Genomic DNA, 57,547 nt, shown 5'->3' with positions numbered 1-57,547 from the left:
TCCCTCGCTCGGTCGATCGGTACGCGGATCGGGCGGGAGATCACCCGGTCGGTCTCCGGGGCGGTGCGGCGGAGGCGGTGGGTCCGCGGGCGGTGCGGCGGAGGCCCGGGCCCGTTGCGGGTGGGGCCTCCGCCGCGCCGGGGTCAGCTGCCGGTCCGTTTCTGTGTGGGCTGTTGCGGCTTCTCCTGCTTGGCCTGCGGCTTCGGGGCGTTCCGGGCGGCTTCCGCGCGCAGCAGGGCGCGCAGGACCGCGTAGTGGTCGGTGGGCATGACTGTGCTCCTTGTGTCGTACTGACTGGCCTCGGCTGAGCTCGTTGCCGGGGTCTGTCAGCAGCGCAGGACCACAGTGCGGAGGATTTCGGGGACGTACGGCGGCCGCGGTGGCGCGGTGTGGGCGGGGCGCGCGGGGGCGACGCCGGGTGCCGGTTGCGGTGGGGGCGCGGGGAGGCGTAGCCGTACGGGGGTGCGGCGGTCGGTGCGGGCCGGGGGCCGCAGGATCGTGTCGAGGACGTCTTGTTCGGCGGCGGCCTCGCCGGAGACGCCGGCCGCGGCGGGCACGGCGTGTGCGTGCGCGTGGGCGCCCGGGACCAGCAGGGCGAGCAGCAGCACGAGGATCCGCAGCCAGGTGCGGCTGCGCGGGAGGTGTCGTGCGGTGCTCACGGGAGGTCATCTCCCCGGTGGCCGTACGGCCCGCATCGCATCGGGCGGCAGATCCGCCCGCTCGGCGTACCGGTGCGCGGCGCGTATCACGGCTCGTGCGGGACCTGGCGGGCCCGCCCCCGCATGCGCAGGCCGGTGACGATCTCGACGACGCCGACCGCGACCAGCCACCAGCCGCCGAGCAGCGTGAGGACGGTGACCGACTCGATCGGGGAGTCGATCAGCACGATGCCGCCGATGACGGTGACGACGCCGAGGAAGATCTGCCAGCCGCGGGCCGGCATGGAGCGGTCGGAGGCGGCGGCCAGGGTCTGGGTGATGCCGCGGAAGAGCCAGCCGATGCCGATCCACAGGGCGAGCAGCAGGATCGACTGCATCGGGCGGCGGAAGCAGAACAGGCCGAGCAGGACCGACAGGGCGCCGCTGATGAAGGCCAGCACCCGCAGCGAGGTCGTCTTGTGCGTGCCGAACGCGGCGATCAGCTGGAAAACGCCGCTGATCAGGAGGTAGAGGCCGAACAGGACGCCGGAGACGAACAGCGAGGCGTCCGGCCAGAGGAGGATCAGGATGCCGAGGGCCAGGGAGGCGACGCCGGTGAGCAGGACGACCTGCCAGGCGGCGCGGGACAGGGCGAGCAGGGGGCCCTCGAAGGGCGGCTCGGGCTCATGGGGTGTCCCCGGCCCGTGCGGGCGGCCGGCATGCACCCGGCGGTCGTCGTAGTCCCGGCCCCCGGCAGGGCCGGTCGGTGCCTCGCTCATGCTCCATGCTGGGAACGCCCCCGCCCGCTCCGCCATTCGGGACGGGCCAGATGGGCCACCCCGCCGACGGCGGACGCTACTTGCGGGCCGCCTTCGCCGCCTTGGCCGCCGCCTTCATCTCCTGCTTGTGGGCCCGCACCTTGGCCAGCGACTCCGGCCCGGTGATGTCGGCGACGGAACGGAAGGACTTCGGCTCGCCGTAGGCGCCCGCGGCCTCCTGCCAGCCCTTCGGGGCCACGCCCAGCTGCTTGCCCAGCAGCGCCAGGAAGATCTGCGCCTTCTGCTTGCCGAAGCCGGGCAGGTCCTCCAGCCGGCGCAGCAGCTCGCGTCCGTCGTCGACGCCCTTCCAGACGAGCTCGGCGTCACCGTCGTAGTGCTCGACGAGGTACTGGCACAGCTGCTGGATCCGCTTGGCCATGGACCCCGGGTAGCGGTGCACGGCCGGCTTCTCCGACAGCAGCGCCGAGAAGGCGTCCGGGTCCTGGGCGACGATGTCGTGCGCGTCCAGGTCGTCCGCGCCGAGCCGGTCCGCGATCGTCCGGGGGCCCTTGAACGCCCACTCCATCGGCACCTGTTGGTCCAGCAGCATGCCGACCAGCGCGGCGAGCGGGCTGCGGCCGAGGAGCGCGTCGGCCTCGGGGTCCTGGGCGAGATGCAGGGTGACGTCCATGGCCCCGATCATGCCCCCTCCACTCCCACCCCGCAGCCCTCGCGCCGCCACCGCTCGCGCCGGCACACCGCAGACCTGCGCCGCCCCCCTCCCGCTCCGCGCCGCCCCCCTCCCACTCCGCGCCGACCCCCTACCGCTCCGCGCCGACCCCCTGCCGCCCTACGTCGACACGTGCGGCCCTGTCCGTCCCCCCCAGCCGCCCTGCTTCGACACGGTGCAGCCCTACCCGTCCCCCACCGCCCCGCGCCCAGTCACGCCCGCCAGTACCCCAGCGCGTTCACCCGCTGCTTCGGCAGGCCCAGCTCCTTGCGGACGTACGACGTGAGGGCCCGGGTCGTGGCGGTGTCGCAGGCGATCCAGACGTACGGGTCCGGGGTGCCCTTCACCAGGTCGGGCAGGGTCTCCTTCACCTGGGCGACCAGGTGGGCTCCGGCGTCGCGCCTCGGCAGGGTCCGTACGTCGTGGCGGGAGGGCTCGGTGCGGAAGGGGAGGCCGTCCCGCTCGCCCTCGAACCAGACCGTCGCCGGAGTCGAGTCCAGGGCTCCGAGCAGGGAGTTGAGGGCGGGGAGGGAGGCCGGGTCGGCGATGGCGAAGACGTGGGAGGGGGCCGGGTCAGGGTTGGTGAAGTCGGTGCCGTGGACCGTCGCCTCGATGGTGTCGCCGGGCTTGGCCGCCCGCGCCCAGTCGCTGGCGCGCCCCTCGTGCAGGGCGAACTCCAGGCTGAAGGTGCCGGCCGCAGGGTCCGGGTCGACCAGGGTGTAGGCGCGCTGGTGCGGCTTGCCCGCGTTGTCGAACCAGAGCCGGACCCACATCGTGGGATGCACGCCGGTCGCCGCCAGCATGCCGCCGTCCGCGAGGTGGACCCGGCGGTACTGCCCGGTGACGTCCTCGGCACCCGTCACCGTGAACACGAAGTCCTTCGCGCGCAGCAGCTTCAGGACCGCGCCCTCCCAGCCGTGCCCCTGCCCCATGGTTCCTTCACCCTTCAAGTACGATTCCTGCCCAGATTACTTAGGGAAGGCTAACCTAAAGCATTGGAGGGACACAGGATGACGGGTGAGATCTACCGCGACGCCTGGGGCATTCCGCATCTCCGCGCGGACGACGTGACCGAACTCGCCCGCGCCCAGGGCCGGGTGACCGCCCTCGACCGGGCCTGGCAGCTGGAGGTGGAGCGGCACCGGTCGCAGGGGACGTCCGCGTCCTTCCTCGGCGCCGAGGCCCTGCCCTGGGACCGGTTCGTCAGACGGGCCCGCCTCGACGACACGGCCAGACGCTGCTTCGCCGAGCTGGAGAGACAGGACCCGGAGACGGCGGCCTGGGTACGGGCGTACGTCGACGGGGTCAACGAGGCGCTGGAGGCGGGGGCGGCCCGTACGCCGGAGTTCGCCAGGACCGGGCTCGTGCCCGGCCGTTGGGAGCCCTGGACCCCGCTCGGTGTCTGGCTCGGCATCCACATCCTCTTCGCCGGGTTCCCGGCCAAGCTCTGGCGTGAGCAGGTCGTGCGGCATCTCGGCGCCGACGCGGTGGGGCTGTTCGCCATCGACGGGCCCGGCACCTCCGGCAGCAACGGCTGGCTGGTGAGCGGCGAGCGGACCGTCACCGGGCAGGCGATCATCGCCGGCGACCCGCACCGCTTCATCGAAGAGCCCGGCGTCTACCAGCAGATCCACCTCTCCTGCCCCGAGTTCGACGTCATCGGCCTCGCCGTCCCCGGCGTCCCCGGCATCGCCCACTTCGGCCACACCGGCACGGTCGCCTGGGCCATCACCAACGCCATGGCCGACTACCAGGACCTGTACCGGGAGCGGCTGCGGCGCACCGGGGCGGGCGTGGAGGCCCTGGGCCCGGACGGGGTGTGGCGGCGCGCCACTCGGCACACCGAGGTGGTGGAGGTCGCGGGGGAGGAGCCGGTCGAGGTCGAGGTGATCGAGACGGAGCGGGGGCCGGTGATCATCGGGGGGCCTGAGGGGTTGCCCGATGGGCTGAGTGAAGGGCTCAACGAGGGGCTGAGTGATGCGCTGAGCGAAGGCATGGGGGAAGGGCTGAGCGAGGGGATGGGCGAAGGACTGAACGAGGGGCTGAACGAGGGGCTGAGCACAGGGGTGCAGGAAGGTTTCCTTGATGAGCCCCTCGCCGTAACCCTCCGCTACCCACCCCGCGTCACCGCCGACCTCGGTTTCAGCGCGCTCCTCCCCCTCCTGCGCGCCCGCCGGGTCGCCGACGTCGACCGTGCCGTGGACCTGTGGGCCGAGCCCGTCAACGTCCTCCAGGCCGCCGACACCGAGGGCGGTCTGCTGCACCGCGTCGCCGGGCGGGTGCCGGTGCGCTCCGCCGCCAACCGCACCCGGCTGGTGCCCGCCTGGGAGCCCGGCCACGACTGGCACGGCCGCCACGAGACGCCCCGCGGCGGGCTCACCGACGGCATCGCGGCCATGGCCAACCAGCGCGGCCTCGCCGCACCCCTCGGCATCGAGTTCGCCCCTCCCCACCGCGCCGACCGCATCACGGCCCTGCTCGGCGAGAAGGGCCGCTGGTCGGCCGCCGACATGCCGGCGATCCACATGGACACCCGACTGGCGTCCGCGGAGCCCCTGTTGGAGATCCTGGGCACCGTCGACACCCTCACTCCCGAGGCCGACCGCGTCCGGCGGACCCTCCTGGCCTGGGACCGCCGTATGGACGCGGACAGCGAGGCCGCGGCGCTGTACGCGGCGGTGCGCGGAGCGGTCGTACGGCGGATCGCCGCGCATCCCGCCTTCGCCGCGCTGTCCTCCCCGCCCGCCTACCCGGAGGTCCTCCTCCCCTGGCTGGCCCTGCTCCCCCGGGTCGGCTTCGCCCTCGAACACCTGCTGCGTGCCGAGGAGTTGTACGGCGTCGACCGTGCCGTGGCCGTCCGCGCGGCGGTGGAGGAGGTGGCCGCCGAGCCGCCCACCGGCACCTGGGGCGACAGCCACCGCCTCGCACCCTGGCGGGCCCTCCCCGACCCGTCGTACGACGCGCCCGGCCTCTCCGGCGACCACGACTGCGTACTGTGCACGTCGGCCGTCCCCGGCCTGACCGACCTGAGCGCGCGCGGTCCGGCCGCCCGCTACGTCTGGGACCTGGCCGACCGCGAGGCAAGCCTGTGGGTGGTCCCGCTGGGTGCCTCCGGCATCCCCGGTTCGGGCCACCACCGCGACCAACTCCCTTTGTGGCTGCGGGGAGACCTGGCCCCGGTCGTCACCGATTTCACCAAGCTGGAGAAGGAATCCGATGTCTGAGCTGCCCGCGGTCGTCCCTGCCGCTGTTCGTGAAGCCGTGGAAGCCGTGGAAGCCGCGGGAGCCGCGGGAGCCGCGGGAGCCGCGGGAGCCGCGGGAGCCGCGGGGGCCGTGGAAGGCGTGGAAGGCGTGGGAGGCGTGGGAGGCGTGGAAGGCGTGGAAGGCGTGGGAGCCGCGGGAGCCGCGGGGGCCGTGGAAGGCGTGGAAGGCGTGGAGGCCGTGCACGAGCAGGGTGTCGACGGCTTCGGAACGGTCCGTGTCCGGCCCCTCGACCCGCAGGCCGACGCCGAGGTCGTCCACGGCTGGGTCACTCAGGAACGGGCCACCTTCTGGGGCATGAACGGCCTGACCAGGGACCAGGTGTCCGAGATCTACGCCCACATGGCCACCCTCGACACCCATCACGCGTTCCTGGTGCTGCGGGACGCCGAGCCGGTCGCGCTGCTCCAGACGTACGAGCCGGAGGCCGACCGCGTCGGCGAGTGCTACGACGTCCGGCCCGGCGACATCGGCGTCCACCTGCTGATCGCCCCCGCCGGCCCCGAGGGCGGGCAACCGGGCTGGACCTCGGCGCTGCTGACCGTCGTGGCGTCGTACGTCTTCCGGACCCTGGACCACCGACGGGTGGTCGTCGACCCGGACGTGAGGAACGAGAAGGCCATAGCCCGCTTCCTCAAGCAGGGCTTCACGGCCGGCCCGGTCGTCGTGCTGCCGGAGGTCGACCTGCCGGACGTGTACATCCCGGAGAAGAAGGCCCAACTCGCCTTCCTGAACCGGGGGTAGCCTTCCCGACGTGACCCCAGAAGACCTCGTCGCGCACTACTCCCTGGAGCCGATCCCGCGCGAGGGCGGCCTGTACCGGCAGACCTGGGCGGGGCCCGAGCGGTCCGACGGGCGGCCGCAGGGCACGGCGATAGTCGTCCTGCTGACCGCGGACGACTACTCGGCCCTGCACCGCCTCCCGTCCGACGAGGTCTGGCACTTCTACCTCGGCGACCCCTTGGAGATGCTGCTCCTCGCCCCGGACGGCACGTCCCGCACCGCCGTGCTCGGCCCCGACGTGGCGCGCGGCCAGCACATCCAGCTCACCGTCCCGGCCGGGACCTGGATGGGGGCGCGGGTGACGGCGGGCGGATCCTGGACCTTCTTCGGCTGCACCATGGCACCGGGTTTCACCTACGAGGGCTACGAGCACGGCGACCTGGCCGAGCTGACGGCGCGCTACCCCTCCGAGACCGCCCGCATCGAGACACTGTGCCGCCCATGAACGGACTCCTGGACGGACAGGTCGCCCTGGTCACGGGCGCGGGCGGGGGCATCGGGCGGGGGATCGCGTGGCGGTTCGCCGAGGAGGGCGCGGCGGTCGTGCTGCATTGCCGTACGGCGGTGGAGGCGGCGGACGAAGTGGCCTCCCGGGTCCGGGAGTCGGGTGGACGGGCCGTTGTCGTGCGGGGCGATCTGAGCGACGAGGACGCCTGCCTGCGGGTGGTGGGGGAGGCCGCCGAGTGGGGTGGCGGGCGGCTGACGGCGCTGGTCAACAACGCGGGGGTGCAGCCGACGCGGGAGCTGCGGGGCATGTCCGTCGCGGAGTGGCGGGCGGTCGTCGACACCAACCTGTCGAGCGTGTTCGCCTGCACGCAGGCCGCGGCGGACATCATGCGGGAGCAGGACGGTGGCGGCTCGGTCACCCACATCGCGTCGATCGAGGCGAGCCATCCGGCGCCGTTGCATGCCCACTACTCCGCGTCCAAGGCGGCGGTCGTGATGCATGCCAGGTCTGCTGCCCTGGAGTACGGCCCCTTCGGCATCCGCGTGAACTCGGTCTCACCCGGCCTGATCCACCGGGAGGGGCTGGCGGAGGCCTGGCCGGAGGGGGTGCGGCGCTGGGAACGGGCGGCGCCGGCCGGGAGGTTGGGGCGGCCGGAGGACGTCGGGGACGCGTGCGTGTTCCTGGCTTCGGGGCTCGCGGGGTGGGTGACGGGGCATGACCTGGTGGTGGACGGTGGGGTGTCGGCTCGGCCGACGTGGTGACCCGGCCCGCCACCCGCCTCCGCAGCCGAGGCCACTCATTCTCGTGCCAATCATTGTCTTGTCCCGCAAGTATCTTGCAGCGCAAGACAACGGCTGACTATCTTGTACCGCATGACAAAGGGCCTGCCCGCCGTCGGTGACCAGCGTCGTAGCCAGCTTCTGCGCGGAGTGCTCGACCTGTGCCTGCTCGCGCTGATCGCCGAACGGCCGCGCTACGGCTTCGAGTTCGTGGCGGCACTGGCCGACCACGGACTCGACCTCGTGAGCGAAGGCAGTATCTATCCGTTGCTCGCCCGGCTGGAGCGGGAGGGGTTCATCTCCTCTTACCGTGCCCCGTCGGCCAGCGGTGGCGCTCCACGCAAGTACTACCGCTTGACCGAAGCGGGACGTGCCGAACTGGGCAGCGGCCGGGCCGTATGGCAGGCCTTCAGCGCCGGTGTGGGCCGGATTCTGACCGACAGCGAACCCACGGGGGGAAGCGCACCATGACGGACCAGCGCACCATGACGAACCAGCAGATACTCGCGGTCTGCCGCAGCAACTGGGAGTACCGGGGCATCGACGACGCCTCCGTCCGGGAGATGCTCGACGAGCTCTCCGCACATCTGGAGGACGCGGTGGCCGCAGGCCGCACGCCCCAGGATGTCGTGGGCGACGATGTCAAGGAGTTCGCCGCGTCCTGGGCGCGGGCCCGTGCTCCGTTCGCCCGCCGACTGCTGCGCACGGCCGCGCTGGCCTGCTTCGCCATCGGCACACTGATGCTGATCTCATGTCTGATCCGGTGGACCACCGAACGGGTGGTGAGCGTGGACGATGTCGCCTTCTTCGCCATCGTCGCAGCGGTCACGGTCGCCTGGGAGCTGCGGCGTGGCAGCCTGGGGTTCGCCAAAGGCCTGGCGGTCGGCCTGGTCGCCTGCCTGGCCGCGGTACTGCTCGCCCTGTGGCTGGACGGCGACGGGGAGCTGTTCACCCTGCCACTGTGGGCGGCCGTGGCCCTGCTCCTGCCCGGGCTGCCGTACGCCGTCGCCGATGCGCGGGGGAGGAAGGGCGGCGCGCCCGGCGTCGACCAGGATTCGTCCGAGTGAGCCAAAAGCCGTCCCGCGTTCGCGAGCTCGCCCTTCAGCAGCGGCTGGCGGGGGTGTTTGTGGTGGGGGAGTTCAGGTGTGGAGGGCGCGTATGGCAAGCAGTGTCAACCAGGTCCAGCCAATGGTGATGGCGGTGCGCTGGATCAGTCCGCCGAGGTCGGCCAATCGCTGACTCTGGTCGAACGCGGCGCCGGCCAGCACCATGGTCGTGGCGAAAAGCACACCGCTGGCGATCGAGTAGACGGCCCACCCCGGCGAGCCCGGCAGGGCAAGCAGGAAGCACGCGACGGCAAGCGCGAGGAAGGCGAGCAGGGAGAGCAGATCGTGCAGTGTGCCTGCGATGGTGTGGCGCTCCAGCCGATCAGGCGTGCCGGGCGGGTAACCCCGCACCGGATCCGTCCGGAAGATGCCGGCGCCCACCAGGCCGACCGCCCATACGCCGATCAGCAGCGCACCCCGGCGGGAAGGTCCAGCACGCCACAACCCCGCTGAAAATGCCAACGAGAGTAAGCCTGCACAGAGGAAGCTCACGGACTGCACCCACCCGGCGGGGCCCAGAGCAAGCGAACTGACGGGGTGGCGGAGCGACCTGTAGTCCCTGCGCCCGGCACCCACCAGCAGATACGCGGCGGTGAACAGCGGGCCGGCGGCCACCCCGCAGGCAAGCAGCGCTTGATTACCCATGATGTCAACTTAGGTTGACATCATGGGTGTGTCAATTGCCGTTGACGGACGTGCGTCCCTGCACCCTCGGCCCGCCGTGATGGTCATTGCCGGGAGGTTGAGGCGTGGGGGACGCGTGCGTGTTCCTGGCGTCAGGGCTCGTGTCGTGGGTCACGGGGCGTGACCTGGTGGTGGACGGTGGGGTGTCGGTGCGGCTGGCGCGGTAAGGGGTTTCCTGGTCAAGGCCGCCGACGGCATCACGGCCGCCTGGTCCGGGGTGGTCCGGACCTCCGCCTGGCATTTTGTACCGAGCATTTGACACAAGATCCCTGGCGGGTCATCTTGTACTCCTGATTTGTATCTATCACTTGATACAAGTGCACTCATCGGGGGCCCTCATGTTCGACACCGTTCCGCCCGCATCACAGGCTCGCGCTCGCGCCGACCGCTACGCACGCTTCGGCGGTCTGACCGCCGGTGCCCTGCTCTCCCTCTGCCTGATCGAAAACTCCGGCGGGCTCGGGACCGGAGTCCTCATCGCCCTACCCGCGTTCGGCCTCTGCGCCGCGGCCAGTGTGCTGCTCGGCGAATACATCACTGCCCGCCCTCAAGGCGCCGTCCGCACGGCCGGACTCGCCCCCCGCCGGATCCGCGACTACGTTCCGCCCCGGCTGACAGTGCTGCTGTTCATCGAGGCGGCCCTGCTCATCGCGCTCCTCGTCACCGCGACCGCGATCGGCTCCCCCGACGACATGGGCCGGGCGGGGCGCGCGCTGACCATGTCCTGCTCCGGCGTGACCGAGTCCCATGGTCCCTGGCCCGGATCCTTCTACATCGTTCCGGCCCTCGTCTCCCTGGCTCTCGGTACCGGCGCCTGCGGCTATGCCCTGCGCCACATCACCCGCCGCCCCAGCGATGAACAGGAGCGCCGGAACCGGGCATTGGCCGTCACGGCGGCCTGGGGCATGCTGGTCTCCGCCTCCCTGGCCGGCACCGCCTGGAGCGCCGCCGGATCGCTGCGCGGACTGAGCTGCGACGGCACGCTCGGCAGCGTGGCCGCCTGGATCCTCCTTCCCGTCTGTCTGGTCTCCCTGGGCACCGCGATCTCGTGCCTGTTCACGGTCGTCGCGCCGAAGGCGGCCCAGCAGTGACCGGCCCGACCGTGCGGGTGAACACCGCCAGTCCCGTCCCTCCCTACGAGCAGATCCGCGCTCAGCTCGCGACCCTGATCTTCTCGGGGCGACTGCCGGAGGGCGAACGGCTGCCGACCATCCGGCAGTTGGCGTCCGACCTGGCGCTGGCTGCCGGCACGGTCGCCCGGGCCTACCGTGAGAGATCCACGGCGGAGAACTCCGCTGCCACTTCGCGGTAGCGCTGGATCAGCTCGGGCCCGCTTCCGGCCGGGGGCGGCTCGGGATGCGGGGGTCGCCGTAGGGCCTCGTTGTCGAAGCGGACTTTGGGGCCGGTCCACAGATGGCCGTGGTGGTGCACCAGTCGTTCCCGTTCTGGCATTGCCAGCCGGGCCGGATTCAGGAATCCGACCCGACTGCTGGACGGGGAGGGTCAGACCTGCAGCCCGAAGTGCGCAGGGTCGATGCCGGCCGCGTCCAGTTCCTCCGTGGTGAAGCGGAGTGGCTGTGCGTCGGGCCGCTTGCTGTCGCCGAGGGCCCAGGCGTCATCGCCGATGCGGGCGAGGGGCACGCAGCCTTCGGTGCAGGGGCCGCCGTATGCCTTCACGAAGGAGGCCTCGTTGATGTCGAGCGCGTACAGGTCGGTTCCGTTCAGCATTTACTGCGCCTTCCTGCTCAACTGATCTGATCGCGGCCATGACTGACCGCCGCCGCCCGGGGTGGGCGGGAGTCCATGGGAATGCGGCTCGTGTCAGCGATTGCAGCGTGTGCCGAACTCGGTGCAGCGTCGGCACCGGCAGGGCGGCCACTGGGGGATCATCAGAGGTGGGAGGTCATCCATGGCGAATACGGCTTGCTCGGAACCCCACGTCCGCCCCGAGTCACGCGACACCCGGAGCGTCATCAAGGGCCGTTCGGCGAAGAGTGGCGCGCGGGTTTCGCTGCTCACGATGCGTGCGCCTCTGTTTGGTGCTGACGCAGCTCTACGTTGGCGTCGGACACAGCGCTGTAGTCACCTCTGGACCGTGCGTTCTCTCTGCTGACCGAAAAGGACAGACAGTGCGAGCAGCCGGGCACGGCGGAAGGATCGGTCGGTAGTTCGGGCAGGCCGTAATCGCGCGGCTGATGCGTATCCATGCGCTGCCTCCACGGCTGCTCGGATCTCGGTGCAATGACCGTATGGAGTCGGCGGTTTGGCGATCTACGGACTTGCACGAGCTTGCGCAGCGATCACCCCAGCGCGTCGATGGCGGCGGTGATGAGCGATCTGGCCTGGGTGCCGTACACGGCGATGGCGGACAGTTCGGCGAACGCCTTCGTGTACTCCGCGATCTCGCCGGGCTGGGTGACGGTCAGGTGCGCAGAGACAAGTTCCACGTTCACCTGCGCGTCGTCGTACATGGTGAACGACTCGACGGGCCATCCGGCGCCGCGCGGAGTGCCGAGAGGGATGACGCCCAGACTGACGGAAGGGAGCGAGGCAACCGAGATCAAGTGGCCGAGAGCTCCGGCCATGATGTCGTGGTCGCCGATGACGGTGCGCAGTACCCATTCCTCAACGAGCATGGCGAAACGGTGGTCGCCGGTGTGCAGGATGCGCTGCCGGTCCATGCGGACGGCCACGGCGTCGTTAATGTCGTCGGGGACGTCCCGGAGGTTGGCCACAGTGCTCAACACGGCGCGGGTGTAGGCGGCCGACTGGAGCAGGCCGGGGATCACCCAGGATTGATAGACGCGGAAGCGGCGGGTGCGCTCGAACAGGGGCGTCACAGAATGTTGGACGCGGCGAAGGCCTGCCCGTTCCAAGCGTCGCCACTGGACGTGGGCGCCCTCTATGCCACGTGTCGTGGCGATCAGGTCGGCGGTCTGGTCCTGGGCGCCGCAGAGGTAGGTGTACGTCCGAATGTCCGCGTCGGACGGGGACGTGCGCCCGTTCTCAAGTCGAGAGCACTTCGACTCGTGCCAGTCGGCCCGCCTGGCCAGTTCTCGCGCCGTAAGGCCGGCGTCCGCGCGGATTTTGCGGAGACGCCGGCCGAGGGCCTGCAGCGCCTGCTGAACACTGGATGAAGTCACCCTGCAGATTGTGGATCAGGCGAGCCTGTAGTCCTCGTGTGGCACCGCAAGGGCCCAGACTGCCTCGAAGGCATCAGCACACAGCTTCACGACACCCGGATCGTCGGCGAACTCCTCGTCGTCTGGAGCGAGTTCTCCATCACCGGCGAAGTGGTTGAAGACGACCGAGCTGTCGTCGAAGAGCCAGAAGTCGTTGCCGGGTAGGGCCAGCCCGGATGCGCGACGGCGAGGCAGCCAGCGCACTTGCTCACCTGCCTCCACGGTTGGGGCGGTCAGGTGGTGCTCGAACCGGATGTAGTCCGACACCGGCTCCGACACGATCCTGGCCCTGCGTACCTCGACACCCTGGGCCACGAGGTCAGCGACGAGCCGCAGCCATGGCCGGCGCTCTGGGTCGCACTCCGCCGGGTCATCGCGGACGCCGTTCTGCCAGGCGGCGAACCGAGGGTCGGAGCGCATGTACTCGTCGCGCATCTCCAGGTGGACGGCGGAGCGGTTGCAGCTCCGCAGTCGGTCCTCAAGAGTCAGCACCGCCACCGTCCCTCACCTCCGGGAAGAACTGCACCATGCGCTTCGGGATCTCGATCACGTCCTCGTGGCCCGGAAGGTCCAACTGCGAACGCCGAGCCTCGTCGTCGACCTTCCAGCCCTGCACCAGGTAGGTGCCCTTCTCGTCATCTAGGTAGATGGTGGGCGACTTGCCCTCCGGGCTCTCTGGGTCCTGGCCGAGTTTGATCAGAGCCATCGCCTGCCTCCTTGTTGTTGGGCGTCTGTGCTCGATCTTGTGCTCAACGTCCAACGGGAACCAGGAACTTGCGGCAACTTGCGCGGCGAATCAATCAAAGGTCAAGTGTTGGTAAGGTAACTGCAAAGCGATGGAAAAGTTACCTGGATGTGGGTGAGAGAGCCGTGGGTATCAAGACCCTTCTGGACCTTGCGGTGTCGGCCACGAACAACCTGGCGGCGCAGCGGTGTGTCATCAACTTCACCATTGCGCCGCAGGTGACGATCACGACGGGCGACATCGACATCCTGGAAGACGTCTTGGAGTACCTCAACATCGGCCGAGGCTCGATCACCCTTTCCGAGGCACCGGAGGCATAGTGCCCCGCAGGCGGCGTTGCCTCCTGGTTGTTGGGCGGGAACTTGCGCGCGTGTTACCGCCTTGCGGTCGCCGCATGTGAGAGGAAGCCCGTCCACGCGGTGAGCCGGAGAGTGAGGTGGGGGCCGGTCGGGTTTTTGGAGTCGCGGATGTGGATGGTGGTGGGGGTGGCGGCTATCTCGACGCAGTTCGAGCCGTCGCCGCTGTAGGTGGACTTCTGCCAATGGAGGGTCTGCATGAGTGGTTCCTTCAGAGGTCCTGGATGCGATGGTGGATGAAGTCGCGTGTCCTGGCGGGATCGAGCGCGCAGGACTCCACGCGGTCCAGTACGGCCCGGTACTTGCTCAACTGTGCTTCGGCGTCCAGGAATTCGCAGGCGCCGTGGTGTGAGTCGAGCTGGACCGTGTCGAGCTGAGGGACAGATCCCTCGATGTAGTCGAAGGACTGGCCGGTGGTGGGGAACCGGTCCGTGCCGAAAGGGATCACTCGGAGCGTGACGTGGGGCAGTTCGCTCATGTCGACACGGCAGGCCCGAAGTGCTCGATGCCGTCGAGCTGTTGGCTTCGGAGATGGTGACGAATACCTACCTGCACACCAACGGACCCGCATCGCTGCGCCTTACCGCACTCGCCGACGGACGTCTGCGCGTTGGGGTCTGGGACAGTCACCCCCGTGTCCCCGCACCCTTCGCCCGACCGCCTCACGACCACGTCCCGCTCGCCCCGTCGGACGCCGACGGCGGTCGCGGGCTGCGCCTCGTACAGGAATATGCCGACTGCTGGGGCGGAGTGTCACTCGGTGACGGCACTCTCGACTATCGCGCCGGGAAGCTGCTCTGGTTCGAGGTGAGCGGGTGAGCGGGTGAGCGTGGAGCCCTCCGTGTCGGCCGCGTTCTCAGTCCAACTCAGTCGAACAACTCAAAGATCTTGTCCCAGAACGCGGAGTCGTCCACAAGCGGATCCACCTCGGCCATCCGCCTCCGCAACTCGGTGGCGGCGCCCCCGCGTACGGCGTCGTCGGCCGAGTCCAGTGCGTCGCTCGACTCGGCGATCAGGCCGAAGAGCACAGCCAGTTGAGGGAGATCGTCGGCGGCCTCTCCCTTCCACCCGGCCCCGTGATCCCACCCGTTGGGGTCGTAGTGGGTGATGCCACCGAGCTCCGCGCCGAGCATCAGGTGCTGGTCGAACCAGGTGGCCATGGTGAAGCAGAAGTTCTTGGGCGGGGAGTCGTCGTCGGGGTAGCGCTCCCCGTAGATCTCGTCGGCGTCGAACGGTTCCATCCCGTCCTCGTCCCGCAAGTGCGTCGTGTCGATCCCCACGACTTCGAGGTGCACGGCGGGGAATCCGACAGTGAGCAGGAACTCCCGCGAAGGGACATGGGTCAGTTCAGCCGGCAGATCTGCTTCGTCCGGTCGCCAGAGCGAGCCCTTGCCCAGCCGTTCCTCCAGCCATGTCGCGTCCGGTATCAACGGAACGTCGTTGCTCTGCACTTCGTGGCCCCCGTGTATCGCGCGCTGTGTCGTGCGTCGTTCGGTCATCGCGGGCCAGTCAATCGCATGGCCGGCCCCGGCGGCCTCCTCCCCTCGCGCGGACAAACCGTTGCGAGTGCACTGAGCCCGAACGCCTCCGTATCCGTACTACCCCCGAGGCCTCAAGTCCGACGACGGAGATGTGACACACGTGGGGTGCGATGACCGACGACGACCGTGGCGCCGATCCGACGGACGGCGGGGGCTTCAACGGCTGGTGCTGCTGGGCACCCTGCTGGTCCTGTTCCTCCTCGGCGGTACCGGACCCGCGTCGGCGCACGCGGCCCTCCGCGCCACCGACCCCGAGGACGGAGCCGTCCTCAAGTCGGCGCCTCGCGACCTCACCCTGACCTTCACGGAGTCCGTCGGTCTGCTCGACGACTCCTTCCGCGTCCTGGATCCCGACGGGCGTCGCCTGCGCGTGGGTGAGCCTCAGCACGGGCAGGGAGGCAGCCAAACCGCACGGGTCTCGTTGCCCGCGAAGATGGGGCAGGGGACGTACACCGTGGCCTGGCGGGTCGTGTCGGCCGACAGCCACCCGGTGTCCGGGGCGTTCACCTTCTCCGTCGGCAAAGCCTCCCTGACGACGGCCACCGTCGACACCGGGCCCACCGAGGACCCGGCCACCAAGAGCCTCTACAACCTCGCCCGCTATCTCGCCTACCTCGCCGCCGCCCTGCTCATCGGCACCGCGACCTTCATCGCCGTCTGCCGCCCGCCCGACGCCCCCGTGCTCGCCAAACTGCTCAGGTCGGGCTGGTGGACGCTTCTCGCCGCCACCCTTGCCCTGCTGGTGCTGCGTGGGCCGTACGAGACGGGTGAGGGGCCGTTGGCGGCCCTGAGCGCCGAATCCTTCACCCGCACGTTCACCAGTCGGCCCGGCCTGGTCCTGCTGGCACGCCTCGCCCTGCTGCTGGTCGCCGCCGTCTATCTCGTACGGCTGTCCAGGCGCCGTCAGCCCTACGGCTGGTCCGGCGCCGCCCTCGCCGCGGGCCTCGCCGTCACCTGGGCCGCCGGCGAGCACGCCTCCGCGGGCATCCAGGTGCCGCTGGCGATGACGTCCTCGGCGCTGCACCTGCTCGCCACCGCGGTCTGGCTGGGCGGCCTCGCGGCCCTGCTCGTCACCCTGTACCGCGCCCGTCTGACGCCGGCCGTGGTCACCCGCTTCTCGCGCCTCGCGTTCGCTTCCGTGACCGTCCTGGCCGTCACCGGCGTCTACCAGTCCTGGCGCGGCCTCGGCTCCTGGGCCGCGGTCACCGGCACGACGTACGGCAGGCTCCTGCTCCTCAAGCTGGCGGCGGTCGTGCTGCTCCTCGGCGCCGCGGCCGCCTCCCGCCAGTGGACGGCGCGGCTGGCGACAGCCGAGACGGCGACGGCCGAGACAGCGGCGGTCGAGACGGCGGCGGTCGAGACGGCGGCGGGTGAGACGGCGGCGGGTGAGACGGCGGCGGCCGTGCCCGAGAAGGTCGTACCCGGGAAGGCCGTACGGGAGAAGGTCCCCGAGGTGGTCGGTGGCCCGCCGTTGCCGGAGCCCTCCGAGCCGCCGAAGGCATCCGCCCCCGCGAACCCTGCCCCTGCCCCTGACGCTGCCCCTGAGCCCGGCCCCGACCCCGCTGCCGAGCCTGCCCCGCACCCCGACCCCGCCCCCGACCCCACCCACCGCCGAGCCCTCCGCCGCTCCGTCCTCGCCGAAGTCGTCGTCGGTGCAGTCGTGCTCGCCGTCACCACGGTCCTCACCAGCACCCTCCCCGGCCGGGCGCAGGCCGAGGCGGCGGCGCAGGCTCCCGCCGTGGTGGGGGCGTCAGTCACCGACGTTCCGTTCGATGTCGGTACCCCCGGCGGCCACGGCAAGGTGCAGGTCACGCTCGACCCGGGCCGGGTCGGCGACAACTCGATCGAGGCCCTCGTCTACGGGCCCGACGGCGGTGTCTCCGTCGTCCCGGAGCTGCGTATCTCCTTCACCCACCCGGGCAAGGACATCGGCCCCCTCGACGCCGAGCTCACCGACAAGGGCGGCTACTGGGCCAACAGCTTCCTCAACCTCCCCATCGCCGGGAAGTGGGAGATGAAGGTGACCGTGCGCATCTCGGAGGTCGATCAGGTGAGCGAGACCAGCACCGTGGTCGTGCGCTAGGCCCAACAGGCCCTGGCTTCTGGCGGCGAACAGCGGCTCAGCCGCTCAGCCCTGCCGCACGGTGGCTCAACAACAGTTCGAGATGTCGGTCACGTTTCCAAAACGGCGATCGACATCTCTTGACGCATGACCTGACAAACGGCTGTTATTGCGCCACCGTGTTCGGTCAAGTTGATTTCTGATCGGTTACGACGGAGTTCGGCGAGCCCAACCCTCATGATCGAACCTTGCCTTCAGGAGCCGTAGATGCGCGACCTCTCCCCCTCCGGTCTCTCCCTCCCCTCACCCAGCCGCCGCACCCTGCTGCGCGGCGCGGGAGGTGCCGCCCTGCTCGGCGCCGGCATTCCGCTGCTCAGCGCCTGCGGTGGCAGTGGGACGGCGAGTGACCCGAAGACCGTCACCCTCGGCTCCAAGGCGTCCGACCCGGTGCCGAAGAAGGCGTTCGCGGACATCTACGCGGCCTACCAGAAGAAGTCCGGCATCACGGTCGACGTGAACACCAAGGACTCCAACACGTTCCAGGAGCAGATCAACTCCTACCTGCAGGGCACGCCGGACGACGTGTTCACCTGGTTCGCCGGCTACCGGATGCAGTTCTTCGCGGCCAAGGGGCTCGCGACGCCGATCGATGATGTCTGGAAGACCATCGGGGGCAACTTCCCCGAGGCGATGCACAAGCTCAGCAAGGGGGAGGACGGGAAGTACTACCTCGTTCCGCTGTACTCCTACCCCTGGGCGATCTTCTACCGGAAGAGCGTCTTCAAGGAGAAGGGGTACGAGGTTCCCACCAAGTGGGACGACTTCGTCGCCCTGTGCAAGCAGATGAAGAAGGACGGCCTCGTCCCGATCGCCTTCGGCGACAAGGACGCCTGGCCCGCGCTGGGCACCTTCGACCAGATCAACTTCCGTACCAACGGCTACGACTTCCACGTCGAGCTGATGGCGGGCAAGGCGTCCTGGACCGACGCCAAGGTGCGCAAGGCCTTCGACACATGGGCCGAGATCCTCCCCTACCACCAGGAGGGCTCCATGGGCCGCACCTGGCAGGACGCCGCCCAGACGCTCGCCTCCAAGAAGGCCGGCATGTATCTGCTCGGCACCTTCGTGGCCCAGCAGTTCACCAACAAGGCCGATCTGGACGACCTCGACTTCTTCGCCTTCCCGGAGATCGACCCGGCGTACGGGCAGGACACCGTCGAGGCGCCGACCGACGGCTTCATGATGAGCAAGAGCCCGAAGAACAAGGCCGAGGCCGTCAAGCTGCTGCAGTACCTGGGCACCTCGGACGCCGAGGACATCTACCTCAAGTCCGACCCCAGCGTCGTCCACGCCTCCACCAAGGCCGACACCTCGTCGTACACCGCCATTCAGAAGAAGGCGTACGAGATGATCTCGGGCGCGAAGTCCCTGACGCAGTTCATGGACCGCGACAGCCGTCCCGACTTCACCTCGACGGTGATGCAGCCCGCGCTGCAGAAGTTCATCCGTGACCCCAAGGGCGTCGACAGCCTGCTGTCCTCAATCGAGCGGCAGAAGAAGACGATCTTCGCGTCCGGCTGATCCGGCGGATTCACATGACTACCGAAATCACCAAGGAGAACCCGGAGGCGGCCGCCGTGCCGCCTTCGGGTGCTGCCCCCGCCAAGAAGAAGCCCTCAGGGCACCGCCGTCTGCTGACCCGTCGTGACCGGATCACCCTCGGGCTGATGGCGGGCCTGCCGACCATCCTGCACATCGCCCTGGTCTGGGTGACGGCCCTCGCCTCCATCGCGCTGGCGTTCACCACCTGGGACGGCATCGGCTTCGACTCGATCAAGTGGGTCGGGCTGGAGAACTTCAAGGAACTGTTCTCCAACAACCCGCAGTTCTGGCCCGCCGTCGAGCACAACGTCATCTGGTTCGTCGTGCTCATCGTGATCCCGACGCCGCTCGGCCTGTTCCTGGCCGTGCAACTGGACAAGAAGATCCGGTTCAGCAGGGTGTACCAGACCGCGTTCTTCCTGCCCGTCGTGATGTCGATGGCTGTCATCGGGTTTGTGTGGCAGCTCATCTACAACCCCGACACCGGCCTGATCAACAGCATCATCGGCGCCAATGAACCGGGTAAGTACATCGACTGGATCGGCGACCCGGACCTCAACCTCTGGGCGATCCTCGTCGCCGCGTCCTGGCGCCACACCGGCTACATGATGATCCTGTACCTGGCCGGCCTCAAGGGCGTCGATCCCTCGCTGCGGGAGGCCTCCTCGCTCGACGGCGCCACCGAGTGGCAGACGTTCAAGAACGTCATCTTCCCGACGCTGCGGCCCACCAACACCGTCGTCCTGGTCGTCACCATCATCGAGGCCCTGCGCTGCTTCGACCTGGTCTTCGTCTTCAACAAGGGCGGCGAGGGCACCGAGCTGCTCTCGATCCTGGTCACCAACAACATCATCGGCGAGTCCAGCCGCATCGGATACGGCTCCGCGATCGCGGTCGTGCTGCTGCTGATCTCCCTCGTCGTGATCATCCCCTACCTGGTGGCCACCTTCCGGAAGGAGCGGCGCGCATGAGCACCCCCGCCGTCGCGCTCAAGAAGCGCGCCCCCGTCCGCCCCGGCAGGATCCTGCTGCACCTCTTCCTGGCGAGCATGGCGCTGGCCTGGCTCGCGCCGCTGGCCTGGGCGGTCTACTCGGCGCTGCGGCCGTACTCGGAGACGAGCGAGAAGGGATACGTGTCCTGGCCGGACACGCTGAACTTCGACAACTTCACCAACGCGTACCAGCAGTCCGACATGAGCCACTACTTCGTCAACACGATGATCATCGCTGTCCCGGCGGTGCTGTTGACGCTGTTCCTGTCGTCGATGGTCGCCTTCTACGTCAGCCGCTTCGACTTCCGCCTCAACCTCGCGCTGCTGCTGGTCTTCACGGCGGGCAACCTGCTCCCGCAGCAGGTCATCATCACCCCGCTGTACCGGCTGTACCTGCTGGTCGACCTGCCCGGCATCACCATGAGCGGCAAGCTCTACGACTCCGCGCTCGGGCTGGTCCTCATCCACGTCGCGTTCCAGTCCGGCTTCTGCGCCTTCGTGCTCAGCAACTACATGCGCACCCTGCCGCACGAACTGACCGAGGCCGCGCTCGTCGACGGGGCTTCGGTCTGGCGGCAGTACTGGCAGATCGTGCTGCCGCTGTGCCGCCCGGCGATGGCCGCCCTGGCGACCCTGCTGTCCATCTGGATCTACAACGACTTCTTCTGGGCCCTGGTGCTGATCTCGACCGGCGAGAACATGCCGATCACCTCGGCGCTGAACAACCTCTCCGGCGCGTACTTCACCGACCCGAACCTGGTCGCCGCCGGCGCCCTGCTCACCGCGATCCCGACCCTGATCGTGTACTTCGTGCTCCAGCGGCAGTTCGTGAGCGGCCTGACGCTCGGCGCCAACAAGGGCTGATCCACGGCCGACGACGGCTGTCGGCCCCCTTCTTTTCGAAAGAGACCCCCGTGCACCACCCCTTCACCCCCGTCGCTTCCGTGCCGGTGGACGCGGCCCGCGCCCGTGTCCACGAGGAGGGCTGGCAGTCCTGGAGCCCCAGCGGCGCCTACGCCCTCGGCGACAAGCCGTACCGCCCGACCAACTCCAACTGGGCGACCGTCTGTTACCGGCCCGGCGTCACCGTCCCCGAGGGCACCTTCCAGGGGGAGGGCCTGCTGGCGCTCGACCCCGGCGACGGATCGCCGGTCCGGCTGTGGGCGGCGACGGATCCGCTCAGCGAGGTCCCGTCCATCCGGCTGGTCATGACCGGCGACGCCGTCGCCGAGGTCAGCGCCGACGGTCCGGTGAAGGAGTGGACGGGGGCCACCGTCCAGTCGGTGCTGGGTGACTGGGCCGACAGCCTTCAGCTGTCCCCGCCCCGTCCGGCACCGACGGTCTGGTGCTCCTGGTACGAGTACTTCACCGACGTCACCGAGGACGACATCCACGAGAACCTCCGTGCGATGGAGACCCTCGACCTGCCCGTCGACGTCGTCCAGATCGACGACGGCTACCAGAAGGCCCTCGGCGACTGGCTCACCCTCTCCGGCCGGTTCCGCTCCCGCGCCGGCATCGCGGACGCCATCCGTGCCCGGGGCCGCCGCGCCGGCATCTGGACGGCCCCCTTCCTGGTCGACCCGGCGAGCGACCTGGCCGCCGAGCACCCCGACTGGCTGGTCCGCGACGCCGACGGCGGCTTCACGCACGCCGGCCGCAACTGGGGCCACGACCTGCGCGTCCTGGACACCACGCACCCCGAGGCGGCGGCGTATCTGACCGAGGTCTTCCGGACGCTGCGCGCCGAGGGCTACGACTACTTCAAGGCCGACTTCCTCTACGCGGGCGCCCTGGACGGCGTACGGCACGACGGAGACGACCAGGACGCAGCTGCGCTGACGGCGTACCGCAACGGTGTGCGGCTCATCCGGGAGGCGATCGGCGAGGACGCGTACCTGCTGGGCTGCGGTGCGCCGATCCTGCCCTCCATCGGACTGTTCGACGCGATGCGGGTCAGCCCCGACACGGCCCCGCACCGCCGCCCCGAGGCCGACGACTACAGCCAGCCCGGACAGGACCCGGCCGAGTTCACGGGCGTCGGCCGCCAGTGGCAGCACGGTCGGCTCTGGGTCAACGACCCCGACTGCCTGATGGCCCGCCCGGCCGTGGAGACCCGGGAGCGCTGGGCCGCGCACGTCGAGGCGACCGGCGGGCTGATGGCGTCCAGCGACCGCCTGCTGTCACTCGACGAGTGGGGCGTGGCCACGACCCGCCGCCTGCTCGGGGGAGCCGGCCGATGAAGCGCGAACTGTCCGTCCCCGGTATCGCCTACGGCGGCGACTACAACCCCGAGCAGTGGCCCGAGGAGGTCTGGGCCGAGGACATGCGCCTGATGCGCGAGGCCGGGGTGACCATGGTCAGCGTCGGCATCTTCTCCTGGGCGCTGCTGGAGCCGAGCGAGGGGCAGTACGACTTCACCCTCCTGGACCGGGTCCTCGCCCTGCTGCACAGCCACGGCATCGCGGCCGACCTCGCGACCCCGACGGCGGCACCCCCGGCGTGGTTCTTCCGCGCCCACCCCGAGGCGCTGCCCGTGGACAAGGACGGCAGGGGGCTGTCGTACGGCAGCCGTCAGACGTTCTGTCCGAGCAGCCCGGCGTACCGGGAGGCGGCCCTGCGGATGGCGGGGGAGATCGCCCGGCGGTACGCGGACCATCCTGCGGTGGCGATGTGGCACGTCCACAACGAGTACGGCTGCCACAACGCCGAGTGCTACTGCGACGAGAGCGCGGCCGCCTTCCGGCGCTGGCTGCGGGCGAGGTACTCGGACGACCTGGCCGCCCTCAACGACGCCTGGGGCACCCGCTTCTGGAGCCAGTGGTACTACGACTGGGACGAGATCATCCCGCCCCGCCCCACCGGCGCCGTACCGAACCCCACCCACCAGCTGGACTGGCGCCGCTTCTGCAGCGACGAGCTGCTCTCGCTGTACGAGGCGGAGCGGCAGGTGCTGCTGGCGGCGGCCCCGGCCATCCCCGCCACCACCAACTTCATGGTGATGTACAACTTCGACGCCCTGGACTACTGGCGCTGGGCCCCGAAGCTGGACCTGGTCTCCAACGACCACTATCTCCAGTCCGCCGATCCCGAGTCCGAGATCGACGTCGCGCTCAGCGGCGATCTGGTCCGCTCCCTCGCGGGCGGTCCGTGGCTGCTGATGGAGCACTCGACCGGTGCCGTGAACTGGCAGCCGGTGAACCGGGCCAAGGGGCCCGGTGAGTTGCGGCGCAACGCCCTCGCCCATGTGGCGCGCGGTGCGGACGGCATCGCCTACTTCCAGTGGCGTGCGGCCAAGGCGGGTGCCGAGCAGTGGCACTCGGCGATGCTGCCGCACGCCGGTACCGACAGCCGGATCTGGCGGGACGTGGTCCGGCTGGGCGCCGATCTGAAGGCGCTCGCGGAGGTGCGCGGCAGCGTCGGCACGGCCGAGGTGGCGATCGTCTGGGACTGGAACTCCCGCTGGGCGATGGAACTCCCCTCCCAGCCGAGCGCCGAGCTGCGCTTCCAGGACCTGGTCCGCGCCTGGTACGAGCCGCTGTGGCGGTCGGGCGTGGCGGTGGACTTCGTACGGCCGGACGCGGATCTGTCGGGGTACCGGCTGGTCCTGGCGCCGAGCCTGTACCTGGTGGACGACGCGGGCGCGGCCAACCTCACCGGCTTCGCGGAGCGCGGCGGCACCCTGGCGGTGGGCTTCCACAGCGGGGCCGTCGACGAGAACTGCCATGTACGGCTGGGCGGTTACCCAGGCGCGTTCCGGGAGGCGCTCGGCGTCACGACGGACGAGCTGTTCCCGCTGCTGCCGGGCGAGTCCGTGGGGCTCGACGGGGGCGGCACGGGGGTGCTGTGGTCGGAGCGGGTGCGGCTGGCCGGCGCCGAGGCGGTGGAGTCGTACACGACCGGGCCGCTCGCGGGAATACCGGCGGTGACCCGCAACTCCCTTGGCCGGAGCGCCACTTGGTACTTCGCAACTCAGCCGGACGCGGTGACCCTGGCCGCGTTGCTGGACCGCATCCGGGCGGAGGCGGGCGTTGAACCGGTCCGTGCGACTCCCGAGGGCGTCGAGGCGGTCCTGCGCCGAGGCGCCGATGCCGACTACCTCTTCGTCATCAACCACTCGGACCGGGACGCCGAGGTGGCCGTCCCCGCCGACGCCACCGAACTGCTCACCGGCAAACCGGTGAACGGCTCGGTGACGGTCCCGGCCGGGGATGTGGCCGTCGTACGGGAGCCGCGCGGGTGAGGAACCGGCTCCCCGTCAGCTGAACGCCCACAGCACGAGGAACACGACGACGAAGAGGAGGGCGACGGATCCGAGCGCACGGCCCGGGTACCTGTTGGTCAGGTCGGAGAGCTTGCCCGTGAGGGTGGACGACTCCGATGCGAAGACCGTCTGCGGTGGGACCGGCGGTTGTGGGACCGGCTCCTGCGAAGCCAACGGTTTGAAGACCGACGGTGGTGGGGGCAGTGGGAGCGGCGGCTCCGCCGGCGGTTGCTGAGGGGGCGGCTGCTCGGGAAGCGGCGGGGGCGCCGCGGGCTGTGTGCCGGGCTGGCTCATCTTGTCCTCCACCAGCTGGCGCCACACCTCCGGCGGGAGGTCGGGGACCGGGCCGTTCGCCGGTCGGAGGATGCTCTTCCGGAGCCACTCGGCATCGGTGGACAGGGGGCTGAGTCCCACCAGGTGCAGTACCTGCGCCAGATGGGGCTGATGGCGCGGATCCCGGACGAACGGGGCGACGGCCCACGTGAAGAGGTCGGCCGCCCGGTCGACCTCCGACACGTATGCCGGGCTCGGCTCCCGGAGGTTGAAGTACAGGCCGTTCAGGAGCACCTCCGTGCACAGCGCGTGCTGCATCTCGGGATGACGAGCGTCCACGCGGTCGGGCCTGCCCAGCTCCCTCAGTAGCAAGTCGAGGGATTCCGGCGGCAGTTCTTCGCCGAAGCTCAGCTCGTGCAGGAGCACCTCGTCGCTCTGCTCCTTCAGCCGCGCGATCAGGTAATGGCGCTGCATCCCGTCACCATGCAGGTTGCCGAGCAGGTCCCGGTGGAGGGCATGGGTGTCGTGGCCGTTCGAGGGAGGTGGGGGCGCGGGGGCCGTGGGCGGGGGAGGCGGCGTCGGGTCCGGCCGGCGGGGTGCCGGCCTCGTGCCGGTGGCGGGGCCCGCGCCGAGGATCCGCTTGAGCTGCTCGCTGCGCCGCCCCCAGTCCATGGTCGCGCCGTCGGGGAGCTCGCCGACCAGCTGTGGTACGCCGGGGTCGGCGTCCGGGTGTGCGAGGAGGTGCGTCACCAGCTGGAACGCGGCCCAGTGCTCGAACCCGTGGTCCCCCTCCACGCGGCCCCTGACCCGGGCCAGCGGGCCGGACTCACCCGAGTCCGCATCCCAGCGCGGCACGGCCATCAGCCGCAGGGGATGGCTGTCCACCGTGTCGTACGTGGCGAAGGTCCACCGCTTCTTCAACCAGGGTCCGAAGATCAGGACCAGCCCGAGATAGGCCACCGGCACCAGGTCCGGCGTCGGCCAGTCACGCGGTGTCTTCTCCTCCAGCAGGAGGGACACCCGCTGCCGCGGATCGCGCAGCAACTCCGCCGTGGCCAGGATCAGCGCGTGCTGGACCTCCGGCAGCCGCTCCACCATCTCCGGCCTTCGCTTCCACGCCGCCCTTTCGAGTTCCGCGCGGTCGAACTCGGGCAGCCCTCCGGACGCCTGCTCGACCTCGTCCTGCCCGCGCCAGCCGCCGTACGCGAGTCCGAGGCACCGCCCGGGTGTCAGGGTGTCGGGGCCTCCGACCAGCACATGGCTGACCGTGCTGGGCCGGCCGCCCCGGTCCTTCGTGGGCCAGCGCTGGACGAGCAGGACGTCGCCGTCGCGGGACAGCGTGCGTACGACGCTCGGGCGGGCGGCCGCCGCGCCGGACACCCACAGCAACGAGCCCAGCTCCCGGGCCAGTTCCCCGGCGCGCCCGGCCTCGCAGGAGTGGGCGACGGCATGCATACCGGTGTCCTGGCGGCCCTGGTTGCCGTCCCAGCGGAAGAGGACCTGGTGCACCGGGGCCCGGTCCTGGAAGTCGTTCACTGAAGTTCCCCTCCTTCGGATTCCTCGGGCTCCTCGGGCCCGTCGGCCCGCTCGAACCGCCCGACGTCCCCGTCCCGCTCGGCCTCGTCCCACGGCATTGCTTCCAGCGCTGGCGCCTCCCCGATCGCCAACGCCTCGGCACCGCCCCGCACTTGGACCATCCCGTGCATGGCCAACAGCGACAGCAGCGGCTCCAGCACCCGTCGGGGCCCGGCCCCGGCCGGATAGCGGCCCTGGTCCTCCTGGCCGCCGGTGGCGGACGCGATGTGCAGGGTGCAGCGGCGGACCGCGTCGAAGGGACGCAGCCACGCCTGGCCCGCGTGCCGGCGCAGCAGCCCGTACACGTCCCGGCTCTCCTCGCGCATCACATCGGGGTCCAGCGAGGTGGCCGGCGGCCGGGTCAGCCAGCGGTCCACGGGCGGCTGGAAGCGCAGGAGGTCGGCCTTGCCGAGCACCATCGCGGACGGCACGTCCAGATACCCGCCGCTCTTCGGCAGCCGGTCCAGCACCGTGCCGAACGCCAGGTCGCCGTCCCGGTTCACCTCCACGCCCCAGCGCTGCCGGGCGTGGTCCAGCTGCGGCAGCGGCAGGGCCAGCGCCGGGTCGACGACGAAGACCAGGGCGTCGACGCCGAGCAGGAACCGCAGCGCCGCGTCGGTCCGTACGAGGTCCTCGCCGCCCAGGTCGAAGAAGGCGACCGGGCGCACCTGACCCCGGGCGTCGGTGATCAGCAGGGACTCCACGAAGCGGGCGAAGTCGTCCATGCCGAGCGCCGCGGTGTGGTCGAGGACCTTGCCGTTGCGCAACGGCTGCACCCGGTCCCGTACGAACCGGGCGTGCTGCTCCGGATTGACGGACTGCCACTTCAGGCCGAACGGCTCAAGGCCGCCGTCGGTGATCGCCGCGATCATCTGGGTCAGCAGATGGCTCTTGCCGGTGGAGGACTGGCCGACCATCGCGACGGTCAGCGGGCGGCCGTGCGTCAGATAGGGCACGGCGATGTAGTGCGCGGGGAACTCCGGGTCCGCCGTGCACTTCTGGACGGCCCCGCGCATGATGTCCGTGCGCCGCACCGGGTTGTTGATCCCCTTGATGTCCAGCGGTTTGTACTGCATCCGGCTGTCGGTGGCGAACAGCTTCGTGAGGTCGAGCCGGATGGTCTCCAGGCAGTACGGGCAGAGCACCTCGCCACCCGCCGGTTCGGACTCCGACGTCCTGCCGGTCCGGGAGGCCGGTGCCTGGCGTTTGAGGTGCAGCGCCTCCTCGAAGGCGTCGTGGTGCGGGCGCGTCTCGTCGGGCGGCACCGTCAGCCGGACCCGGCCGACGGTGCCCGGTGCCACGAGGTCGAGCACCTGGGCGGGCGTCGGCCGGTCGGCCGCGCTCGGCGCGAAGGCGTCGCGCACCATCTGGTCGAGCATGCGGTGTTCGCCGAGGTCGGGCGGCGGGCGGTCGGCGGGGCCGAGCCTCCCGGTCGCCAGCCGGTACAGCAACTGGGCGGCGCTCCACACCGCGTCCCTGGGGTCGGCGAGTCCCTCGCCGTCGCGCTGCTCGGGCGGGCAGAAGGGCGACCCGCCCCAGGGCCGCCGCGGCCGTCCGATGCCGGTCACCGACTCCAGCCCCCAGAGCTGGACCCGGGCGCCGTCCCAGCGCACGGTGGCCGGCGAGACACCGCGCGGCACCAGGCCCCGCCGCTCCAGCAGACACAGCGCCAGCATCAGGTCCCGGGTGAAGACGCCCTGGTCGGCGGCGCCCATCACCTGGATCCGGGATACGGCCGTGCCGCGCGGCGGGTCGTACAGCAGGAACGGCTCGGCCGCGTCCAGCTCGTAGCCGATGATCCTCGGGAAGAGCGGGGCGTAATCGGTGTCGCCCAGCGCCTGGTTGAGCTGCAGCGTGGTGCCCGCCTCGATGTCCAGCAGGGCGCGTGCCGCCGGGTTCGCCGAGTCCCTGGCGCTCAGGCGTACCTGCACGCACTGCTGTCCGTCGTCGTCCAGTACGGCCTTGCGGATCAGCTGGGGCAACGGCCGCTCCCGTCGGAACTCCTTGCCGACCCGGACCGGGGTGACACGCCGCCGCCCCGACGGCAGCGTGAAGGCGAGCTTGTCCGGACCCGGTCCGCCCGGCCCCGGCAAGGAGGAATGCGTGGTGCTCGTCACCAGCGGTCGCCGTCCCCTCGTGCGTCGGACTCCGAGCGTGCGTCGGCGTCCGACCAGTCGCCCGAACTCAGCCAGGCGTCGGTGTCGGTGTCGGTGTCGGCGCGGTCGTGGGTGTTGCTCCGGTCGTAGGTGTCGCTCCGGTTGTCCGGGTCCGCGTGGCCGTACGCCTCCGTGCGGGCGTACGCGTCACTCCGGTCGTAGGGCTCCGGCCGCTCGTACGGCTCCGCCCGGTCGTACGGATCTTTCCGGTCGTACGAGTCCGTCGTGCCGTACGACTCCATCCCGTCGTCCGTGTGCCTGCCCACGTCCCTGCCCGCGCCCGTGCTCGGGTCCGGCCCGTCGGGGCCCGAGCCGTGCCGGGGGCGGATGGTGTCGATGACGCCGATGCGCAGGGGGGTGAGGCGGACCAGGCCGGCGTATCGGCCCGAGGACGTCCACAGGACCTCCTCCGGGTGGACCGTGCCGGTCGTGCGCCAGGTCTTCTCGACCTCGTCGCGTACGGCCCGCGGGGCGAACCGGAGCCACACCGCGGCCGCCGGGTCGCGGCTGAGCAGCGTGCCCTGTTCGGGCGTGGACAGCTGGACCACGGCCTGGCGTTCGGCCTCCGCGCCGACCAGTTCGGCGGGTCCGAGCGGGTCGGTGCCGAGCAGGTTGGCCGAGCTGGCGCGGACGCGGCGCGGGGCGGCGAACGGGAGCGGGGCCAGTACGCCGTTGTGCTGGAGGTGATGGCGGGCCGTGGACAGCAGCTCGCGGACCCGTTCCTCGGTGCGCCGGACGGCACGGGCCCCGGCCTGGCCGCGTTCGACGGCGCCCCAGTAGTGCTTCATCGCCTCCAGGGCCGCGTCGGTGAGGTCGGCGGAGAGAGTCGTGACCAGTTCCGGCCCGCCCTCACCGCTCTCCCGCTCCAGCCAGCGCGGCGCAACTCCCTGGCCGCGCCGACCACTTGAGAAGCTGCCGTCCCGGCCCGGCTCCGTCCCCATCCCCTGCGTCTTCCCCTTCTCCCTCTCCTCTTCCGCCGGTTCGTCCTCCCAGGCGTACACGCTCGCCCAGTCGCCGTCGTCGGATTCGCCCGGCGCCTCGTCCGGCTCCAGGTCCGTGTCGTCGACGAGCCAGTCATGCTCGGCGGCCGCCCTGGCGCCGGACGTGCCGGACGTGCCGGACGTGCCGGGCGCCCCGAAAGCCCCGGCGCTCACCGGCCGTTCCCGCTCGGGCACCGCTTCCGCCTCCGCCGAGGCGGCCGTCGCCCGCAGCATGCCGGCGACCGAACGGGCGGCGTCGGCGCAGTACAGGCGCTCCTCCACGGCCCAGTGCTCCCGGACCGCCGTCGCGAGCAGGTTGTCCAGGCCGTCGAGGGCGTGGCGCAGTACGGCCGTCGTGTGGCCCGGCGCCCAGGAGGCGGCCGCCGCCCGCCAGAGCCGGCGTACCGTCTCCGTCGCACCGCCGAGACCGACCAGCAGTCCGATCGTGCCCATCCAGACCGGGGAATCGGTCGCATAGCCCACCGCCGCCCCGAGCGCCGCGCCGACGAACGCCGCGACCTGGGGAGCCACGGCCCAGCGGCCGGACCGTCCCGCACCGCGCAGCCGTACCGCCCCGAGCTGTGCCATGCCGACGAACAGCAGCGGCACGACGAGCGCCAGGGCCAGGAACGGCCCCGACCACAGCGCACCGAGCAGTCCCGCCCCGGCCGCCGCCAGTGGGCCGACCACCGGCAGGCCGGGCACCGCGGCGTCCGCCGCCCCCGCCGTCTGCCGGGCCACGGCGTCGGCGGAGTAGGGCGTGAGCTTCTTCAGCAGCGCCGAGCCCGGCAGCGGCTCCACCCGTCCGGCGAGGCCGGTGAAGCGCTGGGCCACCGACCGCAGGGCGAGTCCCTGGCCGAGCAGTTTGTGGGCGAACTCCCGCAGGCCCTCGCTGATCCGCTCGCCCATGCCCTCGGCCGACGGCACCCGCAGCCCGAGGGCCGCCAGGCGGGTCGCCGACTCGGCGGCGGACGGTGCCTTGCCGCCGCCGTTGCGCAGGGCCGTGGCGACGAGGTCGCGGTAGGTGTCGAGGGCTTGGCGTGCCTCGTCGACGTCCGTCTCGAAGGCGATCCGGCGCGAGGAACGCACCAGGCCGGGCAGGGTCCGCAGCCCGGCCAGCGCGTCCTCGGCATGGTCGAGGGCGTCCGCGCAGGCACGGTAGGCGTCGTCGGCCACCCCGCCGGGTTCCCGGTGTCCGAGGTCCCGGCTGCCCCGGCCGGCCACCAGACCGCGCAGCGGCTCCGGCAGATCGGCGCCGGAGGAGGCGGTCAGCAGTACGTCCGGGGCGAGTTCGGTGTCCTCGCCGGCGAACCGGGTGAGCGCGTCGCGCCAGGCCCGGTCGCGCACCTCGGGCGGCAGGTCCTGCTCCAGCAGCCGTACGCCGGGCGCGGCGACGGCCTCGGGCAGTGACTGGACGCTGTCCAGCACTTCGAGGTAGACGTCCGGGACCGACAGGACGTCCACCAGGACCGCCAGCGCGTCCGGGTCGTCCGGCTCGGGCTGCTCCAGCGCGGTGCGGGCCGAGCGCAGATCACCGGCCCACAGCAGTGCGGTGCCCGGGGCCCGCAGCACCGCCGGTCGCAACAGCCGGCGGTCGGGCTGGAAGCCGCCCTCGACGCCCGCGAAGGAGCCCGGCGCGCTGCCGACGAGCAGCACCAGCAGCCTGACCTCGCCCACCGCCCGGTAGCCGGTGAGCAGCTCGTACTGCAGCTGGTGGTCGGTGAGGCCGGCCGGGGTGTCGACGACCAGGAACAGCGGGTCGTCCGGCTCCGGCAGCCCGGCCCGGCCCAACTCCTGGGCGACCCTGGCTCGCAGGGCGGCCGGATCGTGCAGGGCCGCCGCCCCGGCCCGCAGGTCCAGATGAATGACGGTACTGAAGTCCTGGGCCCGGCTCACCGCTCGTCACCGCCCCAGGGGACGTCACGGTCGGTGTCACGGGGCTTGTCGTCGTCCCAGGGCGCCCGGGGCCGGTCTTCGCGCTCACCGGAGGGGGACCGGCTCCCGCCGTACTCCTCGTCCTCCTCGTCGCGTTCTTTCCCGGCCCGACGGCCGTCGTCGGCCCGCTCCCTGTAGGCGGGGTGCCTGGGGTCGCCGTCGGCGTCGGGCCTGTCGTACTCGCCACGGGGACGGTCACCGCCGGGGCCACGCCCGTCGTAGTCGTCGTACTCCTCCCGCTCCTCCCGACGGCCACCGCTCCCGGAACCCCTGTCGCCGTCCGGGCGGCCGCCCCAGCGGTCCCGGCTCTCCCGGTCCTCGCGGTTGCCCCGGCTCTCCCGGCCCCCGTCGCCGCGCTCACCGCCGTACGGCTTGTCGTAACCGCCGCCGTAGTCACGGTCGTACTCGTCCTGACCGCCCCCGCCCCCGCCGCCCGGGGTGACCGGCGAGGTGCCCCAGTCGTCCTCATCGGGGACGGCGCGCCGGGGTTCCCCGAGGCCGTCGCGGGTGCGAGGGCCGTCCGGCGTGCCGCCCCGGATGTGCTCCAGCAGGGCGCGCAGGGTCGGCTGGACGGCTCGCTGGTCGCCGAACTCGGTGTCCAGCGCGGCGGGCAGGGTCTCCGCCCAGAACTCCCAGAGCGGGCGCACCCAGCCTTCGACGCGCTCTCCGCCACGCTCCCGGCGCTCCGTCAGCAGCTCCAGCTGGCGCGGGGCGACCTTCTCGACCAGGTCGACGAAGAGCGGGTGCGGTTCGCCGGCGTTCCGGGCCAGACCCTGCGGCTGAGCCTGCATCAGCTCGCGGCAGTAGTCCTCGACGATCCGTTCGTCGTCCAGCACCGTCCAGCGTTCGTACGACCGCAGCAGCTCGGCCCAGCTGGACACACCGCCGGGGTAGTCCCCGAGCCGCAGCCGTACGCCGGGCACGTGGGTGCCCTTCTCGGGGTGCAGCCGCAGCCGGACCCGGTCCGGGGAGGCCGGGTCGCCGTCGACGACGTCGACCTGGCCGTTCCACATGCAGCACAGCAGGCGGTGCAGGATGACGCGCCGGTCCTCCTCGCCGCTGACCATCCAGCTGTCCCGGTAGCCGAGCCGCTGCCGCCAGCGCAGTACGTCCTGGGCCTGCTCGTTGTCCTTCGCGCGGGCCCACTGGCGCAGCACCTTGCGGGCCTCGGGCACCTGGGTGAGGCTCATCTCGCTGCGGAAGAGGACGACGGTGATGGAGTCGCTCTCCACGCCCCGGTACTCCACGGAGTTCTTCGCGTCCGACGGCAGCCGCAGCGTCTTGCCGAGGAACTCCTGCACCTCCTCCACGGCCTGCACCCGCGGATACGTCACCAGCACCCGCAGCAGCCCGGTGCCCTCCGGGGTGAACCCGACCGGCAGCAGCCCGGTCAGCTTGCGGCCGAACAGGTCGAGCGCCTCCTTGCTGACCTGGTCCTTCGCCTCTGCGTCGCCCGCCGCGGCGGCCAGCAGCGTGCCCATGGACGGCAGCAGCGGCCGCTGCTCAAGATGCGCCCCGCTCTCGGCGAACAGCCGGGTGATCCGGGCCTCCAGCTGCCCCTTGACGCGGGCCACAGCGCCCTCCGGGTCGCGCCTGCTGAGCCCGTGGACCTGCCGCCAGGTGTCGCCGTCGACCAGCTTGAGCAGCAGATCCGCCTCGTCGTCGTTCTCGCGCAACGCCTCCCGGTGGATCAGCCGGCCGACGACGTCCTCGTAGAAGTGGTTGAGGCTGCGCTGCGGCGGCAGCAGATACGAGATGCCGGTGCGGTCCTCGTACAGTTCACGGGCCTTGTGCTGGGCGGTCTTGCGCTCCTGGTCGCTGTGCCTGCGGAAGGCGTTCACCATGCGCACGAGGTCGGTGCCGGCCGCGTCTGCCTGCGGCTGCCAGTGCATCTGCTGTTCGCGCCAGGCCTCGTGCCACACCTGACGGCTGCGCCACTGGTACCAGAGGTCCTGTTCCTGGATGGCGGCCTGGACGTCGTCGTCGCCCCAGCGCGCCGGTGCCAGGCCGCCCAGCTGTCCCTTGATCCGGGGGATCTTGGGCGGCTGCTCGGTCACCCCGGGCGGGCGCTGCGGGGTGCGGGCGCGGGCGTCCAACACACCGAGGAAGCCGAGCTGGACGATCCGTTCGTCGCTGTCGGGGACGCCCCTGACGATGCGTTCGGCGAGGAAGGGGTCCACGGTCTGGAGGAGTTTGTCGATGGCGGGGCGCGGCGCGAACCGGTCGGCCATCGCGGCGGCCGTGCGGTCCGCCTCGGCCCGCAGGTCGAACAGCAGCCGCTGCATGTCCGCGATGCGCTCGCCCAGCGCCGACTCGATGTTGCGGCCGCCGCGCGGCAGCGGATCGGGCTCGGGCACCGGCAACTGCCTGCGTTCCCACAGCTCTTCGAGGTGCGAGTCGGCGAACAGCTGCCGGATCATCAACGGCACCGTCCCGTCCCGCAGTTCCGGACGGGGCCGCTCCACGAGGTCGGTGACCGCCGTCCGCAGCAGCCGTCCGGCCACCAGGTCGGCCAGCTGGTCCATCGGCGCGGTCATGGAGGCGACCAGGCTGGTGGAGACGCCCTGCCGGCCGATGCCGGTCGGGGACACGGCGCTGCGCTGCACACCCCGGTTGATGAAGCTCGCGGCGAAGGTCGTGAAGTCGTCGTCGGCCGCCATCGTCCGGCCGGCCGTGCGGCCGTCGCCCAGTTCGGTGCCGATCAGCGACATCACCAGGGAGACGATGGAGCGGCGCAGATCGTCCGCGTGGATGCCGGCGGTCGGGCTGAACAGGAACCCGGTGGGCAGGATGCCGGTGCGCAGCCGGATCGGCAACATGCCCGGGTAGCGGATGCCGAGCCCGAGCTCCTGGTCGAGGTCGCCGATCTCATGGCCCTCCGACGGCGCGTTCTGCGTGTCCACCAGCCGGAACAGGTCGACCAGCGCCCGGGCCGCGTTGAGCTCCGCCTCCCGTCCGCCACCGGTGGCGGTGCCGAACGACGACGGCATGACGACCAGCGGGTAGATCTTCACGCCGTCGAAGCGGCGCAGCTGGAAGGCGTGGTTGATGAGGTGGAGGTAGTCGAGGAAGATTCCGGCGCCGGTGCCGCCGGCCACGGAGAAGGCGACGAACACGTCGCAGCCGTTGACCCTGCCGCCGCCGAGTTCGCTCAGTTCGCCGCCCGCCTGGGCGATCGCGTCGATCGCCTGGAGCAGCGGCTCCAGCACCGGGTTGAGGCCGTGCCGCAGCGTGGCGAACAGCGCCGCCCGCCCCACGGTCGGCAGCTGGCCCGCCCCGGCGTGCAGCGGGGTGACCTTCGGTTCGTCCATGCGCGGCGGCAGCCAGTCGGCGACCTCGTCGCGCAGCACCGCCCGGAGCATCTTGGTCACCTCCGGGGAGGCGTCGAAGTTCGGCAGCAGGTTGTGGGTGGCCCGGGAGGTGCGGGAGTACGCCGCCCGCAGCGACGGGTCCACGTTGAACTGCGGCAGCCGCTGCAGATCGCTCTCGCTGTAGTCCGCGTACACGAACTGCAGACAGGTGGGCAGCTGAAAGGGGGCGCGGCCGTTCTGCCGGCTGAGCGCCATGCCGTCCGGACCGCACAGCTCGGCACGCAGCCTGCGTTCCAGCTCGGCACCGACCAGACCTCCGGTGCCGCCCAGGCCGACGAAGAGCATCGGCTGGAAGATCTTCATGGTTTCCTCCCCGCTGTACGGCCGCCGAGGCCGCAGGTTTGTGCTGGGTACGTCCGTGGGGTCGCGCGGCGGGACGGCCGCGCGGGGGTGCGATGCGGTGCGGTGGTTCGGTGCGAGGGCGGGCCGGGTGGTGATGTGCCAGGGCCCGCCCCGTCTGTCACAGGAGGTCGTCGTAGGTGCCGGTGCCGCCCCGCCCCGGGGTGCCCGGACCGGTGCCCCCGGCGTAGGCGCCCTCCGACGGGCGGGGTCCCGGCGGCTGGGTCCCGCCGAGAGAGAGGCTCAGCGCGTCGGTCAGCTGGACGCGGCCGCCGCGCGCGGTCAGCGGGAACCGGCTGCCGCCCTTGCGCACCACGGCCCCGCCCTCGCGACTGCGCCGGACGGCGTACGGTCCGTGCGCGCGCTTGTCGATCCGCGGGCTGCGATGGGCCTCGGCGACGGCGAACTCGTACCACTGCTTGTTGTTGCCGTGCCCGGCCTTGTGCTCGTTGAGGATGGTGCCGTCCTCGTCGACGAGTTGCAGCACCAGCCCGAACGGGTCCCGCCGGCGCCTGCGCAGCCCCAGCAGGGCGACGACGGCCGCGACGGCCAGCACGAGGACGACGGCGCCGGCCACGAAGGCCCACCAGTACTGCTTCAGGATCCCGGGCTTCGGCGTGACGTGGACCGAGACCGGGGCGCGTTCGAGGGCCCGGTCGCCGTCGGTGGTGTCGACGACGGTGAGGGTGCCGGAGACGTCCACGCCGTTGCCGAGCCGGTCGCCGAAGGCGCTCGCGGGGGCGACCCGGACGGTGACCTTCCGGGTGTCCTCCGCACCGGGCTTGAGGGTGATCTCGGTCGGCTCGACGGACAGCCGCCTGTCCTGCACGTCGGCGACGGACAGCCTGAGGGTGTGCGCGGTGTCGGTGGTGTTGCTGACGTCCAGGGTGCCGGTGACGGATCCGCCAGGGTGGACGTCCCCTTCGGGCAGCTCCAGCACGGCCTTGACGGGCAGTTCGCCGAGCGCGACCTTTCCGGTCTCGCTGCGGGTGTCGGCGCTCAGTCCCGAGGCGGTCAGCGTGGCGCTCACCGTCAGCGCCCCGTCGGCGTCCTGAGGGATGGTCACCGTCCCGGTGAAGTCGCCGTCGCTCGCGTCGGAGTCGGCCCCCTTGCCGTCGTCGGCGAGGTCGAGCGCCTGCGGGGAGAAGCCGTCCCCGGTCAGCTCGCTGCGCACGCGCAGCCCCTCGTAGTCGCGCGGGTCCTTGATCTCGTAGCCCTCGCGGGTCTGCAGCCGCATGGTGACCGTGACCTTCTCACCGGCCTGCGGCGAGGGCGGGTCCATGGTGATGGCGCCGTTCAGCTCGCCCTGCCACAGCACGCTGACGGCGACGGGCAGCGAGCGATGCCCTTCCGGGGCCTCGGCCTTCACCTTCCAGACACCGGGCAGCGGATCGACGATCTTCAGCGCCTCGACGGTGCCGGAGCCCCCCGCCAGCTCGAACCGGGACCCCTTGAAGGAACCGGAGGTGGTGGGGATCTCGTCGCCCTTCGGGTCGAGGTAGGTGATCTTCACCTTGGGGTCGCCCTTGTCGACGACGATGCTGCCGACGGTGGCCAGCGGGGAGATGCCGATCTCCAGGGTGGCCGGCGGCCGCTTGCTGGGGCCCTCCTCGTGGCGCAGACAGTGCGCGGCGGCGAAGATCTTCTCCAGCGTGCTGCCGACGTCGTTCGCCCCGTCGACCTTGTGGGCCCTGGGGGTCGCGGAGGGCAGTTCCACACAGCCCTTGCGGTAGCCGCCGGCGGCGATCTGGTCGAGCTGCTTCTTGTCCGGGTCGGATCCGAAGCCCAGCGGCCAGATCTGGACGTTCTGCGCGGCGGCCTCCTTGAGGGCCTCCTTCAGCTGCTGCTCGCCCTCGGCCACGCGGTGCGACTTCTCGCCGTACTTGAAGCTGTCCTCGACGTCCATCTTCCCGTCGGTCAGCAGGAACAGCACCCGGGGCACCGAGGAGTCGGTGCCGTCGGTCAGGTCGTTGACGCCCTGCCGGATGGCGGTCGGCAGGTCGGTGCCGGTGCCCTCGTCCTTTTTACGGCTGCGCAGCCCGTCCACGCACTTGCCGACCTCCTCGCGGCCCGCCGCGTTCAGCGTGGTGGGCCGGCAGACCGGGTCCACCACGCGCTGGCCGCGCTTCTCGGCGGCGGCGAAGCCGAACACGGTGACCCGCGAGGACGACGAGACGTCGCCCAGCGCGATGCGTTTGGCGGCGGCCTTCTCGGCCTGCATGTCCTCGGGCGCGAGGCTGGCCGACTCGTCCACGGCCACCGCGTAGTTGACCGCGGGGAACACCGGTTCGGAGTCCGCCGCCGGCACCGGATCCTGACCGGCCGGTGCCAACAGGGACGCGAACACCGCGGTGCCGCCCAGCGCCGAGAATCCGGCGCGGCGCACCCGGGTCCTTCCTGTCTGCAGTCTTCCCGTGACTCTTCCCACGGCCGTCCCCTTGGTCTTCGACATTCGTGATGCGTGCGTGAGGTGGGTGCTTCTGGTTCTTGGTTCGTCGTTCGTCGTGTGAGTCGTTCGTCGTGTGCCGTGTAGGTGGTGACGCCGCCGCGTCGTGCCTGGTGCGCGACGGTGGGGGGCGCGGCGGTGCGTTGGCGTGTGCGGGGGTGGTACGCCGGTGTCGCGTGCGCCCTCCTGGATCGGCGCCGTCCTGGATCAGCCCGAGGTCAGCCCCCAGACCACGGCGAGCGCCGCCGACGGGGCGAGCGAGCCCACGCCCCAGCGGATGGCCCGGTACTTGGCGGACAGGATCGAGCTGACGTCCACGGCCTGCACGAGCAGCCACCTCGCCGGATCCCGCCCGGCCTCCACGACCCGGGCGGACAGCCCCGCGAGATCGTGGGCCGCCACCAGGTCGCCGAAGTACGTCACCCCGTCCCCGGCACGGACCGTGCCGGTGCGCGGCATCAGCGCCGCGACCAGCGCGGCCACCGCGACGGCCCACAGCACCCCGGACAGGACGAGCGTCGTGTCCGCGAGCCCGTCCCAGGCGGGGGTGCCGCGCCACCCGGCGAGGAACGCGGGCAGCGCCAGCGTCCCCGAGAGCAGCACGGCCGCCTTGGAGTCGGCCCGGCCGAGGTCCTCCCGGACGGTGACCAGCAGCCGCTCCGCGATGCGCTCCCCCGCCCGGTCGCTGCAGTGCCGACCCCCGTGCGGCACAGGCAGGACCGGGTCGGGGGAGTTGCGTGCCGCGCCGTCGGCGGTCATCGGTCCTCTTCCGCCCAGGACCAGCCGTCGTCCGCGGCACGTCTGCGACGCCGTGGCCGCTCCCACTCGCGCTCGTCGTACGGGTGGTAGGGCTCCGGCCGGTAGGTCCGAGGCTGGTCGCCGGAGCGCGACTCATCCTCGGGGTCGTGGTCCGGGACCGGTCCCGCCGGGCCGAGCTCCGGCCGGCGGGACCGACGGCGCGCTTCGTCGCGTGGCGCGCGGTACTCGGCGTCGTCGGCGTCGTCGGCGTCGTCGGCGTAGTAGGGCTCCGCCCGGTGGGCCGGACGCCGGTCGCGGGAGCGGGGTTCGTCGTAGTCGTACGCGTCGTCGTCGTACTCGGGGTCGTGGTCGCGGTCCGGGCCCGGGGAGTAGGGCTCCGGGCGGTAGGTCCGCTGCCGCGCCGGGGCGCGCGGCTCGTCGTAATCGGCGTCGTCGCGCGGGGAGTAGGGCTCGGGCCGGTGAGGACGGCGCCGGACGGGGCCGCGCCGGTCGTCGTCGTGGCCGTCGTGGTCGCGGTCGTCCTGGGCGGCGCGGTCGTCCGCCGGGTACGGCTCCGGGCGGTGGCCGCGGCGCCGGGGGCGGGAGCCCGGGTCGTCGTACTCGGGGTCGTCTCCCGGGTACGGCTCGCCCCGGTCGGGGCCTCGTCGGGCGGTTCCGCGGCGGTCGGGCTCGCCCCGGGAGGGGGCAGGCCGGCGGGGCCGGCGCCTGGGCGGTTCGTCCGAGGCCCATTCCGGGTTGAACGGCCGGTCGCCGGACGCCTCCAGCTCCCGGGGCCGGCGCGCGGGCACCGTGCCGATGGGCCCCACCATGGGCTGCCCCATGCCCTGGTTGAGGAGGTTGAGGACCTGTGTCTCCACGTCGACCGTGGCGAGTTCGCCGCGCGCGGCCATGGCGAACAGCCGGGCGACCCGGTCCTTCTCGTCCTGCCTGCCCTCCTGGCGGATCTTCTCCAGGAAGTCCTTGGCGCCCTCGGGGTCGGCCGCCAGCATGAAGCTGAGCTGCTCCAGCTCCCCGCCCTGCAACATGCGCCGGTACGAGTCCTGCCGCAGCCGGATCACCTTGGCCTGGGCGTGCGCGTCCCGCTCCTCGTCGGCGTGCTCGATGGTCCGGTCGTCGACGCGCAGCCGGACGTACAGCCGTACCCGCAGCCCGAGTTCGGAGCCCAGGTCGGCCCAGCGCCCCCCCGGCGCACTCGCGGGTGATGGCGCGGTTCGCCTGCTCGGCCTCGGTCACCCGGTAGGTGGTGGTGACCTCGCGCAGCCTTTCGAGGACCGGGGAGGTGAGCCGGCCCGCGACGTCGGTGACGACCTCCAGGGCGGCGAGATGGGGGTCGGTCACCGCCCACTCGATGTCCACCTCGGCCTTGAAGAAGGTCGTGCCCCCGGCGGCCGGCAACTCCATCTGGAGCGGGGCCACATAGGTGCCGAGCGCGATCTCGCAGATGCTGCGCGTCCTGGCCAGCACCGGCTTGTCGACGTGCTGGACCCCGGAGGCCCGCCTCACCGTGTAGCCGCCGTTCCGGTAGAACTGCACCAGCGCCGACCTGGGGCTCACCCGCGGATAGCCGTCCGCCACCGTGTTGAAGTCCCGCAGGAACGGACCCGCGGGCGCCGTCGACTCGGTGCCCTCCGCCTCGCCCGCGTCGGCCGCCCTGTCCTCGTTCTCAGCCATACCTCTCCTCCTCGCGCGTCCTGTCCCGACGCGTCCTGTCCTGGCGCGGCCTTGCCTGGTGCGTCCTGTCCTGCTGCGTCCTGTCCTGGCGCGGTGCGCTCCGGCGCGGCCTCTCCTCCGGCTCGACGGCGAGCCACCACAGGTCGCGCGCCTTGGGCTCGGGGAGCGGCTTCTCGGGGTCGTTCATCATGCGGCGCAGCAGCCAGTCCAGCCGCCGCCGGTCGTGCTCCTCCGTGGCCAGCGCGGGCAGCAGCGCCGCCAGCCCCGGCCGGGTCCCCTCGCCGCCGTCCTTGCGCACGGCGGAGCGCAGCAGGTCCTCCAGCGCGTCCATCGCGACGTCCTTCGACCGCGCCGTGTTCAGCGCCGTCCACATCAGGTCGGCCATGGCGTCCACGAGTTCGGGCCGGATGGCGGCGAGGGCGAGCGCCACCGGCCAGTCCCCGCGGTCGCCCCACGGCGAGTCGGCGTCGTCCAGCAGCGAGTCGGGGTCCATCAGCAGCTCGTCCACCGACGTCAGGGCGAGCCGCACGGTCGCCGCGAGCCCCAGGTCCTGGTACGGCTCCCGCTTGTGGTGCGTCCACTCGGCCATCCGCTCCAGCACCTCGGCGGCGTCCGGCAGCACCAGCAGCCGTACGACGTTGTGGGAGGCGACCGTGACCAGTTGCCCCTCGTCCCGGACCCCGATCCGGGCCAGGGCGTCCAGGGTGTCGTCCATCGAGGCCGCGGCGTTGCCGTAGCCCAGCGCCCACGCGGCGGCCCAGCGCTGGGTGGGGGTGCCCTTCCTGCTCCAGTCGCCGATCAGCCGGTGCACGGCCTTGCGGTGCGAGTCATGGCCGGCCGCCTGGTCCAGCGTGGTGGCCGCGAAGATCAGCCGGCGGTTGGTGGTCGCCTCGGCGAGCGGCCGTACCAGCTCGGTGTAACCGTGGTCGAAGTCCCGTACGCACAGCTCCCCGGCGGCGACGGCGGCACGCATCCACACCTGGGGGCGCGGATCGTCCGCCAGCAGCCGCAGCCAGCGCACCATCGGCGCCCGCACCGGGAAGTGCCGGTCCCACAGCTCGGTCAGCACCGCGGACGGCAGGGCGGAACCCCGGTACCAGACCAGCCGGGCCGGCACGTCGTGCCCGTCCACCTCGACCTTGCCGTCTTTGAGTTCGGCCCGCGAGAGCGCCACGTCGGCGTCCGGGTCGTCGCAGAACAGCGGGCGGGCCGGGGTGTTGTCGGGGTCGGACTGCACCGACAGCTCCCAGGTCAGCAGATGGGCGGCGGCGGCCACCGCGCTGTGTGAGGCGCCGCCCAGCACGGCCAGCGCGATCCGGAACGCCACCGGGTGGAAGAGGGTCGCCGTCCCCGACCGTGTCGCGCCCCGCTCCGCCCGGTCCCCCCGCTCCGGCTCGCGCGGCAGCGCGGTCAGCGCCCGGTCCACTCCGGCGAACCACTCCTGGGCCTGCTCGGCGGCGATGCTGCGGCAGCCGGACAGCAGGTCGTCGTAGGAGAAGTCCCCCAGCACATGCCCGGCCAGCAGCGAGGCGAGCAACTCGGCCTCGGCGGGCCGCAGATCCTTCAGCCCGACCGCGTCCTCGACCTCCGCCCGGGTCGCGAGCTCCTCCGCGCGGGCCAGCAGTTCGTCCAGGGGCGTGTCGTCCTCGCCGGCCTCGGCGGTACGTTCCTCCAGCCGCTCGCGCAGCCGGGTGGCGAGCAGTTCCTCGGTGGGCGCGGGCGGGCAGAGCATGCCGTACCGCCCGGCGAGCAGCGGATTCGCCGCCGAGCCGACGGTGACGACGATCACCGCGAAGGCCTCGCGGCGGGCCAGGGCCGCGGCGAACTCGTCGAGGTCCATCTCGTCCGGGGGCCGGGCGTCGGGCCGGTCGAGGGACAGCTCCAGCAGATGACCGGTGCCGCGCCAGGCCTGACTGCCCTCGCCGTCGAGCGTCTCCGCCAACTGCCGTACGCCGCCGTCCGAGTCGACCCGGCGCACCCGCGCCGCGGGGTCTGCGTCGGCGCCGTCCGCCTCGGCGGCGGTGACCTCGTCCAGCAGCGAGAGCGCCGTACTCGTCCGTCCCGTGCCGGGCGCGGCGCCGAGCACCAGCAGCCGCCGGGCGCGCAGCGCGTTGCGCAGCCGTACGTACCCCTCCGGCGGCACATGCGCCCGGCGCAGCCTGCGCAGCTCCTCCTCCGGGACGGGCCCGCTGCGCATGCCCGCGCCGGGGCGGCGGGCGCCCAGCAGCAGGTTGATGTTGTCGCCGATGTGGGCGCGGTTGAAGTAGGAGCGGTCGAAGCGGGTGAGGTCCCCGCCGACGTCGAACAGCAGCCGGGTGGCCCGGCGGGTGCGCGCGGCGGCGGCGAGATCGGTGGGTCCGTCCTCGCCCTCGTCCTCGGCGAGGGGGTCGCGGGTGTACGCCTTGAACCGCCCGGCGGCGGCCTCGCGTTCCCGTTCCCGCTCCCTCTCCTTCTCCGCCTCCTCGGCGGACTTCTCGCCGTCGGACTTGTCCTCGCCGTCCCGGTCCCGGTCGTCCTCGTCCCGGTCGTCCCGGTCCTGCTTCCTGCCGTCCCCGGCCTTCCGGTCGCTCTTCCGGTCGGCGCGCCGGTCGCCCTTCCGGTCGGCCTTCCTGTCGTCCCCGGACTTCTTGCCGTCGTCGGACGACCGTCCCCCGCTCGGCTCCTCGGGGGCGTCGTCGCTCGCGCCGCCCGCCTGCTCGTCGTCGCTCATCGGGCTCAGCCCCTCCCCTTCTCGGCGTCGCGGCCGGACTTCCGGCCGATGTGGACGTCCCCCTGGTACTCGTTGTGGTGGTTATGGGACATGTCGCCGATGACGTTGTAATGAACCCCGCCCTGACCTGGCCGATGACCGGACATGGCGTCCCCGACGACCTCGAACTCGTCGTTGTCGTCGAGCTCGTCGTCGAGGGCGCCGTAGCCGTCGGTGTCGTCGTCGACGGGAGGCAGCGGACCGGTCGCGGCCGACGGCGCCGGTGCCGCCGCCGAAGCCGGTGCGGCGCTTTCAGGGATCGTCGGTGCGGGCCGTCCGGGCAGCCGGAACCAGGCGGTGACCGGCCCCTCCTTGAGCTCCAGCCGCGCCGACGAGTAGTGCGCGGGCTCGATGAACTTGCCGCCGCCGTTGACCACGTCCTCGTACAGCGACTGGGAGGTCACCAGCACCAGGTCGGCCTTCTCGGCGTCGAGGAGCTGCCGGGCGACGGGAGAGTCGGCCAGCCGGCACGCGAGGTCCACGGCCCGTCCGCTGATGCCCCGGTCGTCGTGCCGGACCGGGCCCACGTGCATGCCGATGCGCAGCCCGAGCGGGACGGCCAGATCACGGTTCTCGTCCCGCAGCTTCTCGTGCACCTCGACCATCCACAGGCCGAGCAGCCGACTCACCGCGATCCGTCCCGCGACCGCCAGCAGCACGCCGTCGCCGCGGTCCTCCATGTGGACGGCGTCCCGCGCCACCTTGGCGTGCGTGAAGGCCGTCTCCAGCACCCGGTAGATCCGGGCGCGCATACGCGGCTTGTCGACGTCGTCGTACTCGCCGGAACGTCTGGCGTCGACGCTGATCACCAACTCGTAGTGCGCTTCGGTGAGTTCCAGAGCGTCGTGGTTCACCCGTGCCCCCTGCATGTTCTGTCGTGCCGAAGTGATGGTTCGTGGTGCCGAGGTATTGGCTGGTGCTGTCGCGGAGGTGGGCCGGCCGGGGCGGCGGTGCGCGGTGGCGGTGGTCCGCGGGAGGTGGTCCGTCCCCTCAGGGTCGGGCTCGGGACGGGAGGCGTCTGTAGCCGTTTACACACGGCGGGGCGTGGGTTTGCTTCTGGGGCTACTCCTCATGACCGTCCGCGAGGAGGGCGAGCAGCGCGGGGTCGAGGATCTCCACCATCCGGTTGCCGGTGCGCACGATGTTCTGGTCACGCAGCAGCCGCAGTGCCTTGGCAACGGCTTCGCGGGTGGCCCCGATCGTGGCGGCCAGCTCGTCCTGGGCCAGGTGGACGACGGGGCCGGAGGCGGCGGCGCGTGCGGCGGGGTGGCCCTGAGCGGGGTGGCCCGAGGAGGCGGGGCCCGGGGCGGCGGGGCCGCTCGAAGGGCCGGCCGCGGAGGGGGCGTAGGGGCCGGAGGGGTCGATTCCCGACAGCTCGGTGAGCCGGCCGGCCAGCCGCTGGAGCACGGTGAGTGAGGCGAGCGCGGACCGCTCCTGGTCGGCGCTGCGGAGCCGGGAGGTGAGCTGGCGTATCACCAGACCGCTGACCCGGGGATGCAGGGCGAGGAAACGACGGAACGCGTCCCCGGATATCACCTGGGCCTCTATCGGACCCAGCGCGCGCACGGTGGCGCTGCGCGGATGCGGATCCAACGCGGCCATCTCACCGAGCAGTTCACCCGGGCCGCGCAGGCCGAGTATCAGCCGGGTGGCCCCACGATCCGTCGCCACGGACACGGTCACCCACCCCCGAATTATGATCACGACGTGACTGGACCGGTCACCCTCCGTGAGGAGATGGGCATCGGCCGCGTAGCTCTTCCGGTTGCCGAGGGCCATGACGCTCTCGTGCTCCTGGGGAGTCAGCGTGTGCGCGAACGCCAGCTCATTTCCGAGCAGCCCCATGGCCGGCCCCCCGCCGCAGTCCGGACGCCTGGATTTTCGATGGGTGTTGATGGTGGCAGGGAGAAGATTCGGGCCGAGCGGATTGCGCCATACCAGGGGTACTGGCCGGTAGTTGCGGAATGCCAGGTTGGTCGCCCTGTCGCCGCGTATGCCTGCGGCACGTCCGCCACCGGCCCTCACCACGGGCTCTGTGCGCCATGCCCGCGCCCGGAGCGACGACTGTGAGGTCAGACACAGTGCTCGAACAGAAGGCCGTATTGCCGCCGAGATTCGGTCAGCCGATGGGGAGTTGGCGAAAACTCGGGTTTGAGCTGTGGCGGTGGTGATGGAGAGGTGGGGGCGAGGTGAGGGGACGGTGCGCCGGGCGGCGCCCGCGGTGCGGGGCGAACGGGAGACGTTCAGGGCTGCCCTCCGATGATCGTGATCGAGAGGAGGGCAGCGCCTGCCCCCTGTGACACCGTCAGCTTTCCGAGGAGGACCCGAGGGAATGTTGAGGAAACCTGTACGCGCAGGTCGTGCGCCATGGACCATGCCGATCTGAAGGCACGGGCGGTCAGGGCGCGGGCCGTTACGGAAGGGCGGGCCGGTGGAGTTCCGGTTGCTGGGGCCGGTACAGGCATGGGCGGACGGCGTCGAGATCGACCTCGGCCGCCCCCGTCAGCGGTGCGTGCTGGCCGTCCTCCTCATGGAGGCCAACCGCGTCTTACCGATCGAGACGCTCATCGACCGGGTCTGGGGCGACGACCCGCCGGCCTCGGTGCGCAACGTGGTCTACGGCTACGTGGGCCGCCTGAAGACCGCACTGCGGCAGGCCGACACGGCGGCGTCGACAGGCGTACGACTGGACCGCGCCCAGGGCGGCTACACACTGCGGACGCCCCCCGGGCGAGTGGACCTCCACCGCTTCCGCGAGCTGGTCCGGCAGGCCCGCGCACAGGAGACCGCCAACGATGACCGCACGGCCGAACTCCTGCTGAATGCCCAGGAGTTGTGGCACGGTGCCCCCCTGACGGGCCTGACCGGAGCCTGGGCGCAGGCGACCCGCGACCGGCTGGAGAGCGAGCGCGTCGTCACCCTGCTCCAGCTTCACGAGGTGCAGTTGCGCAGGGGCCACCACGAGGAGATCCTCCCCCGACTGCGCGAACTCGCCGCCGCCCACCCCCTCGACGAACGGATGGCCGGGCAACTGCTGACCGCGCTGTACCGCTGCGGCTTGCAGGCCGAGGCCCTCCTCCACTACGACGGCATCCGCAAGCGCCTCGCCGGGGACCTGGGCGTCGACCCGGCCCCCGACCTGCAGACCCTCTACCACCTCATCCTCGACAACGACCCCTCGGCAGCCGCCCCGACACCCCCGCCCCGGCGCATGGTCCCGGACACCGACAGCACACCCCCGATCCCGGCCGAACTGCCCCACGACACCCCCGGTTTCGCAGGCCGCACGGATGAACTGGCCCGCCTGCATGGGCTGTTGCCGCCCGAGCGGGGAGAGGGGCAGCGAGAGGAACAGTCCCAGTCCCAGTCCCAGAGGCAAGGGCAAGGGCAAGGGCGGGGGCAGGGGGAGGCGCAGGCCGACTCGCCGAGCACGGTCGTCATCTCCGCGATAGGCGGCGCCGCCGGCATCGGCAAGACCGCGCTGGCGGTGCACTGGGCCCACCAGGTACGCGCCCGCTTCCCCGACGGCCAGCTGTACGTCAACCTGCACGGGTTCGACCACGACCGCCCCCCGCTCAAGGCCGGCGAAGCCCTGGAGCTGCTGCTCCGCGGCCTGGGACTGCCGGCGTCGGAGATCCCCCTGAACGACGAGGCCCAGGGCCGGGTGTACCGCACCCTGCTGGCCGACCGGCGACTGCTCGTCCTACTGGACAACGCGGCGTCGGCGGAGCAGGTACGCCCGCTGCTGCCGGGCAGCCCGTCCTGCTGTGTCGTCGTCACCAGCCGCAACCGCCTGGGCGACCTCGTGGCCCGCGACGGGGCACACGCCCTGTCCCTCGACCTCCTCCTCCCGGCCGAGGCCCGCGCACTGCTGAGCGAGGCAGTCGGCACGGACCGCCTCGCCGCGGAACCCCCGGCGGTGGCCGACGACCTGATCCGGCTGTGCGGCAGCCTCCCGCTGGCCCTGCGCCTGGCCGCCGCCCGGCTGGCGGGTGACCCGGGCCTGCGCCTGTCCGACCTGGTCGCCGAGATGACCGAGGGCGACCGCCTGGCGGCCCTGGCGCCGGACGACGCCGACGGCTCTCCGCTGGGTACGGCGTTCTCGGCGTCGTACGGCGTCCTGTCCCCGGCGGTTCGGCGACTGTTCCGGCTGCTGGGGCTGTTCCCCGGCCTGGAGTTCACCGTCGAGGTGGCGGCGGCCCTCGCGGACGTACCGGTGCAGCAGGCCCGTCGCCTGATCGGCGCCCTGGCCGCGGCCCACCTGATCGAACCGGCGACGGCGGGCCGGTACCGGTTCCACGATCTTCTCCGTGAGTACGCGCAGGAATGCGCGCGGGCGGAGGACCCGGCAGCGGACCGAGACGCCGCGCTGGAACGGCTCCTGCTCTGGTACCTGCACGCCGCTCGCACCACGGCGGGGACCGGACTCTTCCCGAAGTTGCCGCGCACCCTGGACCGCGGTGACCGGGAAGGAATGCCGTCCGTCGCCACAGCCGCCCAGTGGCTGCGGGCGGAGCAGGCGAATCTGCTCGCCGTCATCAACCACGCGGCCCGCCATGGTCCCCGCCCCGTCGCCTGGTACCTGGTGTCGGGGCTCTTCGGCTACTTCTGGCTGCACCTGCCGCGAGCCACGTGGCAGGCCGTCGCGCAGACGGTGCTGGACGCGGCCGAGGCCGAGGACGACCGGTTCGGCCAGGCGGCCATGCACCATCACCTCGGAGTGGTCCGGTGGGACAGAGGGCATATGAGGCAGTCCATGCATCATCACGTGCGCACCCAGGAGATCAGCCGGGAGCTCGGTTGGGCGGCGGGCCGGCTGGCGGGGCTCGGTGGCGCAGGCGGCACGGAATGGAGCATGGCCCGCCTCGACAGCGCGTACGAGCACGCCACCGTCGGCCTCCGGCTCAACCGTGAAGCCGGGATCGACTACGCCGAGACGTTCGGGTTGATCATCCTGGGCATGACCTGCCGGGACCTGGGCCGGCTGCACGAGGCCGCCGACCATCTCGAACTGGTCATCCGCCGCAACAAAGGCGCCGTCTGGTTCGACGACAGCCTGGCGCTGCAGATTCTGGGCTCGGTGTACTGGGAACTCGGCCGTCTGGCGGACGGACTTGACGTCCTGAACCCCCAGGTGGCGGCCGACGAGGGACGCGAATACCGCAACGGTCGCGCCATGATGCTGGACGCGGTGGCGAAGATCCATGTCGAGCTCGGCCGGCACGACGAGGCGCTGCGCCAGGCCGAGCGTGCCTTCGCCATGGTCAGGGCCTCGGGACGGCCCTGGATTCAGGCGACCGTCCTCAACACGGTCGCCTCGGCCCACCGGGCACTCGCGCACGTCGACCGCTCCGTCCGGACGCACAGCCAGGCCCTCGCCCTGGCCCGCGAGGTGAGACACCGACGCACCGAGGCGGACAGCCTGCTGGGCCTCTCCCTCGCGTACCAGCACCTGGGTCGCCACGACGAGGCCCGCGGCCATGCCGAGGAGGCGCTCGGCCTGGCGCGCGATCACTCGTTCGAGGTGGTGGAGGGCCAGGCCCTGACCGCCCTGTGCGCGGCGGCGGAGTCGGAGGGTGCCCACGCCAAGGCCGTGGAACTGGGCCGACAGGCCCTGTCCAACCACCGCCGCACCGGCCACCGCCTCGGCGAGGCCCGCACCCTGCTGACCCTCAGCCGCGCCCTCCAGAAGAACGACGGGGACCCGGCGGGAGCGGCCCTCATGAGGCAACAGGCACAGGCCGTTCTCGCGGAGGTCGGCGTGCTCCCGGAGCGGTGACCGCCAGCTCAGTGGCCGACGGGCGGCTCGAAGCAGCCGGTCTCCAGGTACGGCCCGTTGGCCTGGACGCCGAAGTTGGACTTCTGCACGAACGCCGTGACACAGGCGTCCTTGTGCACACGCAGGCCGACCATCGCTCCCTCGGGCGTGACGTAATCGCCGTCCCGGTACCGCGGGTACATCTCCCGCACGGTGAGCGTCCCCCCGAGCAGCTTGCCGTCCTTCGTGACGCGCTCCTCCTCGTACCCGAGCCGCAGCAGAGCCGCACGCACCGCCGAGGGGTCCCACTTCCCCTGCTCCCAGAGCCGCTTGAGCACCGGCCGGACCCGCTCGGCCTCCCGCTCGGCGTCCTTCGCGTGCTCGGGAGACATCTCGCCGCTCTGCCGATAGGCGTTGTTCTCGTTGTAGTGCGGGGCACCGTCACCGGCTCCCGGCTCCACGTACGGGGAGGCGCCCGGGGCGGTGGGCGACGCACTGGCCGTAGCACCGTCCGAGGCACTGGCCGTAGCACCGTCCGAGGCACTGGTCGAAGCGCCCGCCGAAGCCTGGGTCGAAGCGCTGGTCGTGGCTCCGTCCCCGGCCCCACCCCCGGCCGCCGTGTCCACCGCGCGCTCCTGACCACAGGCGGTGAGGGTCAGGGCGGCGGCCAGCACGAGACCGGCACCGGCAAGTGACCTGCGACGTGCGGAAGTTGAGGGGGCCATGGGGCGAGTCTGCCACCCGGTCCGGCGGCACGTATGGGTGGTTGCGCGGACGAGATCTGAGTACGCGTACTCAGGACACGGCGTTCCGAAGCCAGCCGGCGGAATACCCCGGTTCCCTTTTGGTGAACGTTAAATATCCCGGGAATGCGGTTGCCGTTGTTTTGCCCCTTTTCGCTTCTGCCCAACTCTGCGCAGGCGCACCGTAGTACTGGTTGGTCCTTACACTCATCGCATGGGGGAAACCAGCATGAACGTTCTCCTGATCTCAGGACTCGGGCCCGAGTACCCCAACCACTCACTCCTGGCGGGCTCCACCTTCGAGGCCCTGGCCGCGGAAGGTTCCCCGTCACTGCCGGTCTGGCAGGACGCGGAACGTTTCGACCTGGAGACCCTGCGCGAGGTCCGCTGTAAGAACGACCGTGCCATCCAGCGCACATGGCGGCGCGACTACGAGCTCCCGCTGCTGCCCGACCGCTCCGTCACGGAGAACTCGGTCATCGAGAAGCTGGTGGACCGCCTGGGCATGGCGAGCGCCGATTTACCGAACCCGACGACGGCGGCCACGCAACGAGCCGACGTACTCAGTCAACTCACAGGCCATGGAGTCGCGTCACACAGTGTGTGAAGCCCCTCGCCATCCCCGACCGGCCCGAACCGCGCGTATCGCTCCGCTAACATAACCGGTCGAACAGATTAACGATCAGCGAAAATCCTGCTTCCCGGGACAAAGTCCATAACACCTACAAATCGGCCAGATAGTTGATATCTAGAGCATCGCGGTTGATTTCGCGAATAAGATGCAGAACCGCTTCCACCGCGTGGCGTCAACCACGGACGATGCTGTGGGCCGCGGCGGCGGTGGTGACCCTCGGTTTCCTCATAGCCCTGGAGATCGCCGCACGTCGCTACGGACTGCCGGGGCCGATCACCACCCAAGCGCGAGAGGTGATATTCCCTCCGAAGTCCGGCTTCCTGCTCTACGCCAGCATGGCCTTGATGATGGTGGTCCTCACCTGGCGTCAACGAGCCATGGCGGCCGCCACCGCGATAGGCATAGACGTCACCTTCCTGGTGCTGCGATGGGCACTCGACATCAAGGTGACCGAGGGCCACCCCTTCGGCAACGGCGCGCTGTGGGTCGTACTCGGATGTGCGGTCATGGCCGTCACCCGCCGCACCGGCAGAGAACGCGTCCTGCTGCTGAAGGGCGTAGGGATGGCCCTCCTCCTGGTCGCCGGCCGCAAGACGGGCGACGCCTGGCTGCTGATCACGGCGAAGACCCGCCCCATGGTGCTGGACCAGTACGTGGCAACGGCCGACCACGCCCTGGGCATGCCGTCGTGGCTGGTGGGCCGACTCGTCAGGGCCAGTGGCACGGTCGGTGCCCACGTCCTCGACTACGTCTACGTCCAACTCGCCGTGTTCGCGGTCATCATCTCGCTCTACCAGCTGCGCAACGTCGCCACCGAACGCCGCTTCCCGAGCCACCACCTGGTCCGCACCTTCCTGATGATCGGCCTCCTAGGCCCGGGCATCTACATGCTCTTCCCGGTGGTCGGCCCGATCTTCGCCTACGGCCCCGACGGCGCCCAGTGGGCGACGGCCGACATCTGGCCGGAGACGGCACCCCAGCTGATGGCCCCGCAGTACATGCCGTTCGACGAGATCACCCCGCGCAACTGCATGCCCAGCCTCCACACGGCCTGGGCCACCGCGATCTTCATCCACTCCCGCAAGGGCCCCCGCATCGTGCGCTTCGCAGGCACGTTCTGGCTGATGGCCACGCTGGGCGCGACGCTGGGCTTCGGCTACCACTACGGCGTGGACCTCGTGGCCGGCGTGGTGTTCGTCGTGACGGTCGAAGCGGCGATGCGCACCCATGCGCACGGCTGGGACCACAAGGGAACCAAGCTGGTCGCATACGGCGCGACGATCTTCGCCGCGCTCTTGCTGTCCTACCGCTTCCTGCCGCTGGAGATGGCGAAGTACCCGTGGGTGTCCGGCCCGCTCCTCGTCCTGGCGATGGCGTCAGTGATCGTCGCCTACATGCGCACCGCAAAGCAGTGGGAACCGAAGGCGACCGCGGTCCGCGAACAGGAACCGCAACCCGAGTTGGCCGTCTGAGCAGGGCCCCGACCGAAACCGGTCGGGGCCCTTTGTTGCGAGACCTCTATCGGGTGATCAATAGCGCACCTGTCCGGTGAACCAAGGCGTCCATTTGGCTCGCTAGTTCGAGTCGATTCGCTCGAACGAGGTATGCGCGGTCAACCCTGCGATGCGTGATCAAGAACCTCAGACGAGCCGCCCTCGCGGCCGCCCTCCTGGTCGTGCCGCTCACGGCACCCACACCGGCCAGCGCCCAAGACCGTGCCGCCGCGTACACCCTCCCGCTGACGGCCGCGGTCCAGGCCCTCCCGCTCGCCGCGGAGGCCCGGGCCGGCTACCAGCGCACGAGCTTCAAGCACTGGAACGCGGGCCGGCGCCCCACCGACGGCTGCAACACCCGGGCCGAGGTGCTCCTCGACGAAGCGGTCGACCTCCCGCAGATCCTCCCCGGCTGCAAGCTCTCCGGAGGCCGCTGGTGGTCGTACTACGACGCCAGATGGGTCACCTCCGCCTCCGCCCTGGACGTCGACCACATGGTCCCGCTGGCCGAGGCCTGGGACTCCGGCGCCTCCCAGTGGACGGCGACCCGACGCGAGTCGTACGCCAACGACCTCGACGCCGTGACGTCCCTCATCGCGGTCTCCGCGGCGTCGAACCGCAGCAAGTCCGACCAGGACCCCGCCGAGTGGCTGCCGTCGGCGTCGGGCGTCATGTGCCGCTACATCTCCGAGTGGACGGCGACGAAACTCCGCTGGGGCCTCACGGCGGACGCCTCCGAACGGGAAACCCTCACCCAGCTCGCGGAGGCGTGTGCCGGCACGACGGTGACGTACGAACCAGCGCCGTGACGGGTGTGGCCCCGCTCTACCGAGAGGCGGGGCCACGGTTTCACTGCTCGCAACCTTCAGCCGAGGGGAACGGCATCCGTCGCGACGGTGTGCCAGTTGGTGACGATCGGGTCCTCGACCGTGATGGTGCCGACCGGCAGGGAAACCGGGTCGGGGTCGTTGTCACCGACACCGACGATGATGCTGTCGAGCTCCTTGCCGCCATCTTCCTTGGTGGTCTTCGGATTCACCCCGGCGTAGGCGGTGGTGCCCCCACTCAGCTTGACCTGCTCACCGACGGCCTGCTCGGCAGGACCCGCCTGAGTGCCGTCGGACCCGAACGCCACGGTCGGCAGAGCGGCGGGCAGGTAACAGGTGATCCCCGCTTTGGCCTTGGCAATGACGAGGATGTATCCCCCGCCCTGCGTCATGGACTTGGTGCTCCAGGAAATGTCGTTGGCACCACAGACCTGCCCAACGGCCTCCCGCTGCCCGTTCCCGGTGTCGACCCCGGAGCCGCCCCCGTCCTCGGTCCCCTTGCCGGCCGCACCGGAGCCCTCTCCACTGCCCTTTCCGCCCCCCTTCCCGGACGACGAGCCGGACGAGGTGCCGGCGCCTCCGGCCGGAGTGGCGGACGCGGAACCCTGCGAGTCGCCTGCGGCCGTGCCCTTGTCCGTGGGCTCGTCCGTGCCCTGGCACGCGCTCATCAGCATGGCGCCGCCCACGATGACTGCGGAGACGAGGAAGGCCTTGCGACGGCTACGACGGTTGCCGGACATGAAATCCCCCTGGTGATCGGTCGGTTGAGGCCGAAGCGGTTTCGGCTCCCCGGTGCTGCTCGATCACTATGAGGGGACCGCGACCCGAGGGGATCCCGACGCCTTCGTTCCAGGACGACGCTGTCACAGGCTGGTGACATGATCACGAAAAGCGGTGGGTGCCTTCGGCGGGACCACGTCACCGCGGCCTGGCCGCCCTGGAAGTCGCGGGAGGGAGGGTCAGCGGGTGGCTTGACCGCCTCGGTGATCGGGTCGGCCACCGCGTCGGGCTGCGAGATGGACACGGCGTGGGCCGCCTCCACGCGCACGGTGTTCGACCCGGCGCGCTCGGCCATGAACTCCTGCGCCCGAGCACGAGGGCGAGCCTGAGCTGCGGATCCTGCCCGAGCACGGGTGACGGCGAGGACGTCGATGGTCTCGGTGGGCAGGTCGCCGGCGATGACGTCCTGGTAGGGACCATCCGGCAGGCTCCGGTGACGCCCCCGCCGACCGGCGGGGGTGGACCCGACAGTTGCCGGGTGGGGGCGAGGCAGCCGGGCTTCCAGGCTGGAGGCATGACCCACCGTGCACGACACAAGGAGACCGAGGACTTCCTCGGATCATCGGCCGGCGTACCGGGCCGTGACGCCGTCCCTGGCAGGGGCGAGTTCCTGGAGTTCCTCGGCCTGACGCTGGCGGCGGGCGCCTTCGTCCTGTTCGTCGTGCGTCCTGAGGTCTCCGAAGCGTTGGTGCACGCCGTCGCCGCGAGGACAGCCGTATTCGGCCACTGAGCCGACACCTGCTCACGCCCTGGTGTGCCGGACCGCTGAAGCAGCGCCGGGCAGACCGCAGAAGAGCCCGGCAGACCGCAGAAGAAAGGAATCTTGTGAACACCGCATCCGCCCCGACGACGGACACCGTGATCCTGGTGTCCCCTCGGCCCTCGCCCATGGCCGAGGACGCAGCACCCTCATGAAGGGGCCGCCGGGAAGGGTACGACCGAACAGCATGAGGGGTCGGTCAGTCCGCGCTGAGGGGAATCCGCAGCCGTACCCGGTAGCCGCCCTCCGCGGTCGGGCCCGACTCCAGGGTGCCGTGCAGGATCTCGGCCCGTTCCCGCAGACCGACCAATCCTTGCTGCGAACCGGGCAGGGAGAGGGAGGGACGCGTGGGCGGGGTGTTGGTGACGGTCACCCCGACGTCGTCGCCGTCCTGCCACAGCTCCACGCAAGCGGTGGCGCCGGGGGCGTGCTTGCGGACGTTGGTCAGCGCCTCCTGGACCGTACGGTAGAAGGCCCGTTGGGCCGGTGTGCCCACGGCGGGCGGCAGCTCACCTGACAACTCCACGTGAGTACCGCTTGATTCCACCAGTTTTCGCAGGTCGGCCAGGGTGGGCTGAGGCGTCAGCTCGGTGGTGTGGCCGCCGGAGGCGCGCAGCAGCGTGACCATGGTGCGCAGTTCGTCGAGCGTGGTCACGCTCAGCGAACGGATCGTGCGGGCAGCCTCCTTGGCGTCCGCGTCCTTGGTGGCGACCTGCAGGGCTCCGGCCCGTACGGCGATCAGGCTGACCTGGTGGGAGACCACATCGTGCATCTCGCGGGCCAGTTGGGTGCGTTCGCGGGCGAGCACGGCCTGGGCGTGCAGTGCCCGCTCGTGTTCCCTGGCCTCCTCGATCTCGACAAGCCGCTGAGCCAAGTCCCGATGCGTCTGGAGAAGTTGTGCAATGAGGACCGGTGCGGCGGCGGTCGCCAGGCTGTACACGAAAGTGACCAGCGTCATGGTCCGGCCGACCTCGGTGAGGCTGGCCAGGGGCCACGGAGTGCTGTTCGCGACGGCGGTCAGGGCGACGCACCCCGCGAGGAGAGGGCGGTTGCGGGAGCGTTCGGCCAGCGTGAACAGCGCCGCGAGCGGAGCGACGGCGACGGGCTGCGTCAGCGCGATGGGCAGGGTGAGCAGGAACACGCCGAGCGGGAACCGGCGCCGGAAGGCCAACGCGGCGCAGCCGAGCGTGGCCAGCGCGACACCGAGGCGTGTGTCGTCCCACAGGTTCAACCACACGTCCACGGCCGCTGCCGCCACCAGGACGAGGTCGACGACCGGCGCGGGCACCCGCTCCCACAGGGCACGGGCGCGATTCATCGCCCGGCCCTCGACCGCGGGCCTTCGTCGAGCAGCCCGGCCCGCTGCGCCAGTAGCGCGGCCTGCACCCGGCTGGTCACCCGCAGTTTGGTCAGGATGGCGCTGACGTGGTCCTTGACCGTGCCGGCACCCAGGTGGATGCGGGCCCCGACGTCGGCGTTCGACAGGCCCTCCGCCACCAGGACGAGCACGTCACGCTCGCGGGCGGTGAGCAGCCCGACGCGGGCCGCCTCCTCGTCGACTGCCGCCTCGATGCCGGGGTGGCCGTGCAGCAGGGTCCGGGATGCCTTGGGGGAGAGCACCACGCCGCCCGCGGCCAGGGTGCGCACGAGCTGGGCGAGCTGGTCCGGTTCGGTGTCCTTGAGCAGGAACCCGGCCGCGCCGGAGTGCAGCGCGGTCAGGATGTACTCGTCGGCGTCGAACGTGGTCAGCATCGCCACCGCCGGCGGGTTGGGCATCGTCCGCAGCTCGCGCAGGACGGTGAGCCCGTCGACGTCCGGCATTCGGATGTCCAGCAGCACCACGTCGGGCCGCTCCCGGCGGACGGTCTCGACGGCGTCGCCGCCTCTCGCGGTCGCGACGACCTCGATGTCCTCCGAGGCGCCCAGAATGAGTTCGAAGCCCGAGCGGACCAGCGCCTCGTCGTCCACCACCACTACCCGGATCACGCGCTCCGCCTCACCTTCGTTCATGCCGTAAGGCCCATGCCGACTCGACCCTAAAGCCATGCAGAGCCCCGGCGGCCCGACGAGCGGCAGCTCCAGCCACACGGCGGGGTAGCACCCTCCGATCGGCAGGGACATCACAGCCTTCTGCCGGACAGTCCATGATCGGCCCGGGCTTCGCCGGCCCCGTTCGGTCGCGCCCGTCCGGCCGGGTTCGCCGAGATGTTTGTCCGTCCGGTTCGCGTAACTGCAACCAAAACTGCAACCGAGAACGTCGAAGGGCCCCACCGCGAACGGTGGGGCCCTTCGACATCGTGCCCGGTGAGGCACTGGCGGAGGATACGAGATTCGAACTCGTGAGGGGTTGCCCCCAACACGCTTTCCAAGCGTGCGCCCTAGGCCTCTAGGCGAATCCTCCGCCGGAAACATTACATGACGCTGGAGGGTGCTAGCGAACTCGTTCGGGCCCCCGGCGATCAGGTAGGCTGGGGCTCAGCCCCTCACGCGGCGCTATCTGACTGAACTCCCCCAGGGCCGGAAGGCAGCAAGGGTAGGTCGGCTCTGGCGGGTGCGTGGGGGGTCTTGTGTTCCCCGGGTTTCCATCAAGGCCGCCGACGGCCCGGACGATGCCGGGAGGCCAACCCGATCACCGACCGGTGCCGGGGCCCAGCCCGACCCGGCCGCCCCCCGTCACGGCCAGGTTTCGTCCGGTGGCCCTCACGGCCTCCAGGCGGTCCGCGTTGTCAGTGGGCGCCTATAACCTCGTATGCGTGTCGTCTCTTGCGCTGTACCGCCGCTATCGCCCGGAGTCGTTCGCCGAGGTCATCGGGCAGGAGCATGTAACTGACCCGCTGCAGCAGGCGCTGCGGAACAACCGGGTCAATCACGCGTACCTGTTCAGCGGGCCGCGCGGATGCGGCAAGACGACCAGTGCGCGGATTCTCGCGCGATGCCTGAACTGCGAGCAGGGGCCCACGCCGACCCCGTGCGGGGAGTGCCAGTCGTGCCAGGACCTCGCTCGGAACGGCCCGGGGTCGATCGACGTCATCGAGATCGACGCCGCTTCGCACGGTGGTGTGGACGACGCCCGTGAGCTGCGCGAAAAGGCCTTCTTCGGGCCCGCCGGCAGCCGCTACAAGATCTACATCATCGACGAGGCCCACATGGTCACGTCGGCCGGCTTCAACGCGCTGCTGAAGGTCGTCGAGGAGCCGCCCGAGCATCTGAAGTTCATCTTCGCCACGACCGAGCCCGAGAAGGTCATCGGGACCATCCGGTCGCGGACGCACCACTATCCCTTCCGGCTGGTGCCGCCCGGCACCCTGCGCGACTACCTCGGCGACGTCTGCGGACGCGAGAACATCCCCGTCGAGGAGGGCGTTCTGCCGCTGGTCGTGCGCGCGGGTGCGGGGTCCGTGCGTGACTCCATGTCCGTCATGGACCAGCTGCTCGCCGGGGCGCGGGAGGAAGGTGTGACGTATGCCATGGCCACCTCCCTGCTCGGGTACACCGACGGCTCGCTGCTCGACTCCGTCGTGGAGGCCTTCGCGACCGGTGACGGGGCCGCCGCCTTCGAGGTCGTGGACCGGATCATCGAGGGAGGCAACGACCCCCGGCGGTTCGTCGCCGACCTGCTGGAGCGGCTGCGGGACCTGGTGATCCTGGCCGCGGTGCCGGACGCCATCGACAAGGGGCTCATCGACGCCCCCGCCGACGTCCTGGAGCGCATGCAGGCCCAGGCCGGCACCTTCGGCGCGGCCGAACTGAGCCGCGCCGCCGACCTCGTCAACGAGGGGCTGACCGAGATGCGCGGAGCCACCTCCCCGCGCCTCCAGCTCGAACTCATCTGCGCGCGCGTGCTGCTCCCGGCGGCGTACGGGGACGAGCGCTCCCTGCTGGCCCGGATCGACCGGCTGGAGCGGGGCGTCAACTTCTCGGCGGGCGGTGGCATGCCCGCGATGGGATACGTGCCCGGCCCCGACGCCCATGGGGGAGCCGCCGCACCCGTACCGCCGGGCGGCGGACCCGCCGCGGCCCGTGCCGCCGTACGGGCTTCGGGCGCGCCCGCGGGAGGAGCGCCCACCGCGGGCATGGCCGGTGGCGGTACGGCGGCCGGCACACCCGGCACACCCGGCACACCCGGCACACCCGGCACACCCGGCACACCCGGCACACCCGGCACGGCCGGTGCGGCGCCTGCGGGGCAGGGCGCGCCCATGGGTCAGCCCGCCTCCGGACCCTCGACGCCCCCCACGCCCCCCACGCCTTCCGCACCCCCGGCTCAGGCTCCGGACGGATCACCGCAGTCCGACCAGCAGCCCCAGCCACCGCACCAGGCTCCCCCCACCCACGCACCCGCACCCACGCCCGCCCCCACCAATCCCC

General features: G+C 71.3%; 46 protein-coding genes, 1 tRNA gene, 1 other RNA gene and 4 pseudogenes. 24 read left to right on the top strand and 28 right to left on the bottom strand.

What is annotated here, in order from left to right; all coding sequences use genetic code 11:
- Nucleotides 1-143 precede the first annotated feature (143 nt).
- The 5 genes from POF73_RS36930 to POF73_RS36910 form a co-directional block, all read right to left on the bottom strand.
- Entirely contained in the window at nt 144-269 is a 126-nt protein-coding gene (locus POF73_RS36930; RefSeq protein ID WP_272123596.1) for a hypothetical protein, read from the bottom strand.
- 57 nt (nt 270-326) lie between these two features.
- Complete coding sequence (locus POF73_RS36925) at nt 327-659, bottom strand: hypothetical protein (RefSeq protein WP_272123595.1); 333 nt, start codon at nt 657-659, stop codon at nt 327-329.
- An 86-nt stretch (nt 660-745) separates the two neighbouring features.
- A complete protein-coding gene (locus POF73_RS36920; RefSeq protein WP_272123594.1) occupies nt 746-1,417 on the bottom strand; it encodes an HdeD family acid-resistance protein in 672 nt (223 codons plus the stop codon).
- 76 nt (nt 1,418-1,493) lie between these two features.
- Nucleotides 1,494-2,087, bottom strand: coding sequence for an HhH-GPD-type base excision DNA repair protein (locus POF73_RS36915; protein ID WP_272123591.1), 594 nt, complete (start codon nt 2,085-2,087; stop codon nt 1,494-1,496).
- Nucleotides 2,088-2,338: 251 nt separating this feature from the next.
- A complete protein-coding gene (locus POF73_RS36910) occupies nt 2,339-3,058 on the bottom strand; it encodes a siderophore-interacting protein (RefSeq protein ID WP_272123590.1) in 720 nt (239 codons plus the stop codon).
- A gap of 78 nt (nt 3,059-3,136) precedes the next feature.
- Between POF73_RS36910 and POF73_RS36905 the strand changes: the two genes are divergently transcribed.
- The 6 genes and pseudogenes from POF73_RS36905 to POF73_RS36880 all read left to right on the top strand — a co-directional run bounded on the left by POF73_RS36905 (nt 3,137) and on the right by POF73_RS36880 (nt 8,464).
- The gene (locus POF73_RS36905) at nt 3,137-5,350 is read left to right on the top strand and encodes a penicillin acylase family protein (RefSeq protein WP_272123589.1); all 2,214 of its coding nucleotides are present in this window, start codon (nt 3,137-3,139) and stop codon (nt 5,348-5,350) included.
- A gap of 190 nt (nt 5,351-5,540) precedes the next feature.
- Nucleotides 5,541-6,145 (top strand): annotated as a pseudogene (locus POF73_RS36900) (GNAT family N-acetyltransferase).
- Nucleotides 6,142-6,615, top strand: coding sequence for a cupin domain-containing protein (locus tag POF73_RS36895; protein ID WP_272123588.1), 474 nt, complete (start codon nt 6,142-6,144; stop codon nt 6,613-6,615). Before POF73_RS36900 ends, POF73_RS36895 begins: the two are co-directional and overlap by 4 nt.
- Nucleotides 6,612-7,379, top strand: a complete 768-nt coding sequence (locus POF73_RS36890) for an SDR family NAD(P)-dependent oxidoreductase (RefSeq protein WP_272123587.1) — start codon at nt 6,612-6,614, stop codon at nt 7,377-7,379. Before POF73_RS36895 ends, POF73_RS36890 begins: the two co-directional genes overlap by 4 nt.
- 111 nt (nt 7,380-7,490) lie before the next feature.
- On the top strand, nt 7,491-7,868 hold the full coding sequence (locus POF73_RS36885; RefSeq protein WP_272123586.1) for a PadR family transcriptional regulator: 378 nt from the start codon (nt 7,491-7,493) through the stop codon (nt 7,866-7,868).
- Nucleotides 7,865-8,464 (top strand): hypothetical protein, encoded by a 600-nt coding sequence (locus POF73_RS36880; RefSeq protein WP_272123584.1) that lies wholly within the window; start codon nt 7,865-7,867, stop codon nt 8,462-8,464. The genes POF73_RS36885 and POF73_RS36880 overlap by 4 nt, the downstream gene beginning before the upstream one ends.
- Nucleotides 8,465-8,536: 72 nt before the next feature.
- Here POF73_RS36880 and POF73_RS36875 read toward each other — a convergent pair whose 3' ends face one another.
- On the bottom strand, nt 8,537-9,148 hold the full coding sequence (locus tag POF73_RS36875; protein WP_272123583.1) for a DUF998 domain-containing protein: 612 nt from the start codon (nt 9,146-9,148) through the stop codon (nt 8,537-8,539).
- Between the two features lie 104 nt (nt 9,149-9,252).
- On the opposite strand from POF73_RS36875, the pseudogene POF73_RS36870 reads away from it, so the two are divergent.
- The 3 genes and pseudogenes from POF73_RS36870 to POF73_RS36860 form a co-directional block, all read left to right on the top strand.
- Nucleotides 9,253-9,354: pseudogene (locus tag POF73_RS36870) on the top strand (SDR family oxidoreductase); the annotation flags it as partial.
- 171 nt (nt 9,355-9,525) lie between these two features.
- Nucleotides 9,526-10,278, top strand: a complete 753-nt coding sequence (locus POF73_RS36865) for a hypothetical protein (protein ID WP_272123582.1) — start codon at nt 9,526-9,528, stop codon at nt 10,276-10,278.
- Nucleotides 10,275-10,472: pseudogene (locus POF73_RS36860) on the top strand (GntR family transcriptional regulator); the annotation flags it as partial. The gene POF73_RS36865 and the pseudogene POF73_RS36860, both read left to right, overlap by 4 nt.
- A gap of 218 nt (nt 10,473-10,690) precedes the next feature.
- Here POF73_RS36860 and POF73_RS36855 read toward each other — a convergent pair.
- The 4 genes from POF73_RS36855 to POF73_RS36840 form a co-directional block, all read right to left on the bottom strand.
- A complete protein-coding gene (locus POF73_RS36855) occupies nt 10,691-10,915 on the bottom strand; it encodes a DUF397 domain-containing protein (RefSeq protein ID WP_272123581.1) in 225 nt (74 codons plus the stop codon).
- A 572-nt stretch (nt 10,916-11,487) separates the two neighbouring features.
- Entirely contained in the window at nt 11,488-12,330 is an 843-nt protein-coding gene (locus POF73_RS36850; protein ID WP_272123580.1) for a helix-turn-helix domain-containing protein, read from the bottom strand.
- 15 nt (nt 12,331-12,345) lie between these two features.
- Nucleotides 12,346-12,861, bottom strand: coding sequence for a DUF6879 family protein (locus POF73_RS36845; protein ID WP_272123636.1), 516 nt, complete (start codon nt 12,859-12,861; stop codon nt 12,346-12,348).
- The gene (locus POF73_RS36840; RefSeq protein WP_272123579.1) at nt 12,848-13,075 is read right to left on the bottom strand and encodes a hypothetical protein; all 228 of its coding nucleotides are present in this window, start codon (nt 13,073-13,075) and stop codon (nt 12,848-12,850) included. Before POF73_RS36840 ends, POF73_RS36845 begins: the two co-directional genes overlap by 14 nt.
- 164 nt (nt 13,076-13,239) lie before the next feature.
- Here POF73_RS36840 and POF73_RS36835 point away from each other — a divergent pair, with 164 nt between their 5' ends.
- Nucleotides 13,240-13,434: a hypothetical protein gene (locus tag POF73_RS36835; RefSeq protein WP_272123578.1), complete on the top strand. Its 195-nt coding sequence runs from the start codon at nt 13,240-13,242 to the stop codon at nt 13,432-13,434.
- Between the two features lie 53 nt (nt 13,435-13,487).
- On the opposite strand, the gene POF73_RS36830 is transcribed toward POF73_RS36835, so the two are convergent.
- Entirely contained in the window at nt 13,488-13,670 is a 183-nt protein-coding gene (locus tag POF73_RS36830; protein ID WP_272123577.1) for a DUF397 domain-containing protein, read from the bottom strand.
- 11 nt (nt 13,671-13,681) lie between these two features.
- Nucleotides 13,682-13,954, bottom strand: a pseudogene (locus POF73_RS36825) (Scr1 family TA system antitoxin-like transcriptional regulator); the annotation flags it as partial.
- A 47-nt stretch (nt 13,955-14,001) separates the two neighbouring features.
- Between POF73_RS36825 and POF73_RS36820 the strand changes: the two are divergent.
- The gene (locus POF73_RS36820; protein ID WP_334313647.1) at nt 14,002-14,289 is read left to right on the top strand and encodes an ATP-binding protein; all 288 of its coding nucleotides are present in this window, start codon (nt 14,002-14,004) and stop codon (nt 14,287-14,289) included.
- Nucleotides 14,290-14,336: 47 nt separating this feature from the next.
- Here POF73_RS36820 and POF73_RS36815 read toward each other — a convergent pair whose 3' ends face one another.
- Nucleotides 14,337-14,921, bottom strand: a complete 585-nt coding sequence (locus POF73_RS36815) for a hypothetical protein (protein ID WP_272123575.1) — start codon at nt 14,919-14,921, stop codon at nt 14,337-14,339.
- Nucleotides 14,922-15,177: 256 nt separating this feature from the next.
- On the opposite strand from POF73_RS36815, the gene POF73_RS36810 reads away from it, so the two are divergent.
- The 6 genes from POF73_RS36810 (at nt 15,178) to POF73_RS36785 (ending at nt 23,909) form a co-directional block, all read left to right on the top strand.
- Nucleotides 15,178-17,094: a copper resistance CopC/CopD family protein gene (locus POF73_RS36810; RefSeq protein ID WP_272123574.1), complete on the top strand. Its 1,917-nt coding sequence runs from the start codon at nt 15,178-15,180 to the stop codon at nt 17,092-17,094.
- Between the two features lie 246 nt (nt 17,095-17,340).
- Nucleotides 17,341-18,654 (top strand): ABC transporter substrate-binding protein, encoded by a 1,314-nt coding sequence (locus POF73_RS36805; protein WP_272123573.1) that lies wholly within the window; start codon nt 17,341-17,343, stop codon nt 18,652-18,654.
- 14 nt (nt 18,655-18,668) lie between these two features.
- Nucleotides 18,669-19,646: a carbohydrate ABC transporter permease gene (locus POF73_RS36800; RefSeq protein ID WP_272123572.1), complete on the top strand. Its 978-nt coding sequence runs from the start codon at nt 18,669-18,671 to the stop codon at nt 19,644-19,646.
- On the top strand, nt 19,643-20,530 hold the full coding sequence (locus POF73_RS36795) for a carbohydrate ABC transporter permease (RefSeq protein WP_272123571.1): 888 nt from the start codon (nt 19,643-19,645) through the stop codon (nt 20,528-20,530). The genes POF73_RS36800 and POF73_RS36795 overlap by 4 nt, the downstream gene beginning before the upstream one ends.
- Nucleotides 20,531-20,580: 50 nt before the next feature.
- Nucleotides 20,581-21,909, top strand: a complete 1,329-nt coding sequence (locus tag POF73_RS36790; protein ID WP_272123570.1) for a glycoside hydrolase family 36 protein — start codon at nt 20,581-20,583, stop codon at nt 21,907-21,909.
- Nucleotides 21,906-23,909, top strand: a complete 2,004-nt coding sequence (locus POF73_RS36785; RefSeq protein ID WP_272123569.1) for a beta-galactosidase — start codon at nt 21,906-21,908, stop codon at nt 23,907-23,909. The genes POF73_RS36790 and POF73_RS36785 overlap by 4 nt, the downstream gene beginning before the upstream one ends.
- Nucleotides 23,910-23,924: 15 nt before the next feature.
- Here the strand turns inward: POF73_RS36785 and POF73_RS36780 are convergent, their stop codons facing one another.
- From POF73_RS36780 to POF73_RS36735, 10 genes are all read right to left on the bottom strand, one after another.
- A complete protein-coding gene (locus POF73_RS36780; protein ID WP_272123568.1) occupies nt 23,925-25,739 on the bottom strand; it encodes a hypothetical protein in 1,815 nt (604 codons plus the stop codon).
- Nucleotides 25,736-27,895: a hypothetical protein gene (locus tag POF73_RS36775; RefSeq protein WP_272123567.1), complete on the bottom strand. Its 2,160-nt coding sequence runs from the start codon at nt 27,893-27,895 to the stop codon at nt 25,736-25,738. Before POF73_RS36775 ends, POF73_RS36780 begins: the two co-directional genes overlap by 4 nt.
- The gene (locus POF73_RS36770) at nt 27,892-30,810 is read right to left on the bottom strand and encodes a hypothetical protein (protein ID WP_272123566.1); all 2,919 of its coding nucleotides are present in this window, start codon (nt 30,808-30,810) and stop codon (nt 27,892-27,894) included. Before POF73_RS36770 ends, POF73_RS36775 begins: the two co-directional genes overlap by 4 nt.
- Nucleotides 30,807-34,523 carry a tubulin-like doman-containing protein gene (locus POF73_RS36765; protein WP_272123565.1) on the bottom strand — a complete coding sequence of 1,239 codons (3,717 nt, stop codon included), beginning with the start codon at nt 34,521-34,523 and terminating at the stop codon, nt 30,807-30,809. The genes POF73_RS36770 and POF73_RS36765 overlap by 4 nt, the downstream gene beginning before the upstream one ends.
- A 157-nt stretch (nt 34,524-34,680) precedes the next feature.
- Nucleotides 34,681-36,945 (bottom strand): VWA domain-containing protein, encoded by a 2,265-nt coding sequence (locus POF73_RS36760; RefSeq protein ID WP_272123564.1) that lies wholly within the window; start codon nt 36,943-36,945, stop codon nt 34,681-34,683.
- A gap of 267 nt (nt 36,946-37,212) precedes the next feature.
- Complete coding sequence (locus POF73_RS36755) at nt 37,213-37,764, bottom strand: Pycsar system effector family protein (protein WP_272123563.1); 552 nt, start codon at nt 37,762-37,764, stop codon at nt 37,213-37,215.
- The gene (locus POF73_RS36750; protein ID WP_272123562.1) at nt 37,761-38,789 is read right to left on the bottom strand and encodes a hypothetical protein; all 1,029 of its coding nucleotides are present in this window, start codon (nt 38,787-38,789) and stop codon (nt 37,761-37,763) included. Before POF73_RS36750 ends, POF73_RS36755 begins: the two co-directional genes overlap by 4 nt.
- A gap of 638 nt (nt 38,790-39,427) precedes the next feature.
- Nucleotides 39,428-42,145: a hypothetical protein gene (locus POF73_RS36745; protein ID WP_272123561.1), complete on the bottom strand. Its 2,718-nt coding sequence runs from the start codon at nt 42,143-42,145 to the stop codon at nt 39,428-39,430.
- Between the two features lie 5 nt (nt 42,146-42,150).
- A complete protein-coding gene (locus POF73_RS36740) occupies nt 42,151-43,038 on the bottom strand; it encodes a hypothetical protein (RefSeq protein WP_272123560.1) in 888 nt (295 codons plus the stop codon).
- Between the two features lie 208 nt (nt 43,039-43,246).
- On the bottom strand, nt 43,247-44,029 hold the full coding sequence (locus tag POF73_RS36735) for a Crp/Fnr family transcriptional regulator (protein ID WP_272123559.1): 783 nt from the start codon (nt 44,027-44,029) through the stop codon (nt 43,247-43,249).
- 586 nt (nt 44,030-44,615) lie between these two features.
- On the opposite strand from POF73_RS36735, the gene POF73_RS36730 reads away from it, so the two are divergent.
- On the top strand, nt 44,616-47,963 hold the full coding sequence (locus POF73_RS36730) for an AfsR/SARP family transcriptional regulator (protein WP_272123558.1): 3,348 nt from the start codon (nt 44,616-44,618) through the stop codon (nt 47,961-47,963).
- 8 nt (nt 47,964-47,971) lie between these two features.
- On the opposite strand, the gene POF73_RS36725 is transcribed toward POF73_RS36730, so the two are convergent.
- The gene (locus POF73_RS36725; RefSeq protein WP_272123557.1) at nt 47,972-48,667 is read right to left on the bottom strand and encodes a hypothetical protein; all 696 of its coding nucleotides are present in this window, start codon (nt 48,665-48,667) and stop codon (nt 47,972-47,974) included.
- A 232-nt stretch (nt 48,668-48,899) separates the two neighbouring features.
- Here POF73_RS36725 and POF73_RS36720 point away from each other — a divergent pair, with 232 nt between their 5' ends.
- From POF73_RS36720 to POF73_RS36710, 3 genes are all read left to right on the top strand, one after another.
- On the top strand, nt 48,900-49,292 hold the full coding sequence (locus tag POF73_RS36720; protein WP_272123556.1) for a hypothetical protein: 393 nt from the start codon (nt 48,900-48,902) through the stop codon (nt 49,290-49,292).
- A gap of 212 nt (nt 49,293-49,504) precedes the next feature.
- Nucleotides 49,505-50,791, top strand: coding sequence for a DUF5933 domain-containing protein (locus POF73_RS36715; protein WP_272123554.1), 1,287 nt, complete (start codon nt 49,505-49,507; stop codon nt 50,789-50,791).
- A gap of 155 nt (nt 50,792-50,946) precedes the next feature.
- The gene (locus POF73_RS36710; protein ID WP_272123553.1) at nt 50,947-51,621 is read left to right on the top strand and encodes an HNH endonuclease family protein; all 675 of its coding nucleotides are present in this window, start codon (nt 50,947-50,949) and stop codon (nt 51,619-51,621) included.
- 56 nt (nt 51,622-51,677) lie between these two features.
- Here POF73_RS36710 and POF73_RS36705 read toward each other — a convergent pair whose 3' ends face one another.
- On the bottom strand, nt 51,678-52,379 hold the full coding sequence (locus POF73_RS36705; RefSeq protein WP_272123552.1) for a DUF4232 domain-containing protein: 702 nt from the start codon (nt 52,377-52,379) through the stop codon (nt 51,678-51,680).
- Between the two features lie 554 nt (nt 52,380-52,933).
- Between POF73_RS36705 and POF73_RS36700 the strand changes: the two genes are divergently transcribed.
- Nucleotides 52,934-53,149: a hypothetical protein gene (locus tag POF73_RS36700; protein ID WP_272123551.1), complete on the top strand. Its 216-nt coding sequence runs from the start codon at nt 52,934-52,936 to the stop codon at nt 53,147-53,149.
- A 229-nt stretch (nt 53,150-53,378) separates the two neighbouring features.
- Here POF73_RS36700 and POF73_RS36695 read toward each other — a convergent pair whose 3' ends face one another.
- The 3 genes from POF73_RS36695 to POF73_RS36685 form a co-directional block, all read right to left on the bottom strand.
- Nucleotides 53,379-54,497, bottom strand: a complete 1,119-nt coding sequence (locus POF73_RS36695) for a sensor histidine kinase (RefSeq protein WP_272123550.1) — start codon at nt 54,495-54,497, stop codon at nt 53,379-53,381.
- Nucleotides 54,494-55,189 (bottom strand): response regulator, encoded by a 696-nt coding sequence (locus POF73_RS36690; protein WP_272123549.1) that lies wholly within the window; start codon nt 55,187-55,189, stop codon nt 54,494-54,496. Before POF73_RS36690 ends, POF73_RS36695 begins: the two co-directional genes overlap by 4 nt.
- Nucleotides 55,190-55,492: 303 nt before the next feature.
- A tRNA-Ser gene (locus tag POF73_RS36685) sits at nt 55,493-55,580 on the bottom strand.
- 73 nt (nt 55,581-55,653) lie between these two features.
- Here POF73_RS36685 and ffs point away from each other — a divergent pair.
- Nucleotides 55,654-55,750, top strand: an RNA gene (ffs, locus tag POF73_RS36680) — signal recognition particle sRNA small type.
- A gap of 182 nt (nt 55,751-55,932) precedes the next feature.
- Nucleotides 55,933-57,547: DNA polymerase III subunit gamma and tau (locus tag POF73_RS36675; RefSeq protein WP_272123548.1), on the top strand; the 1,615-nt coding region annotated here is incomplete at its 3' end.

It is taken from the genome of Streptomyces sp. HD, assembly GCF_028369295.1.
In the GTDB taxonomy this organism is placed as follows: domain Bacteria; phylum Actinomycetota; class Actinomycetes; order Streptomycetales; family Streptomycetaceae; genus Streptomyces.
This window is presented reverse-complemented; position numbering and strand designations above follow the sequence as displayed.

Coding starts and splice junctions, on each gene's coding strand:
- POF73_RS36930 (WP_272123596.1), bottom strand. CDS start 269: ATGCCCACCGACCACTACGCGGTCCTGCGCGCCCTGCTGCGCGCGGAA.
- POF73_RS36920 (WP_272123594.1), bottom strand. CDS start 1,417: ATGAGCGAGGCACCGACCGGCCCTGCCGGGGGCCGGGACTACGACGAC.
- POF73_RS36915 (WP_272123591.1), bottom strand. CDS start 2,087: ATGGACGTCACCCTGCATCTCGCCCAGGACCCCGAGGCCGACGCGCTC.
- POF73_RS36910 (WP_272123590.1), bottom strand. CDS start 3,058: ATGGGGCAGGGGCACGGCTGGGAGGGCGCGGTCCTGAAGCTGCTGCGC.
- POF73_RS36905 (WP_272123589.1), top strand. CDS start 3,137: ATGACGGGTGAGATCTACCGCGACGCCTGGGGCATTCCGCATCTCCGC.
- POF73_RS36890 (WP_272123587.1), top strand. CDS start 6,612: ATGAACGGACTCCTGGACGGACAGGTCGCCCTGGTCACGGGCGCGGGC.
- POF73_RS36885 (WP_272123586.1), top strand. CDS start 7,491: ATGACAAAGGGCCTGCCCGCCGTCGGTGACCAGCGTCGTAGCCAGCTT.
- POF73_RS36880 (WP_272123584.1), top strand. CDS start 7,865: ATGACGGACCAGCGCACCATGACGAACCAGCAGATACTCGCGGTCTGC.
- POF73_RS36875 (WP_272123583.1), bottom strand. CDS start 9,148: ATGGGTAATCAAGCGCTGCTTGCCTGCGGGGTGGCCGCCGGCCCGCTG.
- POF73_RS36865 (WP_272123582.1), top strand. CDS start 9,526: ATGTTCGACACCGTTCCGCCCGCATCACAGGCTCGCGCTCGCGCCGAC.
- POF73_RS36855 (WP_272123581.1), bottom strand. CDS start 10,915: ATGCTGAACGGAACCGACCTGTACGCGCTCGACATCAACGAGGCCTCC.
- POF73_RS36840 (WP_272123579.1), bottom strand. CDS start 13,075: ATGGCTCTGATCAAACTCGGCCAGGACCCAGAGAGCCCGGAGGGCAAG.
- POF73_RS36830 (WP_272123577.1), bottom strand. CDS start 13,670: ATGCAGACCCTCCATTGGCAGAAGTCCACCTACAGCGGCGACGGCTCG.
- POF73_RS36820 (WP_334313647.1), top strand. CDS start 14,002: ATGGTGACGAATACCTACCTGCACACCAACGGACCCGCATCGCTGCGC.
- POF73_RS36805 (WP_272123573.1), top strand. CDS start 17,341: ATGCGCGACCTCTCCCCCTCCGGTCTCTCCCTCCCCTCACCCAGCCGC.
- POF73_RS36800 (WP_272123572.1), top strand. CDS start 18,669: ATGACTACCGAAATCACCAAGGAGAACCCGGAGGCGGCCGCCGTGCCG.
- POF73_RS36795 (WP_272123571.1), top strand. CDS start 19,643: ATGAGCACCCCCGCCGTCGCGCTCAAGAAGCGCGCCCCCGTCCGCCCC.
- POF73_RS36785 (WP_272123569.1), top strand. CDS start 21,906: ATGAAGCGCGAACTGTCCGTCCCCGGTATCGCCTACGGCGGCGACTAC.
- POF73_RS36765 (WP_272123565.1), bottom strand. CDS start 34,523: ATGAAGATCTTCCAGCCGATGCTCTTCGTCGGCCTGGGCGGCACCGGA.
- POF73_RS36755 (WP_272123563.1), bottom strand. CDS start 37,764: ATGACCGCCGACGGCGCGGCACGCAACTCCCCCGACCCGGTCCTGCCT.
- POF73_RS36750 (WP_272123562.1), bottom strand. CDS start 38,789: ATGTTGCAGGGCGGGGAGCTGGAGCAGCTCAGCTTCATGCTGGCGGCC.
- POF73_RS36745 (WP_272123561.1), bottom strand. CDS start 42,145: ATGAGCGACGACGAGCAGGCGGGCGGCGCGAGCGACGACGCCCCCGAG.
- POF73_RS36735 (WP_272123559.1), bottom strand. CDS start 44,029: ATGGGGCTGCTCGGAAATGAGCTGGCGTTCGCGCACACGCTGACTCCC.
- POF73_RS36725 (WP_272123557.1), bottom strand. CDS start 48,667: ATGGCCCCCTCAACTTCCGCACGTCGCAGGTCACTTGCCGGTGCCGGT.
- POF73_RS36720 (WP_272123556.1), top strand. CDS start 48,900: ATGGGGGAAACCAGCATGAACGTTCTCCTGATCTCAGGACTCGGGCCC.
- POF73_RS36715 (WP_272123554.1), top strand. CDS start 49,505: ATGCTGTGGGCCGCGGCGGCGGTGGTGACCCTCGGTTTCCTCATAGCC.
- POF73_RS36705 (WP_272123552.1), bottom strand. CDS start 52,379: ATGTCCGGCAACCGTCGTAGCCGTCGCAAGGCCTTCCTCGTCTCCGCA.
- POF73_RS36700 (WP_272123551.1), top strand. CDS start 52,934: ATGACCCACCGTGCACGACACAAGGAGACCGAGGACTTCCTCGGATCA.
- POF73_RS36695 (WP_272123550.1), bottom strand. CDS start 54,497: ATGAATCGCGCCCGTGCCCTGTGGGAGCGGGTGCCCGCGCCGGTCGTC.
- POF73_RS36690 (WP_272123549.1), bottom strand. CDS start 55,189: ATGAACGAAGGTGAGGCGGAGCGCGTGATCCGGGTAGTGGTGGTGGAC.